Source organism: Sulfolobales archaeon (assembly GCA_038881635.1).
GTDB lineage: Archaea > Thermoproteota > Thermoprotei_A > Sulfolobales > AG1 > WYEN01.
Genome location: JAVZPJ010000002.1, coordinates 1 through 57,671, shown reverse-complemented (window position 1 = coordinate 57,671; position 57,671 = coordinate 1). Strand labels below are relative to the sequence as shown.

Sequence of the window (57,671 nt, the reverse complement as noted above, 5' to 3'; positions counted from 1 at the left end):
TTCGTAACACTGCCTTCAGAGGTTAGCTCTTACGCGGTTGCTAAATCTATAAGATTTGTAGAAGCTGTTAAAGAGGCTTTTAATAAAGATGTGAAGGTTCTAGGTGTTATTGAGAATATGAGTTATTTCGTGTGTGATAATGGAAAGGTCTATAACATATTTGGGAGTGGCGGAGGAGAGATGCTTGCCAGAGCTCTTGGAGTAGAACTTCTAGGGAAGATCCCTCTAGATCCTAGGATCTCGGAGAGTAATGACAGAGGAGAAGTATTCTTCGTAAAATATCCTGAGTCTCCAGCATCAATAGAGTTCAAAAGTATAGCTGACAAGATAATTAAATTAATTGAAGGAGAATAGAGTAACGGGATGAACGAGGTTTTAAGAACTGACTGATGATGTGAAACCCACGCTGTGACCTGTGAATCTATCTTTCTCACTCTATCTCTTCATTTCTTTCAGTCTTCTCATATACTCTCTACTTATATATACTCTCATCAAAGGATCTGCCAGTCTAAGAAGTGAGAAAGAGATCCTATAGATCTTTGAAGGAATTATGTTTCCGTTGAACTTCTCATCAGAGATCTTATCGACAAGCACCTTAGCAACATACTTAGGATCTAGAACAGGTCCTCGAACACCTCCTCTGATCCTTGATGACGTAGGAGTAGTTATAGTATTTCTATGAAATTCTGTAGCTACATAGCCTGGTAGAACTCCTAAAACCCTTACTCCATAGGGTTTAAGCTCTATTCTCAGCGTGTCTGTGAATAGAGCTAGAGCAGCTTTTGTTGATGCATACACTTCTAGCCAGGGTATTGGAGTATAAGCTGCGAGGCTACTTATATTAACTATGCAACCTCTCCTATCTATCAGAGCTTTGAGAAGATTCTTTGTAAGAAGTATTGGAGCTATAAGATTGAGATTTATAATTCTCATAATATCGAAATCCTCTAACTCCTGGAGAGGTCCGTATATTCCTGCTCCTGCATTATTTACGAGCAAGTCTATGCCGCTGGATATAGATAGTATTTTCTCAGCCAGTGTCTTAATCTCATCTACTCTGCTCAGGTCGAACTCTATAGGATTTGCTTCAACATTTTTCCTCTTGAGATCTTCTGCTATACTTTCTAGAACATCTCTCCTTCTAGATATCATGATCATGTTATAACCTCTTTCGGCAAGTTGATACACAAGCTCTCTTCCAATACCTGAGCTAGCTCCTGTGACTACAGCGATTCTTCTCATGAGATGCACCCTAGAACTTTATTAAATCTTAATCTATATTTTTGGATTTATAATTAACTAACGGGTTTTATATGAGGTTCAGAGATCTTTCTTGGAAGATCGCTGAATATGTTTCAGGGATCTCATATAAGGAAGTTGATGAGAAAACATATGAAGAAATTAAAAAGAGAGTGCTCGACTCTATAGGAGTAGCTGTAGGAGCCTTCAGCGAGAAACCCTATGAAATTGCTAGAAGGGTTGCCAGAGAGGTTAAGCCTTCTGGAAGAGGTTCGAGTGTGTGGGGTGAGGGTTTTAGAACAAGTCCGGAAATGGCTGCTTTCGCTAATGGTGTTGGAGTGAGATATCTTGACTTTAACGATACCTATCTATCTAAAGAAGCTCTTCACCCGAGTGATATGATTCCTGCTATTATTGCCATGGCCGAGGATAGAGGAGTTGACGGTAGACAGACTCTTCTCTCCATAGCAGTAGCCTATGAAATAGCTACAAGACTTGCAGATGCTTTCTCTGTGAGAAGTGTTGGAGTAGATCATGTGACATATATAGTCATAGGAACCGCTGCAGGAGTTTCTAAGCTATTAGATCTACCCTTGGAGAAGACCTATCATGCTATAAATCTCGCTGTCAACGAATCCTTATCTCTCAGACAGACAAGAGCTGGAGAACTCAGCATGTGGAAGGGAGCTACAGCAGCTAACTCAGCTAGGAAAGGTTTGTTCTTAGCTCTTCTAGCTTCAGAAGGCTTTACAGGACCATCACCAGTTTTCGAAGGTGAATTCGGATTCTTCAATGTGGTTTCTAAGCAGAGATTTGATATAGATAGATTCGGAGGTTTTAACGGTGAGATGTTTCAAGTTCATAGGACTTCTATTAAATACTGGCCTGTAGAGTATCACGCTATGTCTGCAGTCGAAGCCGCTCTGAAACTTAGAGGTAAAGTATCTGCTAAGGATGTCGAGAGCATCAGGATTAAAACTTTTACTGTGTGCTACAGGATCATAGCTAAAGATCCTGAGAAATGGGATCCTAGGACTAGAGAAACAGCAGATCATAGCCTGCCCTACATAGTAGCCAGAGCTTTATTAGATGGCTATATATGGATTGACAGCTTTTCGAACGAGAAGATTCTTGGAAAAGATGTTAGAGAGCTAATGGGTAAAATGACCGTCGAGGTAGATCCTGAGTATGACAAGATCTATCCTGAGGGTATACCTAACACTATAGAGATCAGAACTAGAGGAGGAGGTTTGTTTATTGAGACATCAACATATCCTAAGGGGCACTTTAGAAATCCCATGACATGGAGTGAGGTTGAAAGCAAATTCATGAAGCTGAGTAGTGGAAGGATTAGAGAAGAGAATCTGAGAGAGATTACGGATAAAACAATGAATCTTGAGAAGATCAGGGATCTAAGGGATCTAACAGATCTAATAGTAGTATAAAATTTTTTCTCTAATAGATCCTCTTTTATATCTCATCTATTCATGATATCGGAGTAGAGTGTCTTCAGAACTCTCCAGATATCTGCTTCGATACCATAAGTCTTCATAGAATTAATCATTATCTCTACATATGAATCATAATCTTCATGATAAAGATCTAGGATCATCATGAGTTTCTCGTGGAAATCCTTGTAATCTCTTTGATCAATTTCCGAAGCACTTGTCGAGTAGAGGTCTATAGGATATCTTATATCAGAGCCGAAGAACCAGCCATTGAATCCGTCTCTAATCATCTCGAGAGCTGCTCCATCACGTGATGCTAGTGATGGAACTCCATTAGCTCCTGCCTTCATAAAGCTAGTTCCAGAAGCCTCCCATCCTGGGAATGGTGTGAATAGTAAGAGATCTGATCCTGAGAGTATCAGCTTGGCTTTCTCTACATCATAATCATGTATGTATACAACGTTTTTATATTCCTCATGAAGTTCTCTGAAGATCCTCATATACCCTAATCCTTCAAGGTCTTTCGGATGTGCTTTCCCACCTAATACTATGAGTACATCATCTCTATCAGCAAGATCCTCAGCAAGTCTTATCATGAAATATGGTCTCTTATACCTTGTAACTCTTCTGGCCCAGGAGATTATCATTTTATCGGAGTCTACATCTATTTTCTTATAGTTCTTTAGAAGATCTACTAGTTCTATCTTAGCCTTCATATGCGCCTCGTGAAAATCTCTTGGATCTATTTTATCTAGTTTGTAGAATTTTTTAATCTCTCTATGAACCCATCTCTCTATGTTAATACCATTGGTCACGTAGGATAACTTCCCTGAGAACTCGGGAAAAGTTGATAGAGTTATTTCATAATGCTTCTCCGATACTGTATAAACTTCATCGACTCTTGATGCCGAGATCTTTGTAAGAATCTGCTCGCCATCAATATAGCCAAATTCTCTTGAGAGAGTCTCTCTAGAGAACTTAGGATGACCCCAGGGACCTGGTGTATGTATGATCAATCTCTTCCTGATACTATGAGGGAGGAGAAGAGATATAAGAGATGCTAGAGATTCTTGGATGTCGATAATGCTTATATTCTTGAAGCCGATCCTCTTATCCATGTACTCGTAAGAAGCCTTGGCAAGTATACTGTACTTAGCTTCAAACGAGTAAGTTTCATCCTCTATATAGAGTCTGTCCAGCTTACGAGAGAACTTCTCCGGACCAGATATATCGAAGTATACTATCCTAGCTTTATTAAGTGTGTAAACAAGAGGTTTTATCAAGATCTTCTCTCCATCATATGATACTTCTAAAGGCTCCTCCTCTCTAAGAAGAGATCTGTAGTTGCTGAAGTCTTTCTCAATCTCTTTAATCTCCCCATCTACTACATCATAATACACATAGCCTCTTCTATAGAAGAGTGTTAGCACGGTATAGTTTAAATCTCTTCTAGCAGCCTCAAGAAACTTGTCTCCCTCGAGAATTCCAAGCCCTCCAGCATATATCGGGATTTCATCAATGCCTATCTCAGGTGTGATAGAGACTATCAATAAAATCACATCATTTCTACTGCTTTATTAAAGCCTAAAAGTTTAAAAAGCTTACACCTAGGAAGCTTTTATAGATACTCCCAGACTCCAGCGCCTTTATAGTTATATACTATACTCTTGTATGCTGTGACATATTCTAGCGAGTATCCCACGCCTTCTCTTCCGATCCCTGAATCCTTTCTACCTCCAAACGGATAGTATCCTATCCCATGACGTGGGTAGTCGTTAATATATATAGCTCCTACCTCGAGGAATCTGATGAGTTTTCTAATCTTGTTAATATCTCTACCGAATATAGCTGCGTCAAGACCATATCTTCTTCCATTGCTAAGTTCTATTGCTTCATCTATGTTAGAGATCTTCGTGATTAATGCTATTGGTGCGAAGATCTCGTTTTTATAAAGCTCTAGATCTCTGATCACACTCTTATCAGCTTCTATTAACGTAGGCTCTACATATGTCCTCCCAAGCCTTCTTCCTCCCACAAGAATTCTAGCACCCTTAGAAACAGCATCTTCAATAGCTTTAATCATTGTATCAGCCGATGAAGAATCTATTAGAGGACCCATATCAACATTAGGATCCCTAGGATCTCCTACTCTTACTCTTCTAAGTTCTTCGATGAGAAGCTTCTTAAGATCCTCATAAATCTCTTCTTCTGCAAGGATAAGCTTTATAGCATCACATCTCTGACCACTATAGCTGAAGATACCTCTCGCAATTCTCTGAGCAGCCCATCTAGCATCTGCATCGGAGAGAACTATCGCAGGATCTCCTCCTCCTAATTCCATTATATATTGTTTGATTCCTGCTTCTTTAAGAACCTTCTCTCCGGTTTCAGTGCTTCCTGTAAGGCTTATACCTGAAATTCTCTTGTCAGATAAGATCCTGTTCATATCTCTCCCAGATACCGTGAGTATCGCGAAGGAATCTCTAGGCATCCCAGCCTTCTCAAGGATCCTGGCCAAAATTATCGCTGGTAGAGGATCTGCGGAAGCTGGCTTGAGTATGAAAGCATTTCCAACAATAAATGAGTATACTATTTTATTGACTGCATCAAATAGAGGATAGTTAAAAGGTGTTATTATAAGAACAACACCTATAGGCTCTCTTCTTATGATCCCCTCGGTCTCCGTAGTCTCATCACTCCAATCTCCTGGTATGTAATCTCCGAAAACTCTCTTCAGATCCATATCAGCTCTCTCAAAACGATCTATTGAAGCTTTAACCTCACCCTTTGCAGCAGGAATAGTCTTGCCGGCATTTAGAACAAGAACTTCAACCAATTGATCCTGGTATTCTCTTAACATGTCGGCAGCTTTTTTAAAAACTTCAAGTCTTTTATAGCCTGGAAGATTCCTAGCACTCCACCTACCACTTCTATAGATCTTGTCGATAACACTCTCAATCATTTCAGGAGAGAGCTTGGAAATCCTAGCAATAATACTCTCATCAATAGGGCTATAGACATTAGAATACTCTTTAGAATCAACCCATTCACCAGCAAGATAGGTCTTGAACCTAGGTATCTCACTAGGTTCTACCTCAACAATATCTCTTAGTCTCTCTAGAAGACTCTCTGATAATCTGACCAACTCATACCACCAAAATAATAATTTATTGTAAACAAATATAAGATTGTAGATTCAATAAAAATTAGGGTTATATTAGGATCATTAAAGTGAAACAGATAAAACATGATCAAATGATTAGGAAGCATGTGATCTAGCAATGAGCTCAGCATAATTTCTATTATAGATCTCGCGATATAAAGGATCTGTAGATTGGCGCATTGAAAATTCCTTTGGAAAGCTCATCTTAATCTTTGAATTTTTATGATTATTCGTATCGGCTGGTTTTCTAATCTCTAAGCTGCAGCTATAATATTGGATCTTTTACCTTACATCTCCGAATCTGATCTCAGTATGAGATCTATACATAGGCAGAAGAACAAATTGAAGAATATCAGAAGCATCTTGAAAACATGCAGAAGAAAAGAGAAGAGAATACTGCATCAACCATTATTAGAGCTAAACCCTACGTATTTTTGAGATCTCTGATCTTTCTAGTAAGCTCGATCGATTTTCAAAGTATATAGGTGTTTAAATATTATAGTCTTCATGGTGTCGTTATTGAAACCCAAGGTTTTTATAACAAGAGAACTTTTCGATGAGGCTATTAGAAGAATTGAGGAGTTTTACGAGGTAGAGATCTGGGATAGATATAATGCTCCTCCGAGAGATGTGATTCTCGAGAAAGCAGGATCTTCCGATGCTCTAGTAACATTATTAACCGATAAGATAGATTGTGAGGTTATCTCTAGAGGTAGAAATCTAAGGATCATAGCTCAGTATGCCGTAGGATTTGATAATATAGATATAGAGTGTGCAACCCGCCACGGGGTTTACGTGACAAATACTCCGGGAGTTCTCACAGAGGCTACAGCAGAGCTTACATGGGCTTTGATACTAGCTGTTGCTAGAAGAATTGTAGAAGCTGACAAGTATGTGAGAAGTGGTGGGTGGAAGAGCAGTGGCACCAGCTGGCATCCTAAGATGATGCTTGGTGTAGAGCTTAAAGGTAAAATACTAGGGATTGTAGGATTAGGACGTATAGGATCTAGGGTTGCAGAAATTGGAAAAGCTTTTGGCATGAGAGTTGTGTATTATGATCTTGTGAGGAGAGAGGATCTAGAAAGAAGTCTAGGAATAGAATATATGGATCTAGCCAGACTTGCAGAGGTATCAGACATAATATCAGTTCACACACCATTGACCAAAGAAACATATCATCTGATCGGAGAGGATTTTCTAAGAAGAGTTAAAAGAACAGCTATAATAGTTAACACAGCACGAGGAGCGGTCATAGACACCCAAGCACTACTCAAAGCACTTGAGGAGAAAAGAATCGCAGGAGCCGGGCTGGATGTATTCGAAGAAGAGCCTCTACCTCCGGATCATCCTCTCACCAGATATGATAACGTGGTTCTAGCACCTCATATTGGTAGTGCCACCTATGAGACTAGACTAGCGATGGCTCAGCTTGTTGCCGACAATCTTATAGCATTCTATAAGGGCGAGATACCTCCAACACTTGTTAATAGAGATGTAATCAGTATAAGGAAACCTGGTTTCAAGTAGTGTCAGAAACACAAGCCGTCATCATTTTATCAGACTCACGGCATTCTTCATCCAATACTTTAAATTTTTCTGATATCTAAAAACTTTTTCTCGAGATCTCTAGGAGGTTATATGCTGAAAGCACTTCTATCTTCATTCTCTAGCTCTAGATCTCGATACAACGATCTTCTAACACTCCTATGCTCCTAAGATACTCTTCCTCTGTGAAGTAGAGTTTCGCAGGTATTATGAGAATCTGAGGATATCTCTCTATAGATACTGTTCTAAGATATCTGATGCTACCCCCACATATTATAGATCTGGATCCTATGCTGAGACCTATAGCTAGCTTATCATCCGAGATCACCTTCTTTTCAAATCTCCTCTCCAGCTCTATTAATATATCGAGAGCGTCTTTTACGTTCATAAAAATCTTTTTTTCTTCATCAATCTCTAGCAGAAATATTGTGTGCAGCTCTCTCGAGATATTATCATAGAGAACTAGATAGGGATACTCACTTAAGATACCATCTTTGGGATACGTTATAGTACTCACCTTCCCAAGTCTATAGATCATAAGACCTGTAAGGCTTAGAGATGCTGTTATAGATGAGACACCTGGTATATATCGAATACTGTACCCCATTCTCATGATTCTTGTAGCTAGAGCTACGTGTGTTGTAGCTATTAGAGGATCTCCCCAACTTACTAGACAGACCCTGCCACCTTCTTTAATCTTTTTTATAATAGCTTCACCACTAAGATCCTCAAGATCTCTTCTATAGAGTTTTTCCATCTTTCTACCTATTAGTTTCTCGAGATCTTTTAAAGAACCTTCTGAAGAAGAAGATGTATACTCTTCATAGAATATATAATCACATGAGTTCTTTAATATGTCTAAAGCCTCTAAAGAGATCATTCTCAGGTGAAGTCCTACTCCTATTAAATAGAATACAGACATCTAAATACCCTCACTATAGTATTACTATCTCAACATCCATCTTCTGAAGATCCAATATAGCTATAGATGATCTTCCAGTTAAATAACCATACAACTCTCCAGGATTTAGAAGTAGAGTGCTTTTAATCATTCTACTATCTATCACATGTGTATGCCCGTATAAAACGACATCATAATAACCCGAGCTTGCCAGAGCTTCAGCATATTCTCTACTCTCATCAGCAGGGCCTACCCCATGGAGCAGCAGGATCTTTCTTCCGCCTAATAATAATACATGAGGAGGATCATAGATCTCTGAACCATTCCTTTCAGCAATTCTTCTGAGACCTAACTTCTCACCATCATTATTACCATAAACCCCGAAAACCTTCAGCCCGGCGTCTATGAATCTGAGAAGTGTGAAAGGTGCTACAAAATCTCCGAGATGAATCACAGTGCTAATTCCTCTGTCCTTGATCACCTTAATAGCTTTATCAACGGCGATCATATTATCATGAGAATCGCTTACAACAGCAATCTTTAAATCCTTACTCAATTACATCACCATAGAAACACTATGTTTAAGCTATTTATCTCTAACCTCATTACTTAAGAGCTTCTACTAACTATTATAAGGGTGCTGGATATAGCAATGATCAGAGTATTATCCTTTGACGTGTGGAACACATTGCTTGATATAGATAAGTTCTACCAGATTCTATCTGTGAAGATATCTTCAGAAGTTGGAAGACCTTACGATGAGATATATAAAACCTTGAAGAGAGTGTATAGAGATGCGATTAGTGAGAGATTGTCAGGAGGATTTAAGAGAATCATAATAGATTCTGGAGAGTACTTTGCAGAAGGTCTAGGAATAGATCTTGAGACCCTATTCAGAGCTCTAGTAAGAACACTTCTAGATGAAGAAATAAGAGATCTAGCCTATGAAGATGTATTGGATACGTTAAAAGATCTTAAAAAAAGAGGATTCCTCATAGGAGTTGTGAGTAATGTGATGTTCTGGCCTGGTATGATAGTGAGATATCTACTTCATATGAATAATCTGCTTGAGTTTTTTAACGCGACAGTATTCTCTGATGAAATAGGTTTTATGAAGCCTGAGAAAGAGATCTTCGAATATCTCGCTAAGAGATTTAATGTTAAGCTTGAGGAGATCGTTCATGTAGGAGACTCGCTAGAGCACGATCTTGTAGGAGCTCTGAGAGCTGGTGTAAGATCAGTTCTTGTGAAAAGAGATCTCGAAGCTGATTTCATAAGACTTAGCAGAAGAGCTTATGTGATCAGAGGTCTGAGATATCTATGGAGAGTACTAGAAGATATAGGATCTGATAAAACACCCTAGAGCTCTAAACTCCTTCCCATCCTTCCTAAGCCTGGTTTGGAGCTAGAGTGTAATATATTCTTCTCTTATTTCTACCCCTGTTCTCAACTTTAAGCAATACTAGTCCTCCGATTTCTCTCGTGTTTCTGACATGAGGACCTCCGTCAGCCTGAAGATCTATTCCAGGGATCTCTACTATCCTGAGAACTCTATACTCTGGTGGAGTTTTTTCCGCTAGTTTTGTTATTCCAGGGATCTTGAGAGCTTCTTCTCTGCTCATATAGTATATTTTAACTTCTATACCTCTTCTAATAACCTCATTAGCTTTAGCAATCACATCTTCAAAAATGCTTCTATCAAATTTCTCCAGCGAGAAGTCATCTCTAGCATAATCAGGCTCTACCTGGCCTCCTGTTATAAGTGCATTGTAGTCTCTATACATTATAGCTGATATAATATGAGCTGCTGTGTGAAGCTTCATAAGTCTATATCTTCTCTCCCAGTCTATCTCGCCTTCAACTTCAGCGCCTTCATAGAGTCCTTCGTAAGAATCTAGTACGTGATATACATCATCATTATCTTTATCATGGACTGCTTTAACAACTCTATAGATCCTTCCACAACATCTTATTACTCCTGTGTCTGTAGCAACACCTCCGCTCTCCGGGTGAAATATTGTCTGATCTAGTAGAATGCCTTGGTTCGTTATAGAAACTATTCTAGCTCTAAATATCTTCTGATAAGAATCATCTCTATACAAATGTATGGTGGGCATGATCCTCACCCAGGATCTCTCTTAGTATATTATCTGTTTCAGGACATATATCTATCACACCCATGTACAAACCCTCTACAATTCTAAGCCTACATCCGAATCTTATCGCGATCCTTATTACCGGAATGTTATGTGGTGATGTGTAGAAGAATAATTTTTCAATATTCATCTTTCTAGCCTCCTTATACAGTGATGCGAAAATTCTTTTTCCGATCCCCCTCCCCCTGAAATCCGGGTGTACTATGATGGCGATCTCTCCAGATCTATGTAGAAAACCTTCTCCAACAACCATTCCACAGATCTCAGCTATATATATAACACATCTTGGATCTCTTAGATAGGCCTCAATCTCCTCTTTAGAAGGTCGTTTTATATAGAGAAATCTTCTGTATAGATCCTCTTCGGACATTAAAGAATACATCTTGTAGATTCCTTCTGCATCACTTATACCTGCTCTTCTTATGATCAGGTCTTTACATTGTTCATCTCGCAGGAGAAGCACCATATTATTATATGAGATCCAGACTTATAGATTGAATAAGAAGCCAGATCTTTTACTTGATCCGGAGCAAACTCTCGATCATAGGTTCATTTTCTAGTAGAGAGATTTTATCAGATATATCACACCATCTTCTGCTCTAACTTCCTCAGAGCACTTACCAGTCATATAACAGAACGCTACTACTGAGGCTATTATAGCATCCACCAGATCCTTTTTCAATCTCTTCAGATCAATATCTAGATCTATCCTGATCCTAAATCTGTTCAAGAGATCATATAGATCTTTAGCTCTAGAGCTTATCATAGCACTTCTAGGATGAGTCTCTATAACTGAAATCCCTCTCCTCTCAATAAGATCCTTTATCCTCCAAGCTCTTCTAACAAGAAGCTTCATAGGTCCTAATACAGGTGGTAATACTGGATACCCCATAGACCTAGCTATTCTATCAATCTTTCTGTATACAGGCTCTGGAGATAGAGGAGCATCAACTGCAACAAGCCTGATACGAGAACGAAGTATCTCATCTAAGATCTCATCATCTCTATAGAGACATCTAACCTGAACTATGGCTAGAGCATCTACTTCTAAAACTGCAAAACCGCTACACCTACTCTCACTGGCTGCAAGATCTAATCCTCCCACAGATTCCACAGCCAAGCTACACTATAATATTATAATGCTACCCAGCTTAAACATATTAAACAGAAATACTATGCCGCGGCCGGGATTTGAACCCGGGTATCCCGCGCCTCTCGCGTCACGGGCTCGAGAGGCCCGCATACTTGACCGGGCTATACTACCGCGGCTCCCTAATAATATATCTGTATAGGATTTTAAGCATGATACCAGCTTTCATCGAGATAAAGGTAGGGCTTTGAGACTTTTCATGTGGTGGAGTCGGCTTACAAGCTTTCTTTAGGAGAGGTCTCTTACTGCTATTTCTACTCTGTTTCTCTTGAAATGATCTTCTTTTAGATCTTTTTCTTTTCCTATGTATTCAATATTATTATCGCTCTCTATAAATGTGGGAAGACCTCTTCTAAGAATCTTTATCTCGTGATCTTCATTGTTCTCATCATTTTCCTGAGATATGATCTTGAATAAAGCTCTCCTAATAACCTCAGATCTGCTCATTCCATGATTTTCAGCATACCTATCTAATATCTCAAGCTCTCTCTCATCGAGTTTGAATGACACAATTTTTAATTTTCTACCCTTCATAATTATCTACTTAATATGATCGCTATTCTCGCATTTAATTCTAATAGCCCAAGATCTCATGGGTTATGCTATATAAGCCTCTTCCGGTTCTTTAGATGAATATCTACACGTTGATATTACAGATCCTAGATCAGCATAAAAATAGAATCACCTTGCATAGCTCTTGGAAAAGATCAAAAGACATCTTTCACAGCCTTACGTATATGAGAAAATAAAATATAAACTCAAAGCGGTTGCCGGAGGCAAATCTAGCTTTTTATCTCTTCATTCTCACAGAAGTGGATTCATAGATTATTCTTATGAGTTCCTCATCATATATTTTAAGAGTCTCAGCAATCTTTCTTATAGAGTTGAAGCTGACATCTCTAAATTTCTTCATGGCGAGTTCTCTTATGGTCTCGCCGTACTCCCACGGAAATATAATCCATTTATCAGTCTCTCCATGGTAGTAGTCTGGTATCAGCATTGTTCTCTTCTTAATATAGAGTGTTGCAGTTCTAACCTCTCGAGCTCCGTATAGTCTTACGAGATCTACTGCGACCTGAAGAGTTCTTCCACTATCACTCACATCATCTGCTAGGAGGATCCTTTGATCCCTGACACTAATGGTGGGGCCTGATATTACTAGAGGTCTCTCTCTAGTTTCTCCGATAGACTTATAAAACTTAACTCCTACACCTCCTATCTCTTCCACGCCGAGGAGATCTCCTAGAAGTCTTCCTATGATCCATCCGTTTCTAAAGATCCCTACCACAGCATCTGGAATATATCCGCTCTCATAGATCTTTTTGGCAAGAGCTCTTATACCGCTGAACACATCCTCCCAATCTAGAACTAGAAAATCATCCGGAACCATTTAGAACACCTTTTGCTAATCTTTTCTTATGATAAATCTCGCTATCAGAGAATTAAAATCTAATGTTTTGAAGAATCTAGAGAAACCCATATACATCAATATATATCTAATAACTGTATACTTAGATGATGATGAAGCCGCTCCAACCAGAGCAGAAGCTGTGAAGAACTCGCGACGAACTGATTATAGAATTAGTCTCTCAGGTTCTATCTTTCTTTCTCTAAGCTTGTACACATCGGTTGAAATTCTAATTCCTCCATATAACTCTGCTTCTTTTAATTCTAAAGCTAGTGACGCTGTGATTCTTCCTATAGCATCGCTTTTCATAATACCCGATCCCGATGTTCCTACTGATATAATAATGTTTGAAAAACGATCTATTATAGGCTGACCATCTATTGGATTTATATCGTAATGCCCTGACCACGCGGTTTCATATATTACATCTCGAAATGCTGGTAGATAGGTGCTGAGCACAGGATATATAGAGTATCTATAGAAATCATCTTCAGGCACTGGATCTTCTTCCAACTTGAAGGCTCTTCCAAGATCATCTGATAATCCTATCCAGAAGGTCCTTTCGATCGGGTGTGTCTTCACATAAACACCCTTAGGAAGTATCGTGTAGGGCATCACCCCCTCTTTATTGAAGAGATCTATGTTAAAGTATTGGAGAAGATCCTTGTTAACAGGTCTTGCAACAAAGATCTGTCTTTTCTTAGGTCTTGACACAGCGGGTATGCCTATAGGCTCTAGAAGAGTATATGACCAGGAACCTGCTGCGATAATTATATTCTCAGCTTCTATAAAGCCTTTATCTGTCTCCACACCTCTAGCTATGATATCCTGCCATGCGAAAGGCTCTCTATCTAATCCTAGAGAGTTTCTAGCTCCTAGAACTATTCTTCTAACAGTAGTCTCATAGAATATTTCACCGCCTAATCTTCTAAAACCGTCTTCATAGTATGCCACAATTCTATCTGGCTCGATCATCCCAGCTCTAGGTATGAAGATTCCATACTCAATATCTTCTAAACCCATGAATCGAGCCTCTTCATCATCGCTAACCCTTGTTCTAATACCTATCCTCTCGAGATCCCTAGGATCTACATATCTATAGGATCCTCCAAGTCTCTCAGCATTCTCAATAGCATTTCTAAACTTTTCCTTCTCTTTTTCTCCTACAAGAAATAGGTATCCTACATATCTCATACCAAGATCATAGCCTTCCTTGAACTGAACGTTTTCGAAGAATTCGATCGATGTTTTCGCTAGAATGAAGTTAGTGTATGAAGAGAAGAAAACTCTAAACATGCCAGCACTCTTGGCTGTATCTCCCATACCAGGTCCTGAAGCCTTATCTAGGACACAGACTCTCAGCTTGGGATTTAGATGTTTCAAATGATAAGCTGTTGAAAGACCTACTACTCCAGCTCCTACAACTAAGAAATCGTACGGAATTAAATCACCATTTTAGAGAATACTTGCAGGCTATTATTCTTAAGGATACGAGGTATTCTCTCTGCTCTAAGGAAGATCACGAGCTAGATTCTAGGACTCTAATCGCTGGATTTCATGATGTTTACGATTTTAGCTTCTAACTAATGAGAGTATCAGGGGTCTGCGATGTCTGTAGAAGAGATGAGTAGATTCATGAGAGAATTAGAGCATACAGCAGATGTAATGTATCTTGTTGAAAGTGAATCTCTGATTAAATTGTTTGAGATTGCAGCTTTAGGCATGTTCAGTTATATAACGGATCTCAATACTGTTAATGAGATCGAGTGTGTGAGCGTGAAAGCTGAAGGATTTGATCTTGAGAGTCTCATGTATAGATGGCTTGAGAATCTTCTTATAGAACATGATCTCAGGAAATTTGTAGCTAGGAGGGTAAGAGTTGATAGCATAACTATTAGAAAAACTGAGAATGAGGAGAGTTTTCTAATAGAAGGTTTCGCATGTGGCGAGAGGTTTGATAGAGAGAAGCATCCTGCAGGTATAGTTGTTAAGGCTGTGACCTACTCTCAGATGAGCATTGAGAGAGATGCTAATGGTATTTGGAGAACTAAGATAGTTTTAGACATATAGACAATCAGACAATTCTTTCATATCTTTTCATTGGTAAATCTCTCAAGATCTCTCTGAAGTTCTTCTAACTCGCTATCTCTATCTTCATTAATATCACCTCTCTTGTAAACCTGCATAACAACTTTGCTTAGGAGCCTGAATATTTCTTCGATCTCGCTTGCAATGCTGGTAGTCTTCTCGCTATCTCTTCTCTTAAGTCTCTCATAGATCTTAAGCAACTGAGGTAGATCTTCTACGCTAATTTTTCTAAGTTTCTTATAATCGAGATCGCTCCACACATCTTTAGTTAGTAGATGCTCTAGAAATCTCTTGATCTTATCCGTTCTCAGAGATATAAGTTGGGCTCTTATAATGAGAAGTTCTGGATCGCTCTCGCTAAATCCTTCTCTAGGTTTTATCAGAAGATCTTCTAGAATGTTTTTAACTTCTTCACTGCTAAATGAAAACCATCTCTGTCTAGAGGTATGCATTGTAGTCCTGATCAGACCATACTCTCTCTCGAGAATCCTAAGAATCGGGGATGGATTATAGCTGTAGCCCATGAGACCTAGTTCTTCAACTAGTGTTTTATAATCAAAATCTCCTGGAAGGGAGAATGACGAGTCTTTATATCTTGAGAGATTTTTATTATAAGCTCTTATACTAGCTTCTAGAACAGCTCTTCCTCTCTCACCATATCTAACTAAGAAGTCCGATACAAGAGCCTTAATATTATTTAAGGCACTAACCTCACTCATTGACACCTTAACCAGTTTAAATCACTCTATGATAAGTATATTATATTACCCTCACAAATATCATCTATTGGAGAGAAAAGGTATTACATATATCAATAGATCGAGCTATCAAACAAATGCATCTTTGAACCCATAATAGAAATCTCTGAGAGATTTCATAGTGTTAGAATGAGGAGAAATGCACAAGCAAAACTAGATATTCTAGGATCTTACCTATAACTATGCTTAATAATACCTCATTATAATAATTCTCAGGTGTTGTATTCTATTGATAAAGGATCTTGTTAAAGTTAAAGGGATCAAAAAAAGTCTCGTCCCAAAGATCTTTATAGTAGATCTTGAAGGTTCTCTGGTTAGGGTGGAAATGGATCTTCATCAAGAGATATTCGAGGTTAAAGACGGTGAAGAACTTGAATTCGTACTCAGTAGCGAGAAGCCTGAGTATAGAGATGGTGTAGATTTCTGCGCCAGAGGTTTTATAGCTGGTATTAAGAGAGATGAAAAAGGTTTTAGAGTTATAGCAAGTCTCTGGGGGTTTCTGGTTATCATCTATCCTAGAGATGAGAGTATCTCAGCGGATCTCACTCCTATGAAGGAGATCTACTTATGTCTTAGAAGAAAAACTATTTAGAATTACTTTAGATCAGCTTCTTGGAAGATCTTACGTAGAGCTTAACGTAGAAGGTTTATATCTCGAAAATCTTTGTTTCACATAAAAGAGCTTCTAATGAGCTTTTCAATAGCATTCTCATACTTTCTATTTACATCACCAACAAGGCTTGGCTTAATACTCTTCAAGGCTCTCATGAAATACTCCATAGACACAGGTCTTACCTCAAGTTTCTCTCTAAGTGCTAGCATCACTGCTTCTCTGACTAGAGCCTCTATATCTGCACCGCTAAAGCCTTCGGTCATCTCTGCCAGCTTCTCCAGATCTACATCACTAGCTAGAGGGATTCTCCTCGTATGGATCTTAAGAATCTCAAGTCTTGCCTTCTTATCCGGTGGAGGTACGTAGATCACTCTATCAAAACGTCCTGGCCTTAGAAGAGCTGGATCTATAAGATCAGGTCTATTAGTTGCTGCTATAACAACCACTCCTCTCAAAGGCTTGATACCATCCATCTCACTTAAGAGCTGATTAACTATTCTATCTGTTACACCAGATACATCATGACCTCTCACAGGTGCTATGGCATCGATCTCGTCGAAGAACACTATTACTGGTGCAACCATTCTAGCTCTTCTAAAGATCTCTCTAATAGCTTTCTCACTCTCACCAACCCACTTGCTAAGCACTTCAGGACCGTTTACAGCTATAAAGTTAGCCTCACTCTCAGTAGCGGCAGCCTTAGCTAGAAGTGTTTTCCCCACTCCTGGTGGTCCGTAGAGTAGGATACCTTTAGGAGGTCTTATACCCATCTTCTCAAATATCTGAGGATTCTTTAGAGGCCATTCAACAGCTTCTCTAAGCTGTTGCTTCACATCCTCAAGACCTCCTATATCGCTCCATCTAACTTCAGGCACTTCAACAAATACCTCTCTAATGAGGGTGGGTTGTACAACGTTCATAGCTTGTAGGAAGTCTCTCATTTCGACAACAAGTTTGCTTAGCATGTCTGGAGGTATGGGTTTTGAAAGATCTATAGTGTTTTCTCTGAGAAATCTCTTCAAAGAGATCATAGCAGCTTCTTTAACGAGTGCGGCTAGATCTGCTCCTGTAAAACCATGTGTTAGATCGGCTAGTTTTTCTATGTCAACATCCTCCGAGAGAGGTACATTTCTTGTGTGAACCAATAGAATCTCTCTGCGAGCTCTTCTATCGGGTGGAGGTATCTCGATCTCTCTATCAAATCTTCCAGGTCTTCTGAGAGCAGGATCTACCGCATCTATTCTATTCGTTGCACCGATGACAACAACTCTCCCTCTACTCTGAAGGCCGTCCATGAGGGTTAGTAGCTGAGCTACAACTCTTTTCTCAACCTCACCGATAACCTCACTTCTCTTAGGAGCTATAGCATCTATCTCATCAATGAATATTATAGCTGGAGCATTCTCCTGAGCCTTTTTGAAAACCTCTCTAAGTCTTTCCTCGGATTCTCCATAGAATTTACTCATTATCTCAGGACCGTTTATCGCTATGAAGTAAGCACCAACTTCATTAGCCAGAGCCTTAGCTAGAAGTGTTTTCCCCACTCCTGGTGGTCCGTAGAGTAGGATACCTTTAGGAGGTTCTATACCTAGATGTCTGAAGATCTCTGGATGTCTCATAGGTAGTTCTACTATTTCTCTTAATCTCTCCTTCACCTCCTCAAGATCTCCTATGTCCTCCCATGTTACTCTTGGTATGCCTTCTAAGGTTTTCTTAATCTCTTCAATAGGCTCGTATCTTATCACTATATCTGTATTCTCTGATACATAGACTACATTAGATGGAGAAGTTGATCTCACAAAGAATTTTATGATCCTGCCAAATGTAGGGTGTATAGGAACTGCCACAATCTCTCCTCTTGATAGTGGTTTGTTTAGAAGCTGCTGCTTTATATAGGGAGAATATTCGTTAAGAGATTCCGCTACATTCTTCATATAATCCTGGATCGTTCCTATGAAAGGAATGAAACCTCCCTCCTCCACAGGCTCCATAGGAACTAATACTACTTTATCTGCTTCAGGGATCTTGATCTCTGGAAATACCCTCACAATATCTCCAACACCTACTCCTAGGCTTTCTCTGATATATCCATCGATCCTTATTATATTTCTATCCTCATCCTCCGTATAGCCTGGCATGACCTGAGCGTATACTACTCCCTTAGGTCCTTTTATACCTATGAAATCTCCTGATTCCACCCCAAGTTCTCTCATAATTCTCTTGGGTATTCTAGCAAATTTCTTTCCCACATCTCTTTGCTTAGCAGGTTCTACTATGAGATCTATCTCATTTTTAGATGTATCTCTCCTACTACTCATCCTCATACTACCAAATACTAATTAGAGGTAGGAAGCTAAATATAGTTCCCTTACCAGATCTTAGCTCTTATTATAGTCTCAAAAAATTAATGTATAGGTGTCAGAATGAGCACTATTCCGGCGGTTAGAAGATTTACGACGGAGCTTAACAATATTATAGATAGAAAGATTGTTGTGAGAACGACTGATGGAAGGATTTATAAAGGTGTTCTCCTAGGTGTTGAGCAAGCTGAGATGCACATTGTTCTCGGAGATGTAGAAGATGAGAAGGGTAATAAATTTCATAGGGTTTTCATAATGGGAGGCAGAATCTCAGAGATCTTCGTAGAAGAACTTCCAGCATTCGATCCTGATGAATTTGCTAATATAGCAGCTCAGAAGCTAGGTATAAATCCTGTTAATATAAAGGTTTTAAGAGATGCAGGGGTTGTAATGATACTTGACAGGTATAAGATCTCTGAGAGCGGTGTAGAAGGATCTGGGGCTCTTGCTTCAAGGATCTATGATCTGTGGGAAGAGTATATGAAGAGTAAAAAAGCTAGAAAGTAGTGGTGCTGCTTGAGTGGAATCTGTATTCGAGATAAAAGATAAAGATCTCTTAGGTAGGATAGGAGTTCTACATACTAGAAGCGGTAAGATTGAGACGCCTGCTTTTTTCCCCGTAATACACCCATATCGTCAGAAGTATAGTCTTAGTGCTAGAGATATTTCTGAAATAGGTTTCAGAACTCTTATAACCAATGCTTATCTCGTTAGAAAGTTTTATGGAGATAAAGCTATTGAAGAAGGTTTAAAGAAGATCCTAGGTTTCGAAGGAATTCTCATGACAGATTCAGGGGCTTATCAGATCTTACTCTACGGATCTGTGGATGTGAGTAATAGAGAGATTGTTGAATATCAAAATAAATTAGATCAGGATATAGCAGTTATACTTGATATACCGACAGATTCAGAAGCTTCTTATGATAAAGCTAGAGAGAGTGTTGAAGAGACTCTCAGAAGAGCTAGAGAAGTTCTCGACGTAGTCTCATCATCTGATAAACTCTGGGTTCTACCAATACAAGGAGGAGGATATACAGATCTTATCATGAGATCTGCTATAGAAAGTAGTGAGATCCCAGGATACTCTGTATACGGTATAGGAAGTCCTGTCACATATTTAGAGAACTATGACTATGAGAAAATATTCTCCGCCATTATAGTAGCCAAGAAATATCTGCACCCTGATAAACCCGTTCACCTATTTGGCGCAGGACATCCAATGCTGATACCTTTCATAGTAGCTCTAGGAATTGATCTATTTGATTCTGCAAGCTACATACTCTACGCTCGGGATAACAGGTATATGACCGAGTATGGGACAGAAAGACTTGAAGATCTGGAGGAGTTCCCATGTTCGTGTCCTGTATGCTCAAAATATTCTCCAAAAGATCTTATGGAAATGAACAAGGAAGAGAGAGTCAGACTTCTAGCATTACATAATCTCTATGTAATCAATAGAGAGATTAAGAGAGTAAAAACAGCTATTAGAGAAGGTAGATTATGGGAGCTTATTACCGAGAGATCCTTTTCACACCCTTCTTTGAGAAATCTCATGAAGATCTTTACCAGCGAGAGCAGGTTTATAGAGAGATACACACCTGTTTCTAAAGGACGGAGAGGGGTTTTAATATCAGATCCTCTCTCTATAGCGAGACCAACTATCATAAGAACTAGAATCAGAGGGCTTTCAACATCGATAGATATTATTAGAAGAATCAAATGCTATAAGATAATTCTTATTCCTAGAGATGAAAACAAAAAAGCATCGATAGAGCTTAGAGAGATCTCTGATGATTCGTGTGTAGTATATTATACGCCATTTCTAGGTGTGTATATATCAGATCTTATAGATACATATCCTTACTCTCAGTATGAGTTATCTCATCAAGCATCAAGCGATCCTTCTATTGTAAGAGAACTGGCTAAAGATATAGAGATGCTTATAGAGAGCCTAGCGAGATCAGGTGTGGCTAGAGATTTTACCGTCTATATCTCTAGAGATCATATGTGGAGTGTTGAGATCTCAAGGCTTCTAAGAGATTCTGATACTCTTAAAGTATTCAGAGAACTGATATCATTCAAAGAGATCTAAAATCTTCTCTTAATCCTAGACATGAGCCTTCTAAGATGCCTGTAAACGGTGGAATGTTCTCTACCTTCTATAATAAGCTGGATAGCTTCTTTTACAGCATTTGCAGATTCTACATCCCCTATTATAGCTATGGTGTTCTCATATACTGAGATACTACAACCACTGAGTTCTTCGAGATTCTTCTTAACTCTACCATCCTTACCTATGATTCTTCCTTTAATTCTTTTCAAATGATTCTCTGGAAGTCTCAATTGATCTTTCAGATCTATTATCAGAAGGATCTGATCCTCTTCTAGAACTCTTTCCGCATCTTTCGGATCAAATCCGAAGCCTACTGCATCTATATAGTCTTTAGCTTTCAGAAGATTATAGACGGGAGTATCAGCTTGGACAGGTTCTACATATATAGATCCTAAAGATCTATCTATGCTAATCCTGACTCTAAGCCTCTCCTCCAGCATCTTAATATTACCTCCATCTCTACCTATGAGAATTTGAATCCTCTCTACAGGGATCTTAGTAAAGATCTTGGTGACACCAGGGAGAAGCCTGCCTTCACTCCTCGAATCTGCTGAACCCAATCTCTTAACACCACTATAGTCCTGGTAATCCCTTATTTTTATTCAATTAAAATCTTAAATGGATGATGAGCTCGGGAGGTATGAGAAGTGATTGAGGTCTTGAGTTCTGACGTTATCTCTCGACCTCGTTTCTCCTCATCTTTATGAGTTCTTCCAAACCTTTTTCTAGCGAGATTTCTGGTGTGAAACCTAGAATCTTCTTAAGCTTATCAATGCTAGCGATACTAACTCTTATATCACCAGGTCTCGGCTCAGCATATTGAGGGTATAAAGCTCCTTCTTTTCCCGCTAACCTTATTATCAATCTAGCTAGGTCTCCTATAGAGACGCCTACACCGCTACCCACATTGAAAATTCCTGATACATCCGGTCTCTCGAGAATTAGCTCTATAACTCTTGCCACATCTCTCACATGTATAAAATCTCTCATATTCATACCGTCTCCAAATATTATAGGAGGCTGATCTCTTAATACTCTATCTATAAATATACTAATTACACCTGCATACGATCTACTCTGTCCAGGACCATATACATTAAACAATCTCAGGATCGAGTATCTAAAGCCTTTACAAAGAGATCCTATGATCAGAGCTTCCTCACCGAGAAGCTTACTTAATCCATATGGCGAGATAGGTTTTTTAGGAGAATCTTCTCTCAAAGGGATTTCCGAAGAATCTCCATAGACAGATGCGGAACTTAGATACACAATCATTTGTCTTCTATCGAGAGCTTCTGAAAGTCTATAGGTGGAGAGGTAGTTATTCTCCATATAAATCCACGGGTTTTCTATTGATTCTTTCACATCTATGTATGCGGCAGCATGGATTATAACATCATACTTGTTCACAATCTCTCTAAGTCTAGAGCTAGCTCTCAGATCCTCTACATATATCATGACATTATTTTCCTTCAAAAGCTTGAAAATCTCCGGCGATGCTCTCTCAAGACTATCCAGAGCATCAACTTCATACCCTCTCCTCCTAAGATATAGAAGCACGTTTCCACCAATGAAACCCGCACCTCCTGTGACAAGGATCTTCATAAGCTCTCTATAAGCAGTTTACTATGTAAACTTATAATATAGTAGGAAGGTGGAGAAAACATCTCAGATCTTTTCAAAATTCTTAGGCCCACCCTATAGATTTGCTTGATCTATGTATTTAACCTCTTTAACGTTGAATACTTATATCCTTAAAGAGAAGAATCTCATGATAACTCTAGGTGGAGTTCTTATCCGCAGGGATTAAACGCATTATCTACTTGCCGTAAGTTTTCTCGCTTCTCTCTCTGTTTCTCTTAGTATCACTATATCTCCTATTCTTACGGGGCCTTTTACGTTTCTTGTTATGATCCTTCCCTTATCTCTTCCTTCTAAAACTCTTACTCTGACCTGAGTGATCTCTCCTGAAACACCTGTTCTACCTATGATCTGTATAACTTCTGCTGGGAACCCTATCTCTTCAACTATGTTGAATTCTTTGCTCATTTCTTCCTCCTGAGTAGATTATTCAAGGATGAAGGCTTATAAGTTTCTATAGAGAGCTGTAGATGGGTTTCCCAATGGTTATAGTGAGAAGATGCGATTACTGTGGGTACGAGATAACACCTGGCAAAGGTATAATGTATGTGACTACTAAGGGAGATATAATGTGGTTTTGCTCTTCTAAATGTGTTAAAAACTATAGACTAGGTAGAGATCCTAGGAGGATTCCATGGACTAAAAGATATATGAAAGGTGTTGTGAGCAGGAAGAGTGAGTAGTGGGTAGGCCTTATAGAAGTATAATAGGGTGGTTTAATGCCTGTTGAGAGAACTTTTGTAATGATAAAACCCGATGGTTATTCTAGAGGTCTTGTTGGAGAGATTATATCGAGAATAGAGCGTAAAGGTCTTAAGATAGTAGGGTTAAAGCTGATCAGAATGTCAGAGGATCAAGCTAGAAAGCTTTATGCTGTACACAGAGAAAAACCTTTCTACAATGACCTGGTGAGGTTTGTTACAAGCGCTCCGGTAGTTGTAATGGTTGTTAAGGGAGAGTCGGCTGTTGAGGTTCTGAGAACGATGATAGGTCCTACAGATGGTAGAAAAGCTCCTCCAGGCACTATAAGAGGAGACTTCTCTCTATCGATTCAGGAGAACGTGATCCACGCATCAGATTCTAGAGAGAATGCAGAGTACGAGCTCTCCATATTCTTCTCTGAAGATGAACTAGTTGAATAATCATTAAATCTGGATTTAACTTGAAAGGCTTCAGGTCTTCAGGTGGTAGGATAGTTTTCTCTCTTTAGATCTATGGTTTTTGACTTGAGTAAGATAGTTAAGGTTCTATACACAAACCCTTTCAAACCACTGCAAGGCAATACTGCTGAGCAGTTCTCGGGCTTGAGATCTGCAAATACATTATTGCCTCTCTTAAATAATCCTATGATCATCTCTCTGAGTAGAGGTAGTATCATGGATCTCCCTCCATATATCTTTCTATTTCTTGGCGAGTAGAACCATGGCATGAGGATGTATTCACTAGGACCTACTATTCTTCTAATCCACTCACTATCCTCTGTATACATTCCTCTAACACTGATCCTTCCTCTACTAAGTAGTGAAATGATCTTGGCATAAGTGTAGCATATCTTACAATAATTGTCGTAGAAGAGTGTAGGAGAAGAAAATCTTATACTAGGATCCTTATCTCTGTATTTCACTTCTCTAGAATCCAACGGATTCCACCAAACCTCCTACATCTAAGTATTACCTCAGCTAGAGTGCTTATAAAAAGCTATAATGTCTATGGCAGAGATATTTAACATAGGGGTCGGGTTCTATAGTGATCATACTCATATCATATCATTCTCTAGCTCTATGAAGTTCTGAACATCTTTCACTAATATTCGTGCTACTGATCTTCACATGCTCATGAGGGTAGATTCTTATGAAAAACAGGAAAATATGAGAATGTTGTTCTAATGTTTTAATTCTTTGAAGTAATAATTATTGGGATAGGAGTGTTTCGTTTTGATTAAGAGTAGGGTTAGACTAATGAAAGAGGAAAATGAAGATATAGAGATGTCTCTAACAAGAAAGCTTATCGAGGAAGAGCTTAAGTTTAAGAAGATCATGCTAATCTCTGAAGAGAGTTTCATGGCTTCCATAACTAATCCTATCAGAGTAGAGATACTCAAGCTACTAGTTCAAAAACCTTTGAAAGTATCAGAGATAGCAAAAATTTTAAGAGTTAGCAGACCTCTGATCTATAAGCATCTCGCGTATCTTGAAGAAAGTGGCTGGGTAGAGAAGCATGAAAAATACTATATGATCTCTTCAGAGTTGTTTCTCGTGTATAGAGCGTCGCAAGCACCTTCTGGAAGCGGTGTATATATAGAGATCTTGAGCGATAAGGCTGCTTTCATAGATCATAGGAGAGGTTTAATAGTGATCATAGGAGATAGAGGTTTAAAAGAGATCTGCGGTGGTTGTGTGCTTATGGAAATATGTAATAGAAAGATCTATGTACTGGCTAAGAGATATAAAATAGATCTAGGGTTGGACGGAGTGCCTGTAGAGAAAATTATCGAATTCGTGAACAAGTACATCTCAAGTCACGCCGTGAAATATCTCTCAAAGAGTTATATAGTAATTAGAAGATAGAGAAAAAGGTAGATCTATGTAATGGATCTCATAATAAGAATTTTAAGCAGTCCTACAGCAGGGCTGAAGTCTAATGTTACATCGGATAATCTCGTGGAAGTTCATATAAGTAGGGCAATACTCGAGCTAGACTGCTTATATAATATATTCTCTTTCTCTATATGTGCTCCGTATGTGTTTTACTCGAGGAAGGAGGATTTAGATCCATCTTTAGTAGAGAGATCTATAAGAATGAATATAATACCGTCTCTAGTAGATGATCTCTATAATCTCATAAGAGTCATCGATCTTCTAAAGATAAATTATAAATATGTACTCTACAAAAGATTTCACGAACTTGCTAGAATATTTAAAGATGTGAAAATATATCAGGCTATAGCCTACAGATATCTTTATTCAAAGGATGACAGAAGTTCTGAAATAGATTCTATTGTTAAGAAGATCCTCGATCTCGATAATGAGATCTATATCGATAGCAATATTATAAGGAATCTCATTAGAAATCGAGGAGGCCTCCTAGGAGAAGGAGTTGTGAGATTCAGATCTGAGATAGGAAGGATCTCAGAAGGTCTTAGCATTATTAAAGCACTTCTAGATCAGAGTATCAATCCCTATCTGAAGATATTCAGAAGAATAGATCTGGATTTAGATCAAGATATAACAACCAGGTTGCCTCCTCCTGAGAGACTTATAACACTACCTGAAGGAGTTATTGTGAGAGGTTTAAAAGCTACTGGCAGAATCATAAAGAGAAACTCTGAGAAGATCTCAGCATCAAAAAACTTCCTAGAGAAGCTTTCTTCGGCGAGAGTAAGAGAGGTTGAAGGCCTTAAGGTTGTTGAGAAGAGATTTCTCGATGTGTCTTCTGTTAAGTGGTTCTTCACATCTCCTGTTCTAGAGATATTGAAAAGATATGGGATCTCGATGACCACAGATCCTTTGAATAGATTGTGGAATGATTATATATACTCTATAAGGCTTAGAAAGCTAGGTTTAAATACTCCTAGAATACTTTATGTGGATCCATGGGGTTATAAAATGATCAGAGAATACGTTGATGCAAGAGATGTCCTTACCAGCATTATAAAGGAATCTGATCAGAACATTATAGAGAGTATATGCAGAGATCTAGGAAGAGTTTTAGCCTTGATTCATAGAAATGGAATATGTCTTAGTGATTCCAATCCTAGAAATTTTCTCGTAGAGAGGTCTTCTAACAAGATATATGTAATAGATCTGGAACAGACCTCAGAATGTAGCAATATCAATAATATGTCATGGGATCTTTCTATGATGATCTATTTCTCATACCTAATATCATCTCAGAAGCATCATATCAAGATTTCTCCATGCGTGAGAAATCTTATAGAAGGTTATGCGAGATCATACGAGGATCGAGAGCGTTTAGAGAGTGTTCTGAGAAATCTTGACAACCCATTATATCTAACCATATTCATCACAGCATCTTCTCTAATATTCTCGCCGATCTCTACAGCAGCTATTTACAAGGCTTATAGTGTTCTAAAAGAAGTTAAAAATATAATTTAAAGGTTTAAAAGAGATATTCTCTAAAATACAGCCATATTCTATACTGCTACTTACCATCTTTCAAGTATAATACTCTTTCACGAGTTTTGATAAAGGTTTTGACAGCGTTAACAACCTCACTCTCTGTAACAGGTCTTCCAGTCCACTTGAGTGCGAGATGAGGTATTTCGAAGCCTGTCTCCATTCTAATAACCTTAGCAGCCTGACCTAGATAGTTGTTTTCTACACCTATGACAACACTACTTGAGCTCAGGATCTTTTTCACCAGATTTCTTGGGAATGGTGTGAAGACTTTAATCTGTAGGAAGCTTACATCAATTCCTTCTCCTCTAAGAGTTTCCACAGCGTCTAAGGCAGCTCCTTTAACACTCCCCCAACCCACTATAAGTATATCGGATCCTTCTCTGCCGTAGAGTATTGCTCTTTCTTCTTCAGGAATCTCTTTATCTGCTGTCTCGAGTTTCTTCATTCTCTTCATATACATCCTATGCCTAAGCTCAGGATCTTCTGTTATATGTCCTTTCTCATCATGTTCGTCTCCTGTATACCACATAACAGTCTCAGGAGATCCTATGAAAGCTCTTGGTGATATACCGTCTTCTGTGAATTCAAATCTATTATAATCCCACCCTCCTTTATCAAGGATCTTTCCTCTTTCGATCTTGATCTCATCTGGTCTAGGGATTCTAATCAAGGACCAGGAGTTAGCGAGATTCTTATCAACGAGATGGATCACGGGCATCTGATACTTCTCAGCCCAGTTAAGAGCTTTAACAGCATCATACACCAGCTCTTCATGATCTCCTGATGCTATTACTATGCGTGGAAATTCTCCATGACCTGTGAAGAGCGAGAACAAAAGATCTGATTGACTATCTCTAGTAGGAAGACCTGTGCTAGGACCTCCTCTCATGTAATGGGTTACAACGACAGGAACTTCATTCATGCCTGAGAAGCTTAATCCTTCAGCCATTAGAGAGAATCCAGGTCCGCTGGTTGATGTAGCTACTCTAGCTCCCGTTAATGCAGCACCTACAGCTGCATTTATCGCGGCAAGTTCATCTTCTGTCTGGAGAACCACGATTCCAGCACCTTTAAGAAGCTCGGCTTCTTCACCTAAGCTAGGATCTGGTTCTATGAGCTCGTATCCCTCTAAGAAGAATGACTCATCTGCGGCAGGTGTTATTGGATAGTAGATTTGCATAGTAAGACCTCCTAGGATCTTTCCTATACCCACTGCTTCGTTACCATTAACTAAAGCCATTTTCTCTCTTCTATTACTCGGAACACCTAAAACTTTATCGTATTTAGGTAGATTATTTTTAAAGTATTCATAAACTATCTTGGCGACAAGCTCGTTCTGTTGAATTACTTGAGGTCTTCTAACTCCAAAGTATGATTCGAGAGCTTTTCTGAAAAACTCGTGTGGCAGTCCTATCAGGGATGCTACTGATGCGAGAACCACGGTATTTAGAAATCTCTGAACTACTGCGAGAGAATGAGCTCCAAGTTTTTCAGCAGCTTCTTTAAGGATCTCTTGATAGGGAACTGGGTAGGGTCTGGCATTGTAATGGTCTATAGAATATCTTATAGCTCCTCCTACAGTGCTTGGATACCCCTTATCTTCTAGAATTCTTGCTACTCTCTCTCTAATACTCTCCTCCATCATAGGCAGGGAATCTAGTTTAACGCTTTCGAAAGAAGGATCATATATGAGAGCTCCTCCTCTTACTATATCATCGAAATGCGTTGCTACACTTTCAGCATCCATTGCGGCTACCACATCAACCTTACTTCTAACAGATCTCACAGGCCTTGATCTGGCTCTTACATGGAAATAACTATGTCTACCTGTTATGTTAGAGTAGTACTCTCTCTTACCATAAACGTAATAACCATACTCGCCTAATGCTCTGATAAAGATCTGAGCCGCTGTCTCGACACCACCACCTTGAGGACCTCCTAATATTACCTCTATCTCTTCCACAGAATCTGCCAATTCGATAGACCTCTTAATATGCTAGTCACTAGAATATAAGCTATAGCTGTGATATAAGCCTTTACAAATTACTAGAAGAAACCTTAATAAATATCTCATCTCCTAGCAATCAAGATCGATCTCTCGATCCTTGAATAATACTATGTAGAGAGCGGAGAGTGTTAGAAGAAGCGATAGAAATGTTGTAGATATATACTCTAGAGGAAGGTATGATAAGATTTTCTCTATAAACTGATACTCTCTATAAATGCTTAAAGGTATGTATACCAGTAGAGATAATAAGAGAAGTAGAGATATAACCTTAGAAAGCGTGGGAAGACCAGAACATCCTCCTGCCAGACCGTAGAAGATATATTCTCTAAACGTTCTAGCCGCTTGACGAGCTAGAAGATATGAGAGTGAGATACCCGAGAGAAAACCTCCTACATGAGCAAAGAAAGCGATAGGCCCTCCTCCTATGAATCCTAGTATCACTTGGATCCCAAGCCATATAACTAGAAACATCGAAGCACTAAAGGATCCGCAGATAGGAATTGGTATGAAAAAACACACTGTCACAGCGGTTTTAGGTCTCATCATCATGAAAGCACCTAATACACCGCTAATAGCTCCTGAAGCTCCTACAGCATATGAGAAAAGATCTGATGGATTATAAAATGATAGAGCAGCATAGTATAATGCAGCAGAAAATCCTGATAGAATGTATAAAATTAGAAATCTTAAACCTCCTATATCACTTTCGATCTCTCTACCAAAGTAATACAAGGCAAACATATTGAAGAACAAATGAAAGATAGTAGCATGAAGAAACATTGATGTAAAGATCCTTATAAAACCCTCTAAAGAATTAAGCAAGATAGGCTGAAACCCATATCTCTCGATAATAACAGGATCTATGTAGAGGAAGAAGCTTCCATAAGAGAACACCAGATACAAAACTACATTAGATAAAATCATGTATATTGTGACTCTACCAGAAGACCTGCGGAGATCCATAGTACTCTACAAGGTTATTAGTTTCATAACATAAAAACATAGAGTGGCGGGTAGGGCCCGGGGGCTCGCCCACCCCCCTCAGCCCGAAAGGGCGTATGCGGGGGCCAGTAACCATCTGATACGTGTACATAGCATGAGAAGTCCCAAGCCCGGTAATGAACACCGCCCCATGGGGTCGGCGGTGGCGGAGGTCCTCTCGGAGGAGAGGATCCTACCGCCTCTACACGGGGAACCTGGCCAGGGCCGGAAGGCAGCAACCTAACCCGTGACGCCCGACGTTCATGGGATAACGGTGGGAGCTGAGGGTTTGGGGGTGCTTCTCATGCTATGTACACGTATCAGATGGAGCCGCCTGAGTCTGATCTTTTTCCAACCTTAATAGTTCTGATCCGATATTTCAGATGCTATCCTCTTAGTTTAATAATTCAAAGATCACTATTATTATGCTACTAGAGAGTTTTGCTCTCTTATAGTTGCCAGGAGTATTATTATGGATAATTCTGGAATCTTAAGGGAATTCTATTCAAATGATCTTAATTGAGGTGATTTACTGATCTTATTTCTTATCTTAAGGATCATGTTTCTTGTTTTAATACTTATAAAGGTTCTATGGCTTTTTTCATTGATGAGCGTAGAGTTGATTAAGGTTTTAAGGATTAGATCTCATGATCCGGACGCTGCTATGCACGAGGTGTGAGCATGTGCTCGGATCTAGCATGAGATCGAATCTTCTTAGAATAGAGAGTGTAATTATAAGATTCTCTTTTTCAAAGATCGAGTTCTCAGCCGTAGAGAAGAGGTGGTAGAATGACTTCAGGAAGAGAACTTCTTAAGAAAGATGTATGCGTTATAGCTGATTGGGATGCTGATGGTGCTGTTTCTTCTGCTGTCATACTCTATGCGCAGAAGTATGAGGGTGTTTATCCTCTAAAGAAGAGAACTGAAATAGATTTCTATCCTTCAGAGCCTTTCGGAGGATTCAAGGTTCTTGAGAGGATCCCTTGTTATGAAGCTGTGATCCTTCTAGATCTTCCATTTATAATTAGTGGAAGAACTTTTATTGAGAATTACAAGAGAAGATGTTCTGATTCAAGAATTATATTTATAGATCATCATCTTTCATCTCACAAGTCTCTGGAGATGCTTCCAAGATATTTCGATGAATCTCTTATAGGCTACTCTCCTACTTCAAAGATCTCATACGATAAGATATTATCGGAAGGAGCTAGAGCCAACGAAAGACTTGATAGATTTGTTAAAACCGTTTTTTACATGGATCAAGGGCTTAAAGTACCTGAGGATCTGAGAGGTGTTATGAAGCTACTTGCAGGAATATCAAAGTATATGGCTTTTAGAAGAGATGAAAACACGTGGATCAAGGTTGTTGAGTGGATGGCCCCTAGAATTGTTATGTCATCCCTAGACTCAGAGATTTTAACTAGAATTCTGAAAGTCGCTGAAGAGCTTGATAGAAACATGAGATCTCAGGCAATGGAGATAGCAGTTTCAACTCAGCGACTTGGTTTGTTCAGATATATAGATGCAAGAAGAAAGTGGAAGAGAAAAGGAGCTTCTTCTCTCGCATCAAATCTATACAGGATCTTCAGAGCACCTGTAGCACTTCTAGTCAGAGATCCTCATGATGATAAAGTGCTTCTACTTGTAGTAAAGTATCCTGGAAAGGCTTATAGAGTGGCTGAGGAGTTTGAGAAGCGAAAACTAATTGAAAGTATAGGAGGACATCCTTCTCTAGCAATAGTTAGATTTAAAAAGGATTATCTAGATCAGATCTTGGATCTTCTGAGAAGAATCAGGGTGTGAGCAAGAGAAATAGGTTATAAATAACTAGATTAATAACCGTTATGAGAACTCCTACTTTCATGAATTCAATTGCTGAAATGCTTATCTTATACCTAGACTCTAGAGCCTCTAGAACTATTATGTTAGATGCAGCACCTAGAAGAGTTAGATTTCCTGCTACTGTAGAGCTCATCGCTAGAGAGATCCATTCTCTGACGCTCAGACCCTCATGAATCTCCGATACATAGTTTAGAAATAATTTCACATAAGGAACATTGCTCGTAAATTGACTCAGGATCAATGATGTAAATTCTATTTCTACTATTCTTCTAAGAGGATCTTGAGTATCTAAAGGTGCTAGAAACTGTAAGAGTGTCTGAACAACTCCCGACCTCCATATTCCTTGCATTGTTATGAACATTGTCATAAAGAATATCACAGTACCCCAGTCCATGGTTCTTAGAACTTCTCTGGGTTTATCGAGTATAAGGAATGCTCCTGCGGCTATTACAAAAGGTATGAAGCCTATATACCTTATGTGAGGTCCTCCGAGTATTTCTGCTACGTCGTTCACCACAAGGATTATTACTACCGATGCGAGGGCTGTACCTCCTATCAAAGCCTCTCTTCTATTCCTTATATACTCTTGAGGTACAAGACCTATAGAGATTCTTCTATTCCTGATCTTATAGAGTTTCACTATTATATACGTTGATAGTATCAGGTTCAGTATCGTGGGTATGAGCAGATATCTTATGAAATCTATGAAAGGAGTCTCAAGACCTGATCTTGTTGCTATCAGCATATTCTGAGGATTACCAATAGTGGTTGCAACCGATCCTATTGTTATAGAGTACATGAGAAGAAGACTTAAAACTTTTGGATCCACACCTAGAGCTCTAGACATAGTATAAACTATCGGAACTCCTATGACAGCCATAGTATCATTGACAGCGATAGATGCCGCTATTCCTAGGGATAGCGAGAAAAGTATGAGAGCCGAGTAAACATCTCTTGAGAACGATATAATTCTCCAAGTCATATAATCTAGAAGACCTGAACTCTCAGCTATCGCAGCAATAGCAAACATTCCTATGAGAAAAAGCACCACCTCCAGATCTATGGAACTTGCAACCTCATCTATGGGTAGAAGACCTGATACGACAACCACAAAAGATGCAAATGCCATGTAAGACCAGGTAGGAGATCGTGGATTTCTAGCTCTTATAATTAAAGATATAAATATGAACAGGAGGACACCTATAGATATTATATAGTCAATTACTCTATCTATAGATCCATTGCTAAATATCTCACCAAGAGTCATATCTGCTATCCCAAGCCGATGATTAATTGTAGGAATTCTCACACTTAAAAATCATAGAGATACTATCATGAAGAGTGAATACTAGGAGTATTACCACCCTATCTTGATCATACGATCTTCAGATCTTTTATTTGAGATCTTAGGTATTTATACTCTCCCATACTACTCAAAGATCTTAGATCTAGATCTCTAAAGACGTAGAACTTCTCCTCCGCTTGTAAGCAAGCTGAATAATCTTTCATTTGAAATAAGTAGCGTGATGTACCATTTCTTCTACAATTAGATCTTTCTCTTAGAATTCTGCAGTATTAAGATGCGGCGGCCGGGATTTGAACCCGGGATCGCCGGCTTGGAAGGCCGGCGTCCTAGACCAGGCTAGACGACCGCCGCAGCCTATTTTATTTTTATGATGAAGTTTTATAAGGATTATCTTCATCATAATTTTCCTAAGGTTTTCTCCGGATCTTCATTTTTGTTTAGCAGGGTTCGTAAGTGTTTCTCAGTCTACATAAGGTGTGGAAGAACTATTTTTCTATGAAAGATGTTTTGTGGATTCTATGTATGAGTTGTCTAATCCTAATTCTCTTCTATATATTCTGTTGTCTGAAGATGCGAGTATGTTTATGAAGAGTTGGAAAATACATTGATAGCATAGCTTTATATTGTTTATAGTATATCTATTGAGGTGTGCATATTGAGAGGTGTTGTACCCGCTCTCTTTATCGTTTTATTTCTCATCTCCTTAGGAGGTTATATGGTGAGAGCCTCATCTCAGGGATCTGACGATCTAGGCGTGTACATATCTTCTCTTGCTACGCTTAGACTAGCTAGATTCGAGAATAACATGATAAGATCTATCATAGCTCCTGTTAATATAACTTCTCAGAATGCTGAGAGAATTCTTCAGAGTCTTGGTATTAAGATCGTTGATAAACTTGATCTGGTGGAAGGTTTTGTAGCCTACTTGAGTATTAGTGATATTAGGAGAATTGAAACTCTCTACAAGGGATCTTTAGAGATATATCCTGATATAGAAGTTAAACTTCTAAGAGATTCCTTATTCGATCCTGTTACAGAGTCCAAGGGATTAGATACAATCAGTGTAAGCCAGACTAACATAGAATATCCCTATGCTCCTAACGCAAGCAGGTATCTGGTTCAAGCCCCTGAAATGTGGGCTGAGGGATTTACAGGTAGGGGTGTTAGAATCGCTGTAATAGACACGGGAATCCAGTCAAGACATCCATGGCTTGTAAGACCCGATAACACCAGTGTTGTGGCATGGCATTATGATGTCACTAATGACACTATGGAGTACTGCAGCTTTCATGGAACACATGTTGCAGGTATTATAGCTGCTCAGTATAACTCTCTTCAGGTTGCAGGTATTGGAGCGAACTATACTTATCCTGGTATAGCACCTGATTCTACTATATACGATATAAAGGTGTTTAACAGCTCCTATGATTACTGCGAATCAACTTTAAGCAGCTGGATCATAAAAGGTATTCAAGCAGCACTTGTAGGACCTGATGGTAAGCCTGGCACGGGAGATGAAGCTGATATAATAAGCATGAGTATAGGAGGGTTAGTTCCTCCATATATACTTCCACTACTTTCAACACATCCCCTCATAAGAGCATTGTCACAGGCTGTATCAGCAGGTAAGCTTGTTGTGATTGCGGCAGGTAATAGCGGTCCTGGGGGGTATACGATCAACTTTATGTGTGCGGCTCAAGGTGTTATATGTGTTGCCGCGGCAGCAGATCAGTGGAGCACTTCTCTTGACACTTTATTCACGGCATTCTTCAGTTCTAGAGGACCTCTTGCATGGTATTCACAACCTCTAATGGTCTCCGCACCTGGGGTCTTCATAATATCATCTATACCTACAGACTATAGACCACCATACATAGCAGCAGCAGCTAGTGGAACCTCGATGGCTACACCACATGTCTCAGGAGTTCTAGCTCTGCTCAAGCAAGCTATGCCGACTGCCTCTAGCGGAGAACTTATTATGAGGTTAGCGAACTCGGCCTATCTTTATAAGAATACTGGTGTTTTTCTCTCGGATAGATCTCCATGGAACCGCTTTGTATCTGGAAACACTAGTATTCTAGCAATAGGAGATCCTTATAAAGAGCCTAATCCCTTTGTAGAGGGGTTTGGACTTGTAAGAGCTTATGATTCTCTCAGAACTAATCTGGTTGCATTCTATCCAGGAGGAGATCTAATGAGATCTCTGGTGATAGAACCCGGTTCTAATACTAGTGCTTCTATCTATATTAGAAATCTCGGTAGTAGGAGTCTGAGTGTTAGTGTTAGTATCGTAGGTTTTGAGAGTTATGCTTCAACTTCTAGCATTAGAAGCTATGTATCGGTATCTCAACCTTCTCTGGTACTATCACAAGGATCATCGGGAGAAGTAAGGATCACTATATCAATACCTGAAGGAGTTCTACCAGGAGTATACCCAGGTTATATAGTTGCTGAGGGGAGAACCCCCTCTGGTGAGACTTACACTGCTAAGGTTGTTTTAGTAGTTGTAGTACCTCTAAAGATAGATGCAACATTCGTTGAATCATCTCCATCCAGTATTGCAGGTCTTTCAGCCGAATCTGCATACTACTTCGGACCGCCATCACCTGAGTGGATCATGATACCTCTTGAAGTGGTAAAAGCCTCTCCAGATCCTATTCTAATAAGATTCTCATCATCTGATTCTCTTGTCAATCTATACATAGAGGAAGGAGTTCTCGTATCGCCTCAGAAAAGATTTGACAACATACTTCAGGGGAATCTGGTTTTGAATTCTGAAGGGATCTACTATATGTTCATAGGCTGGGTTACAGGAGCTTACGACATAGGAACGCTAGATATCTACATGAGAAGCACCACGAGTAGTAGAGAGTATCTGTCTACGATAATTCAGCCTATGATAAGATCTCTAATACAATCTATGGTTAGTCCTAACATCAGTACTCTTATAGCCAGATTAAACTCTCTAGAAGAGAATCTAAGCATAATAGCATCATATACCGAGACTAGCTACAGAGAACTTCAAGGGATCATAGGAAATATGAATAGATCTATAATTGAACTTTATAATTCTCTAAACTCTCATAGTGTGAAGCTACAGGAGATAGATGCAACACTATCCAGTCTTAATAAAACAGTATCAGATCTGAATCTTAGCATGCTCATGAGCGTAGCAGAATTGAGAACATTCGCAAATACACTGCAAAACGATCTGAAAAGTATGAGTAGCAGAGTGTCCAATCTAGAATTAGGATACAGTAGTCTAAGCCAGAGTCTGAATACAAGTATAGCAGATATTGAATCAAGAGTAGACAGAACGAGCATGACAGCACTAGCAAGTCTTATAATAGCGTTAGCAGGAGTAGTCTTAGGAGTAGTAGTGCTGGTCATAGTATTTAGAAGAAAGACTTGAGATACTACTTATCTACATTAAAAAGATCTTTTTAAACCTTTTTAAATCAGTCTAGCCAGGTTTAGCTCCTTGAAACACCAGATAGTCCAGCCCTATCACAGAGCTTATAATTCTCCCAGTATTCTGAGTTATCTGAAGAGTTATGATCAGATCATATTTACTGTTAGGATTATAACTTGAGACAGGCACATCGATATATCCTGTAAAAGCTGATACTAAGAGTAGACTGTAAACACTGTCGCCTTTGAGAGGTATAGTGACAACCTGATACCCCGCACCTACAATACCTTCCACACCAGAGATCTGCATAGAGATGTTGACATTGTACATGTCATAGGATAAGGTGCTATACATACTCGTGCTGAGATATCCTATAAAACGATAGTATATTCTCACAGTACTTACATTAGGATCTAAAGATAACAAGGATTTGAATAAGTATCTCAGACAGGCAGTTCCATTATAAAATGAAAACCATACATATGATCTCTGACTCTCATTTATAAATAGAATCTGCGTAGGATAAAGTCTTCTCCCATCCACATATAGATAGCCTAGATAAGGACTTCCACTAACTGAGCATGATGATGAGTTCTTACTATACCAACCTCCAATTCTTCCTTGAGCAATCACGCTGCTGAAATTCCAGTAGAAAAGAGATCTATCTGGCTTGAAATCAGGTGCCTCAGAAACATATATTGTTCTAATGATGTTGAGATTTATAATGTTATTTCTTATAGGAACTATATTTCCTCGAGCCGTTACAAAAGCTATGATCCGATCCGGTGTGACATCAGACCCTATAATCTGTGATATACTGTATGCTAGCTGTGCTACATCAATACTCTGTCCAGGACCTAGTTCTATGTCTAATGATATCGGTATGATCTCTCCACTACTATCCAGGACCAAGACTCTAACTATCTTAATAGGGATCATACCTTTATTAGAGAGATTAAATATTGGAGTATCTAGAATCTCGAATTCGAAGACCGGATTCTCCGAATCCCTATATCTTATATAGCTATCATATATGGAGCTAGAGTATGTGACTCTCGAGACTTCTCCTAGATAGAACTCTAGCATGGGTATTAATATGACTACCATTATCATTAAGCCTATGACTATCGCTATGATATTTGATAAAGCCTTTCTACTTCTTCTCATAGCCTTAAATCAGCCCCGAGAAATGTTATGTTGACAACGCCGACCTTGAAGGTGTAGCTGTTTCCTCCTGATGCGTATAGATTGAGATAGACTGATATCTCAAGATCGAAATATCTCCCATTAAGATAATTTGGATCTAAAAACCTATCGTCCAGTTTAACAAAAACCGGGATCCTGAAGTGATATGCGGAAAACGCGCTATAGAGTATGTATACAATGGTCTGAGAGGATTGTGCGATCACAGAACCACTCCCTCGATCAATGAGGCTTAAAAATACACTAACACTAACTCTGTCATCTGATGAAACAGTTGAGCTACGTCTAGCGTATATTCCTACTAGAGTACTTATATACATATTGTTACTGGTCACACCTCCTTGTGAAGCGTATGCTACCAGCTCTCTTATCACATATCTATTACATGCAGACTGTCCGTTGCTAAGTCTTATAGAATAGTCGTCTTGATCGCTTATCCAGATCATTAGAGCTTCGTAGGGAGCCAGTATAGGATCCAGCATATCTACACGAGGCTGGCCTACTAGATTGCACCGAACATCTGTAGCTCTCTTAAAATAAGCATCAATCCTATTAGCACTAACTAGCAGAGATAGATTAGAGGTTGTCAGAGTTATAGGGTTGCTAGCAGGAGTAGGCTGAGCTCCCGGCTGGTTTACTCCGGTGAGATTGTATGAGGATAATCTCATATACTCTTCTGAAACAGGTATTATACTCCCTCTCGCGGTTACCATGAACAATATATATCCCGGGCTCTGAAGCCCTAGATCTGATGCCAACGTATTTAGATCTATAAAGTCTCCGGGTTGTATAGACTTGTAAATGCTATAGATTTTGATAGAACCTGATTGATTAACCCATATTCTTACTATGGTTATTGGTATGCTACCTGTGTTTCTAAGCACATATGTAGAGCTTATACTACCTCCACTAATGTTTGCATACATATCTAGTCTTACGCTTTCTGAGGATGCCTCGAATAAGTATTCTTGAAGTATAGATCTTGATAAGAGCTCAGATCTCGTATTGCTAGAGAAACTAATGAGATATGAGGATAAGAATAATACCACTAGAAGTAGTATTATAAGCGATACCGCAAGCCCTGATAACCCTCTTCCAAGACTTCTACTAATTCTAGCCATACACGATCATCCCCTGAAATATTATGTACTCCACGCCTACTATGTAGTTATACTCGTTAGCGCCTTCTCTATAGAGCAGTATATAAATATCAAGACTTAAATACTCCCTCATTAGATCTACCGTGAGAAATCTATGATCTAGTTTTAAGAAGACCTGCCACGGATAGATCATGTTCGGAGAACTCATATTAATAGCTGCAGAAGCAGTAGCATTTGAATAGAACTGAGATACACTCCTATTATAAAACCCTACACTCACATTAACATAGGTGATCCCAGGATCTCCTCTATCTCTAGTTAGATTAGCTACTATAACAAGTTTGAGAAGTAGGAACACATCTTGCGGATTTATCACCCTCGAGATATTATATAGAGATATGAGGATACAGCCACTCTGCTTGTTAGCTAGACTTAAGATCACTAAGTCACGATCTTTTAACAGAAGAAGAGGATTTGAATAAATGCTTATATACCCTACATATGGATTTGCCTTCTTATTACATTGCGTCCCAGAAGGTGGTGCTGAAACAGTACTTGAGTATAAGGTTTCAATTCTTCCCTGATTTATTAGATTGGTGAGGTTTTTATCCAGTAGCGTATTATCATTGCTTGGCATGATTCTGATCACGCTCTCACCATAGCCTATGATAGCTACAGGTTTCGAGAATATGTAATCATAGATCCTCTGTGCTATCGGTATGATCTTACCTCTAGATGTTACTAAGGCATATATATCTAGAGGAGATATACTTACCCCCGTATAATCTGATATGTTTCTGGCTAGAACACCTAGATCTAGAGAGTCTCCAGGCATAAGTTTTATACCTACTGTGAAGGGTTTGAACGTGTTATTTATATAGATCCAAGCTGTTGTAAGATATAATTCCACAGAACCTGCGTTATTAAGATAGTATCCTGATATCTCACCCTTTCTCATACTCACGTAAACATCCGCCATCTCAAGATCTCTTCTGTACATCTCCTCGAGATATAGATCTACAGAACCTGTGGTCGTAGAACCTCTCTGCATATACAGCAGGAGAACAGGGATCATTATAGATAATACTATTAAAAATAATATTGTCATTGCAATACTCTCAGTAACAGCATTATTCTGTCTAGCTCTCTTCAAGTAATCTCTTCTCGATTCTTCTAGAGAGAAATTCTTATTTTCTCCACCCCTAGAATCTTCTCTAGATCTTCTCATAAAGATCAGCCTCTAATATCTGATTTGAAGTATTGCATGACTCTAAACCTTCATTAAAACATTCCTCAAACTCGGGTAGATACAGGATATGCATGAATACTGGTTCTGTCTCTAAATATGTTACACAAACTCTCATCAGTTGTATTATACCTTGTAAAGCTAATAAATAGAGGCGTATACATGCTAAAATAAACTCATTGATCTCATAGGGTTTTCCGGAAAACCTTTTATTCTACCTAGAAGAATAATAGATAGATAATATGATTAGAAAGTTTAAAAGATCTCTAGAGAAAAGTGTTTCAGAGATCATCTCAGCAGTTCTGCTGACAGCTATAACCATATCATTAGGATTAGCACTCTTCTACTTGGCAAATCTATGGGTTAGCGAGAGTCTGAGTAGAAACCGCACAATAGAGATCGCTGATACCGCTAGATTTGATTTCCAACCTGGTATCGAGGCCTTCAGCAAGAACTCTGATGGTAGCATTACTATCTACCTTAGAATTATAAGGGTAGGAGCTCTCTCGGTCACAGGTATAAGGCCTTTCATCAGTGTTGAAACAACATCTATGGAGCTGAGAGAACCTAATATGATATGGTTCTTAGGCGCGGGGAATATAATGATAAGCAAGTCCATTAACATCAGCTATTCAGATCCTATAGATCCTCAGAACCTGCCTTCGACTCCAGCTATCATTAAATTCAATCAATGCTCTTCTCAGTATATATTCGCAGGTTTAAATCTCTCAAAAGTATACATCAAGTCGGATACCTCATGGATATCCCTAGCAGATGTTATTAAAGGGATCACATTAAATACATGTATGATCCCACTACCGCCAGCACCTCTAGGACAGATACTCATTAGAATAGATATACCGAGCAATGTCGCTTCTTCAAGTAATTACATAGTTATATCAGGATGGATTATGATTGATAATAATCTCTTCAACGTATTTAACGTATTGTATAGAAACATATAGAGTAAGCGATCATGGTAAACCTCCTTGCTAGCGAGTGCCGGCCTAAGGATTTTTTACCCTGCTATATAGAGATCATGCTTTAAAAGCCTAATACCGTTGTTTAGGATTTCATAAGATTGTACTATGAGGTAAATTATATATATTCCTTAGGAAAGAAAGTTATAAAGGGTCTATCATGAGCAGAGATCAGTTGCTAGGTCTTGTTCTTCTAGCGGGATCTATTGTAGCTGTGCTCGTCTACGGCTATCTGCTCATGAGTCCTTTCAGCGATCTTGTTATTAAGATAACTCTTTTCATAGGTGTACTGGTGGTTTTCGGTGTGTTAGCCTGGATAGGATACACACTGGCTACAGCACCTCCTCCTAAACCTATTGAAGAGATTGAAAAAGAGATCGAGGAAGAGCTTAAGAAGCTTGAGAAAGAAAGTGGAGAAGCTCCAAAGACTTCCAGTTAGTGAACATCTAAATCTTGTTAGTATTATAAGCTTTCAAGCCTATAGTATTAGGGGATTTAAATGTTTCCTTTTAATTCTATAACAGATTTTAAAATAGATCTTCCTCAAGACCTTGAGATATTCAGAAAAAGTGTTAGAGAGTTTGTAGAATCAAAGCTCATGCCAAGAGTAGCTGAGATCGAAAGAACAGGAGAAATCCCTGAAGATCTTCTAAGAGAAGCTGCAAGAGCAGGTTTCACAGGTATTGGAATTCCTATAGAGTATGGAGGTCAGGGAGGTTCCATGCTTGAGATCGTAGTCCTTCAAGAAGAGCTTGCAAGAGCATCCCTAGCATTCGCAGCATCTATAGGTGTCTCTGGTTTGTTCACTATACCTCTAATGCTCTTCGGAAGAGAGGATCAGAAGAAGAAATATCTTCCTCCAATAGCTTCCGGAGAGAAATTCGCAGCTCATGCTAACACAGAACCTGGAGCTGGAAGTGATGTAGCAGGGATACAGACCAGGGCTGAGAAAACTAGTGGTGGATGGATTCTTAACGGCAGAAAGATATTCATAACAGGAGCTGGAAGAGCAGATTATATACTGGTATCAGCAAGAACCTCTCCACCTCCTAGCAGGAGAGAGAGATGGAAGGGTATAACAACATTCATTGTTGAGAGAGACTTTAAAGGACTTAGGATAGGTCAGAGATTTAACGTAATGGGGATAAGAGGCGAGCAGCCATACGAAGTGATTCTAGATAACGTATTCGTACCAGAGGAGAATGTATTGGGAAATATTGATGAAGGTTTCAAAATCCTTGTGACAACGTACGACTATGCAAGAATCTCTGTCGCAGCTCAAGCGGTAGGACTTGCTCAAGGAGCTTTTGAAAGAGCATTAAACTATTCTCTGCAGAGACAGGCTTTTGAAAGACCTATAATAAGTTTCCAAGGCATAGGATTCAAACTAGCTGAAATGCTTGGAAAGCTTGTCACCGCAAGACTTCTCACATACTGGGCTGCCTCGAAAGCTACAGCAGGTGAGGAGGAGTTCATATTCGCATCATCCATAGCTAAGATGTATGCTACAGAAGTTGCCGAACAGCTTGCACTTAACTCGATAAAGATACATGGTGGTGTTGGTCTTGATGAGGAGTACGGTGTCTCTAGATATCTTAGAGACGCTCTTGTGACAGAGATCTACGAGGGTACAGGCGAGATTCAGAGGCTTACTACTATTAGAATGCTTATTAAGAAGATCTTTGGAGTAGATCTTGCGTTCATGTGATCTGAAATACTCTTATAGGGCTTAAGATCTTTTTCAGTGAAGTAAGATAGTTTTTCTAGTTTATTAACCGAAGTGAGTATACTGGGGTTAATCTTTCTTATAAAGGTTCTATGCTGAGCTGTTAAGGTGATGTTCGTGAAAAGATCAGATCTTTCTAAGAAGAGATCTCCTCTTCCATACCTCTATATATTGGTATTCATATCATTAATAGATCATTCTACTATAGCTCCTGTAATATCATCATACGCGAGAACTGTTGGAGCTAGTGCTGAGATTGCGGGATTAATAGCAGGAGCTTATTCTATAGCTGCACTACTATCATATCCTGTAGTAGGATTTCTCTTGGATTATCTTCCTAGAGCAAGAGTTCTTCTAGCGTTCTACACAGCTGATATAATAGTTGTCTCTCTATATCTCCTCGCAAGAGATCCTGCACAACTTCTCGTGATAAGACTTCTTCACGGATTTTTTGACGCATCTATATTCCCATCATCTTTAGCTCTATTCAGAGATGTGATTCACGAGAGATTTGGATTTAGATTTTCAACATACTGGGCTGTAGCTGCTACACCTATTCTTGTTGGAAATATTGTGACAAGAGTTCTAGTAGTATGGCTGGGATTCCACTCAGTATTTTTATTCGTTCTCTTTCTAATGCTTCTAGGGCTTTACTCCAGCTATAGTCTTAATATATTTCAAGCTCGCACACATCCGAGGATCCCTTCAGATTCTGTTGAAGAAAAGATCTCAGGACCTTCAATACCATTACTTCTGTTCTCATATCTCTCAGCATTCACACTATATATGATGATAGGATCCGTTGTTGGAAGCATGTCCAGCAGACTTCTAGCTCTCTACAACATTCCGAAAGAAGTTGCGGCGGGAGAGATAGCTATGTGGAGTGCAATAGCTACATTGGTATCGATACCTATAATACTAGGAGTTACAAGATACTTCCTAGAAGATCTCCAAAGATCTTTTAAAGCTTTGATTCTAGGTCTCTTCTCGATAATCATCTCATCATTAATACTATTACTCAATCTTGAAACTCTGGCGAGGTATATAAGCTCAGTAATATTTGGATTCTCACTAGCTCTTCTTCTCCCCACTACCTCGAGAATAGCTACAGAAACACCCTACAGATTTAGAGGAAGATCTTCAGCAGCTCTGGGAGCATCATACCTGTTAGGAGTAGGAATAGGAGCACCTCTCTCATCATGGTTACTACAGATTTCAGAAGAGTTTAACTTGAACTTCCTACCACCCCTACTATCATCGCTAATCATAATAATAATTCTCATGATCTATACTCTCATCTCCAAAGCCCCAGCCTGAAATTCAACCCTGTTATAATTCACACAGACCGGGTTCAGCTCTTATAAAGGCCTATATTGAATGATTTGATTGATTTCATTATCCCGCCTCTGATCCCCTGCATTCTGCTCGGGTTTTCATAGGGCTTGGAGAAGTTAAGGGCATTCTAGAAAACATGATCCTAAAACCTTGAATATCTCGGGAGAACTTCTCTCATCTGAAGACATTTAAAACCTTGTCAAGGCTCTCTATAAGCCAACTCAAACATAGAATATTGAAGGCAATTCATGAAACCATGAATGAGATATACATGCATTGATCATCGTATAGAAGCGAATAGTAAACAATATGAATCATTATGAAACCAGAGGCAACTATGCCGAACAACTCCTCGAACTACTTTCAATAATATTCAGAAAAGGAATCAAAACTAATTAGGAGACTGCTAGAAGCGTAGATCTCTCTTATGAATCATATCAGCTACCCCAGAAGCTCATCACATATTCAGAGGGCATGACTCTACATCATTCAAATAAAAATATGTAGAAACCTTCTAAAATATGTTTCCTCAATAATATGCCTAACGTAGCTGTTTCGGTATTCGCATAGATTTACATTGTTGGTGTATTCTTCTTCATTATTATATGTATACCTTATTTTTAGTGGATCTATTCTATCTTCTTCTTGAACCCTTGCTAGTCTAAAAGATCAAGATACCGGCTGTAAAGCTTTTAATGTGGCTGGCTAATGGTTATTATTGGTGGGCCGGTAGCTCAGACTGGAAGAGCGCTCGGTTGGCATCCGAGAGGTCCCGGGTTCAAATCCCGGCCGGTCCACTACTTCTCTAGAGGTTATTCGAGTTCGGAGGTGGATTGATAGAGATCTTCTCTGGTATTCTTATTTCTTCTAAAGATCGGATCTGCCGATCTCTATAGAATAGAATGAGGTATAAGGAAAAATAAAAATTCCTAAAATGACGATCTCAGAAGTTCCTGCTACTCTCACGCGCTGAACTTTATTCTGGTAGCTGACTCTCATTTTATATATATACCCCAGCTACATATACTGTGGCAGGGATTTGATTGAGAAGTGTTAGACCTGCCTTGGTAGTGCTAATACCTCTACTACTCTCTACACTAGCTTATTACGGAGGATTTGATCCTAGGCAGACTGTTTCTTTCGGAATTCTAATGCTATTCATAACAGCAACACTACTCTACTGGCAGTTCAGACTTGCCTTCGCTCTGCTAGGTATCTCGATACTCTTTATCTTAGGACTTCTAGATCTGCAGCATTTCATAGTCTTCGCTCAGCTTGATGTAATAGTATTTCTAATAGGTATGATGACTATAATAGGAACTCTTGAAGAGAGGCATTTCTTCGATTATCTTCTTGATGCCATAGGTAGTAGAATTCGATCTGGTGTGTATCTCTATATAATAGTTCTAGCTCTGGCATTTCTAATGGCGGCTCTCGTCGATGAAGTCACATCGATAGTTTTTATAACAATGTTCATACTTAAGATAAGTGATAGATTAAAAATAGATCCAACGCCTTTCGTCATAGCCTCAGTATTCACAACTAATGTAGGTAGTAGTGCAACGGTTGTAGGCAACCCTATAGGAGTTATAGTTGCTCTAAGGGGAGGGTTTACATTCACAGACTTTATACACTGGTCTACTCCTAATGCTATCATGGCGCTGGCTGTAACCATAGTTCTCTCTCTATTCCTCTGGAAATCCTATGTAGCAGATATGGATAGAAGATTCAGGCTTGAAGGAATGAAAATTGAAATAAGGGAGGAGATCAGAGGAATGCAGAAGATAAATTGGATCCTTTTCTTGGGAACCATAGGAATGCTGGCACTACACCATCCACTAGAAGAATTACTTGAGAAGATCCTGGGGTTAAGTCCTGGATCCATGAAGAATATTCTTCTCATAGCCACACCCATGCTATGGTCTTCGATAGCTCTTCTAATAGAGAGGAGAAGAGCAAGAGATATAATAACTCATAGAGTTGATTGGTGGACTCTTGTGTTCTTCATGTTGCTATTCTCGACAATTGGAACATTAAAATACACTGGTGCCAGCACTAAGCTCGGTGAATACACTATAGCATTAGGTTCTCTCGTAGGTGAAGCTTTGAACTCATCATATATGGGAACTCTCCTCTCAGTATTCACAGTTCAGGGTGTTCTCACAGCATTTCTAGATAATGTGCTTGCAATATCAGTTCTAATACCTGTTATATTCTCGATACAAGAGATACAGGGCTGGAATGTGTTTCCATACTTCTGGGCATTACTCTTCTCAGGAACTATGGCTGGAAACTATACACCCATAGGATCTACTGCCAATATAGTTGCGATAGGTATCATGGAAAGACGTGGGAAACACCTCTCTTTCTCGTACTGGGTGAAGTATGCGATCATAATAGCTACAGCAGAGATCGTGGTGTCACTCCTCTGGCTTTCTCTATTTGTAGTGCCCAGAACACCTGAGGGATACACTCCACCTCCGCTTATAATATCAGGAGGTTAAATTCTCGATCCGATCTTTTTAAAGAGCTTTGAACAACGAATCCTTGAACCCAGCATTGATCTAGTTCAATCTCTGTAATCCTAGAAGAGCGAGAACATGCTCGAATGTCATAGTTTTTCAGAGTTTTAAGCTGTTTTAGCCCAAGAAAATCTATTATGTGAACTACTTCTTGCTATACCTACCATTGCTCTTGCTAAGAATCGATTAGTTCTAGAGTTTTTATGAGTAGAGAGTATCCATCCTAGAAGAGCTTCTGCATGCTTTTACGAGTTTCTACCTACAATGTCGGGAAAGATTCTCATAGTTTTTATCTTATGAAGAATAAGTGTATTGTGAGTGATTAATTATGGAGAATATAAGCAGGAAGTATGGTGTTATGAAGATCATTTTAGAAACATTTGATGACATGGCTTTCTACATGATCTCTAGAGCTACTGGTATAGTATCTCTGGTCACGGTTTTATGCAGCTCCGAAGAATGTTTCACTATCGTGCCTCTAGGTGATGGAGCTTATATTTACATCTCATCACCGCCACCTGATAGAGAGAGATCATGTAAATACTATTATGTTGATGACATAGGTAATCTAGTATGTTCTCAAAAACCTTCTCCTGCTAGAACGAATCTTCTTATAGTAAGAGTTAAAGAAATAACCGAGTACATGGGATCACGTTCATGACTCTAATTTTCTCAGCATTAAAAGACATGGCTTTAGATATAAAATATATATTTTGAATGCGGAATTAATTATATAGAAAGTTAATGGTGTTACAATGGTTGAAGTTAGATACTACTATAGAGTAGGACTGCCGCTAGAGAAACTAATAGAATTTCTCAGCGATCTTAATAATCAATCTGTAGAAATTGAGAGAAGTAGGATCACGGGAATCTCCAGAGGTAGTGAGAGCAATACATGGTTTATAAATTTAAAAGTAGGATTTCTCACGGGTCTGAAAATACCTGTTAAACTTGAGAGAGAAGGAAACTCTATAATATATAGATCTCAGGATGGGAATCTTCTTCTCAGATATGATATATATAAAATAGATGAGAGGAATACATTAGTAGAATTCTATATAAAAGTGATAGATAGACTTGCACCACTTTTCAGTCCAGAGATCCCTGGTCTAGATACTAGATTTATTAGAAGTCTTAGATCCAAATATACTGATATAAATGTGCTAAGAATCTCTGAAGAAGTCTTTAGAGATTACATAGATCTCGCTAGAAGAGTTCTTACACCTAGGAGAGAAATAACGCCAGAACCCACACCTTCTCAGACAGAGATCAAACCTGCCACACCTGTTGCGAAGATTGAAGAAGTAGCTAAAGCAGTTCCTATAATAGGAGGGGAGATCATTGAGGAAGCACGTGTGAAACCTTCTAAAGCAGAGGTTATAGCCTGTAGTGATTGTATACTTTATGATGAGAACACGAGCTATTGCACAGTTCTAGTGAAAAGAATTGAAGATCCTTCTAAACCTCCGTGTAATGGAGAGAAGTTTATTAGAAGAACTTAAAATCTTTCAATGAAAACATCTGATTCTCAATATTAATACCAGTTATCATCTTGACGAGATCTAAAGGTTGTAGTTGTAGGAGATTTATAAATTAAAAGATAGAGATCGAGCTGGCAAATTGTCTAACAAATCGCCTTTGATCGCTTACTAGAAACTTTTTAGATCTTTTTCAAGAAGAAATCTCTGAGAACAAGAATCATTTTATCTATTTCTTCCCTAGTATTGTATATGTAATAGCTCGCTCTAACACTACCATCATTCCACCCATAATAGTAGTGTAGTGGATGGGCGCAGTGTTTTCCTGTTCTCACGGCAATTCCGTGAAAATCTAGGTAGGCTCCTATAACGTTCGGGCTTGATACGCTTGATCTAAATGTAAAGGTGCCGGTCTTTTTCTTAAAATCTCTAGGAATCATTATATCAATCCATTTTAGAAGACCTTCTTCTTCAACTCTTTCCATAGTATATCTTATGAGATCCTCTTCATGAGATCTTATGTTATTCATACCTATCCTCCTAAGATATTCTACAGCCTCACCTAATCCTATGAAGCCTTCTATATTAGGAGTCCCCGGATGAAATCTCCAAGGAGGTCTAGCCCATGAGATCTCATCAAGTGTGACATCTATTATAGTATCTCCTCCTGCTAGTACAGGTTCTAACTCCTCAGCTAGTTCCTTTCTTATGTAAAGTCCTCCAGTTCCTGCGGGGCCTAGCATCTTGTGACCGCTAAAGGCTGCGAAATCTGGGTTTAGTTTTCTTATATCTATCTCCATATGTGGTATGCTTTGCGCTATGTCGAGAACTGTTATAGCTCCCTCTCTCCTGGCTAGTCTTATTATATCTTCAGCCTCGTTGATAGCTCCCGAAACATTAGATACGTGTGTGAATGCTACTACTCTAGTATTCTTCGTAATAGCCTTCTCAAGAGATTCTCTGGTGAGAATACCTTCCTCATTGGGGTACATATATCTTATCTTAAATCTTTTGAATTTTGAGAGGGTTCTCCAAGGAAGCATATTACTGTGATGCTCCTGAATGCTTATGATAACTTCATCTCCTTCATTTAAATATCTTAGAGATATGATCAAGGCTGCCATGTTGAGACCTTGTGAAGCATTGTAGACAGGAACTATCTCTTCGAGGTCTGCGTTAATAAATCTAGCAATTTTTCCGAGAGAGTCTTCGAAGATCTCTGTAGCTTCAATACTTAGGGTATGAACGCCTCTGTGAATATTCGCATAATACTTCTCATAAACTTCTCTCACCTTATTTATAACTTGAACCGGTTTAAGTGTTGTCGCGTTATTATCAAAGTATATGAGAGGATTATTATTAATAGTTCTAGTAAGTATTGGAAAATCTTTTCGAATCTCGTAAGGATTAAGCATTTGTCATCCAATTCTAGTATATGGTGAGGGATTATTAATGTCAAAGACCTAGGATCGTTATACAGCATATTTATCCTATAAATCATATTGAAATCATTTCAACTAAGAGATCCATGATTTGTTCTGATTTCAAGTTTATTAACTATACTCGTAATGATAATATCCGGGGTACTTCTTGAGGTATGAGATCCGTTTTCACGGTAGAGGAGGACAGGGAGCTGTTACAGCTGCTGAGATCCTAGCTTATGCGAGTATTATAAGAGGCTATTACTCTCAAGCATTTCCTGAGTTTGGTGCTGAGAGGAGAGGTGCTCCTGTTAAAGCTTATTTCAGGTTTGATGATTCAGAGCCTATATATGAGAGGAATCCTATTGAAGCACCTGATCAGGTAGTGGTTTTAGATGAAGGTCTTCTAACAAGGATAACACCCCCGCCTTATAGTGATGTTAAGAAGGGAGGGTGGGTTCTGGTTAATACTCCTGTAGAACCTGAGAAACTAGAAGATCTCGTGGAAAGAAAGGATCTCAGGATTGCAAAAGTTGATGCGACAAGCATAGCACTAGAGATATTTAAGAGAGCTATAGTTAATACCGTTGTCATAGGATCTCTTCTAAGAATCTTTACAAAGATCTCTTTAGAGGATGTTGAGAAAGCAATATATCATAAGTTTCCAGAAAACCTGGCGAGATTAAATGTTGAAGCTGTGAGAAAAGGTTATGAGAAAATGGTGATAGTGAGATGAAAGTAGGAGTAAGAGATCTAGTTCCAGGAGCTGTCATAGTTAATCCGCCAACATCTCTCATCAATAAAACAGGGTCATGGAGGGTTATGAGACCTGTTATAGATCAGGATAGATGTATTAGATGTAGGATATGCTGGGTCTACTGTCCTGATGCAGCTATATTAGAACTGGATCAACCCTATGAGAAGAATGGGAAAAAGTATAATCTAACCTATGTGGTTAACTATGACTATTGTAAGGGTTGCGGCATATGTGCTGCAGAATGCCCTGTAAAAGCTATAAAAATGATTCCTGAGGTGGGCAAGATTTGAACGGCAAAAAGATCGAGCCTTTGAGCGGGAATCATTCCGTAGCGTACGCTGTCAGAGATTTAGATGTAGATGTTATATCATCATATCCTATAACACCTCAGACAGCTATCGTGGAGAAGCTTGCAGAATTCATTGCAAATGGAGAGCTAGACGCAGAATATATTCATGTTGAGTCAGAACATAGCGCTCTTAGCGCTGCTATAGGAGCTTCAGCTTCTGGAGCCAGAGTTTTTACAGCTACATCTAGTCAAGGACTTGTTCTAATGTATGAACTACTATTCATAGCATCAGGTTTGAGAATGCCTATAGTCATGGCTCTTGTAGCTCGAAGTCTTTCAGCACCTATAAATATATGGAATGATCACTCGGATCTAATGGCTTCAAATGACACAGGTTGGATTCAGATTGTCACAACTAATAATCAGGAGGCATATGATCTCACTATAGCAGCTTATAAACTGAGCGAGAGACCTGATATAAGTCTTCCTGTTATGGTTGTTCTAGACGGCTTTATACAGAGCCATACCATAGAACCTGTAGAGTTAGAAGATAGAGACAAGATCAGATCTTTCGCTCCTAAGGTTAAGAGAAAATATACATTAGATCCTGAGAAACCTATCACTATAGGAGCCTTAGGAGATCCTGAGTGGTACTACGAGTTCAGAGTTCAATTATATGAAGCTCTTGAGAGAGCATATAAAGCTTTCGCAGAAGTTGCAGAAGAATTTAGAAGTTATTTCGGAAGATACTACGAACCTTACCAGACTTACTATGTAGATGACTCAGACACACTACTAATTGTTCTAGGAGCTCACACTGGAACATTTTTAAAAGCTGTTAGAGCAGCTAGAGATGAAGGTATTAAAGTCGGTCTAATGACAATAAGACTTCTAAGACCATTTCCTCATGAGATCCATAAGATACTATCACAATACAGCTATGTAGGAGTAGCTGATAAGGCTATATACATGGGAACTCCTAGCGGAAGCTATCTAGCTAGTGATGTGATGACCTCATTAAATATAGAAGGATCAAGTACAAGGGTTATCTCATACATATATGGTATAGGTGGTAGAGTTGTTAAACTAGAAGATGCTCTCTACATAGTAAGAAATCTCTGGAGGATTAGCAAGAGAATTGAAGAACCTCCTAAAAAACCTGTATTTGTGGGGGTGAGGTGGTGAATGCCTATAAGAATATGGGATATTCCTAGGCAGGAGTACTTCTATAGCGGACATAGACTCTGTCCTGGATGTGGTGCGGGAATTATAATGAGACATCTAGCTAAAGCCTTAGGAGGTAGAGGTATAATATCTCATGCTACAGGATGTGTAGAGGTTTCAACAACATACTACCCAGAATCCTCATGGGGTGTTCCATGGATTCATGTTGCATTTGAGAACGCCGCAGCAGTGGCTAGCGGTATTGAGGCTGCTTATAAAGTTTTGAAGAGAAAAGGGATCGTAGACTCTGAGAAGGAGGTTAGAGTAGTAGCGGTAGCAGGAGATGGAGGAACCTTCGATATAGGGTTTCAAGCATTATCAGGAATGCTGGAGAGAGGTCATGATGTCCTCTATCTAGTCTATGATAATGAAGCCTACATGAACACAGGTATTCAGAGAAGTGGTTCAACACCTTTCGGAGCGTGGACTACTACAACGCCTCCGGGTAAGAACTGGCCTTATGGCGAGTGGAGATATAAGATTAGAAAGGATCTACTGTTAGTAGCCATGGCTCATAATATACCCTATTATGCTACTATCAACCCAGCTTATATAACAGATTTATATGAGAAGATTCTTAAGGCGCTATCTATTAGAGGTCCTAAACTTATACACGCATTCTCACCATGCACTCCTGGATGGAGGATTAATGATGATGATACTATAAGAGTTTCAAGACTTGCTGTACAGACAGGAGTCTGGATTAATCTAGAGTATGAAAATGGTGTTGTGAGGGTTACAACACCTGTTCCCAGAAGAAAACCTGTTGAAGAGTATCTGATGATCCAGGGTAGATTCAGACATCTAGATAGAAAAGCTATAGAACTGATCCAGAAGCAGGTTGACGAGTATGTAGAGAGAATCAATAGATTGGTAGGGAGAGAAGTTATAGGTCCTGTAGAGAGATGATCCCTTTAAAGATCTTTTATATCTATATCTATAGGTATTAGAGAGCTGTCCTCCTCATTCATTCTAAAGATCTTTAGAAAAGCACCCCAGATAAGAATATTCTTAAACGCTCTCTCATGATCCTCGCTAGGATAGTTCTCTCTAATGATCTCATCATATTCTTCAACGGGTATAGAACCTCTATTCTTAAGTCTTCTAACAATCTCTCTAAGAGGTTCTAGTCTTAGAGCTGTCTCTCTTAAGAGTCTTCTAACAACCTTATTATTACCTCTCACAATACTCTTGCCAAACTCGGTTAGAGTTATAACTCCCCCGCTATGCCTTATTATATCGAGTGCCTCCGCAAGATCTATCGCATGAGGAAGTATTCTTATATTCTCTCCAATAGCATCACCTACATACATCGGATCTATACTACCTCCTAAACTGTATAAAACCTCTGCAAGGCCTAGAACATGATCAGGTGTTACATCTGGTGGTATCAGAATCCTCCTAGGACGTATATTTCCAGACAACACTCGATTATACCACCTGTCCTCATAAAAATATACCTCGGTAAATTTAAACTTTTAAGATTTGCAAAAGCTCCTAGCATGGAAATAGTGAAAGATATGAGGTGTGCCGATGATAGAGCTTCTCATAGCATTACTCTATAGCATGATAAGAATGTTCTCTGCATACATACTCTCTCTAATACTATCAGTTCTAATAGGTGTTGCAATGGCTAGAAACAAATACATAGAATCACTCCTACTACCAGTCTTAGACGTGCTACAATCAATACCTATACTAGGTTTCTTCCCCATAGCATTATTACTTCTTATAAGAACTCTACCAGGTTTCCTAGGTGTGGAGCTAGCCATAATATTTCTTATAGTGACAAGCATGATATGGAACATGATCTTCGGCGTGTACTCCTCTATAAAAAGTCTCGATCCTTCAATATATGACCTTGTTAGAGTATATAGGTTCAGCCCCGCAACAACTTTTTTCAGGATCTACATACCTGCATCTATCAAAGCTATAGCCGCAAATAGCACTATATCATGGGCTGGTGGATGGTTCTTCATAACATCTGCAGAGATTATTACTGCCGGCACCACTGAGATCAAAGTTCTAGGAATAGGATCTTATATTGTGAACGCCTTTGAAGCAGGAGATCTAATGAGAATGTATCTGGCCATAGGAGTTCTCCTCATAGCCATCGTATCTACCTACATATTCTTATGGAATCCTATGTCTGAAGAAGCAGGTTTTGCAGGAGTTATATCTGTTAACATAATATACAGGTATGTGAGAAGATTCTTTGTTCAAGCATATGATCATGTGGTATCACTTATGGAAACATCTAACATTAGTATTATGAGATCTCTAGAAAGAATCTCATCAAATACACCCTATATTTTCATCAGAACACACAGAATAACACTAGCAATGATAATATTATCTATCGTTCTCTTCTTCCTATGGAGAGAAAGATATTATAGCATGAGTATAGGTGGTGTTATAATCCTGCCAAATATAAGTCCTGAAGATGTGATCTTCAATCTTCTACTCAGTCTAGGCAGAGTCTTAGGCGTGCTATTCCTCTCACTCATTATCTCGCTCTTCTTAGCATACTTCTCATATAGATCTATGAGACATGTTTCGAGGTATATAGTTCTATCAGGAGAAGTTCTAGCATCAATACCTGCAATACTGTGGTGGCCTATTCTATCATCACTCGCGGAGAAGAGTGTGTATGGAGCATACACTGTATCTCTAGTAGTATTCCTACAGGGATCTCTCTGGTACTCTTTCTTCAGTATACTGATCTTCGGACTCTCCAGCTTAAGAAGAGACTTCATAGATCTGGCTGATGTGTATAGAATCAAAAGAGTATACTTCATCAGATCTATATTCATACCTATGCTAATACCATCAATCTCTTCAGGCATGCTTAGCTCATGGGGTGGAGCGTGGAATTCAACCATTGCAGCAGAATACTTCTCAACGGAGAATATGAATATAGATCTTGGAGGAATAGGAGCTCTCATGGTTAAAGCTTCTGAAAGAGGCGATATAGGAGAGCTTATAATACTCGTACTTATACTATCTCTAACGATCATATTTATAAACAAGATTTTCTGGAGACAGATTTTTAAGAGTCTCTCAAGAAGATTTCCTGTGGAGTAGTAATGAAACCTGTTCTAATGAGCCTTAGAAATATCAGCAAGAATTATAAAGAGAAGGATAGGGAGATCAAGGTTTTAGAAAACATCTCTCTAGATATATGCGAAGACTTTACAAGTATAATAGGACCTTCAGGATCTGGGAAAACCACTCTTCTGAAGATAATTGCAGGAATTGAAAAATATGACTCAGGAGAGATCATATATCATCATAAGGATATAAAGATAGGATTCGTATTTCAATTCCCAACACTGCTACCGTGGATGACAGTACTTGATAACGTTGCACTACCGCTAAGAGCTAATGGTATGAGAAGAGAAGAAGCATATGAGACAGCGAGGAAATACCTAAGTTTAGTAGGATTACTAGAATTCGAAAACTTCTATCCTCATGAGCTGAGTGGTGGTATGAGACAGAGGGTTAACATTGCAAGAGCTCTAGCTGTTGAACCTACGATACTTCTACTAGATGAACCCTTCTCCCACTTGGATCCTCTAACTGCTGAGAACCTTAGATCTGAGATCATGGATATATGGCTCTCGGGTGCGACATCTGTAAGATCTATTATATTGGTAACTCATAACGTGGATGAAGCTCTTCTATTAAGCGATCGTGTTGTTATATTCACACCAAGACCGGGTAGGATTTCAAAGATCTTGAACATAGACATACCCAGACCTAGAGACAGGAGATCTAGTGAGTTTCAGAGGTTAGAAGATCTCGTGTATGAATACATATGATCGAGAGAGATGAAATTCTTTTTCATGTGAAATCATGATCTCTCAGCTAATAAAGATCTAAGGAATCAGATGATCTCAGTATGTTCTAACAATACTATCATACTCTTCATTAATAATCCTTATAATATCATCTAGATGAACTCTTCTCATATGAAGATAGACACCTCTTCTACTGAGAGGTCCTCTACCGCAGAGTCTACAGTAGATACCGTTGGAAGTTCTAATGATTATGGTTTCAGAGATCCTGTCTATAATGATTTTTATAATCTCTCTACTGCGTTCTGAAGAATCTTTTAAAATCAGATCTTCTTCTTTGAACCCAGCTACTCTTCTTATAATGATCATGGCTATAGATCTTGTAAGCTCCTCACCTAGAAATGCTTTAGACTTCATATCTAATCAAAGGCTGTGACAAGACTTTCTTTTAAATAATAAGTGTAGGTATAATCATCTATATGGGGTTCTAATGAGTGATTTAGAAGGTATCGTAAGAATAATGCTCGAGAGAGGAGTAGAACGCAAAGAGATAATTAATAAACTCTGCGAGGAGATGCTCTTCTACAAGAGAATACCCAGATCAGCTTCTGAAAAGATTGCAGAGATAATTCTTGAGGAAGTCTTAAACAGTCTAAAATCTTGTGAAGGTTCTTCCAGAGATTTCTTTTGTTCTAAGGAATCAGGTGTATCAGCAGGATTAATGGGTGTGGGTTCAAGAGGTTTCGGAGATTTCTTCTTTCACAGACTTCTCGCAGGATTTAACAGCGTCAGTGTAGAGGGATCTTCAGGAGATCTTGATGACGCAGGCTGGTTCAAGAGCGGGGATAAATGGATTATAACAGCTGTTGATGGGATCCATAGTAGATTAGCTTACTTCCCCCTGCTAGCAGGATTTCACGCTGCTAGAGCTGCAGCTAGAGATGTAATGGTTAAAGGTGGTGTTGTAAGAGGTTTTCTACTAGATCTGAGAATATCAGATGATGGAGACATATCATATCTGCTCGAACTAGAGGCAGGGGTTGCCGCGGTATCTAGATTTCTTGAAGCTCCAATACTTGGAGGATCTACTCTTAGAATGGGTGGAGACATGGTTATTGGAAGAAGAATTGTAGGAACTGTCTTCGCTGTTGGAGAGAGTTATAGAAGACCTAAATCAAGGAAGCAAATAGAACCTGGACATGTACTTTTAATGAGCGAGGGATCTGGTGGTGGTACTATTGCAACTACAGCTATATTCTCCGGAGAGTATGAGATCGCTTTGAAAACAATTAACTTCAGAACTCTAAGGCTTCTGAAAAGTATAGTAAGCTCTGATAAAATAGATCTCATAGATTCTATGTTTGATGTAACTAACGGAGGTTTAAGAGGTGATCTGAATGAAATATCAAAGACTGCAGGAGTTGGATTTATAGTAGAATATGATAGAATAATAGATCTTATAGATCCTAGTATTAGAATGATGCTGGAAAAACATCAAATAGATCCTCTGGGAGTGTCTCTAGATAGCATAGTAATGGCTGTCAGGAGAGAACATGCAGATGAGATAATAGAATTCGGAAGAAGTATTGGAGTTAGAATTGAGGTGATAGGTGAGAGTATCAGAGAAAAGAATGTCTTAATAAGATCAGGAGGTGAGGTGAGAAGGATGGAGACTAAGTATAGAGAATCTGCGTACACGAAGATCAAGAAGTTTATAGGTGAGGAGGCACCTCCAGATCTTGAGAGTATTCTAAGCAGAGTTAAAAAGATCTCTGAAGAGATAATGTCTTTAAGAGATAAGCTTTATGAGTATGCTACTATGAATACCTCCTCTTCATATAGATGACAGCTACTTTAAACCTGTAGATTCTTCTTCTATGTGTATGAAAAATTGCGGGAATCTCTATATCTAGAATATCTAAGATCATTGTATCAAAACCTCTGTTGAGAGCTCTTCTAGCGATTAGCTCTAGAGATCTCTTGTTATACTTATGAATGCTATATATAGATCTTCTAGCAATACTCCAAGCTCTCTCTAGAAAGATCATGTCATAACCTCTTCTATAAACTCCAAAAGGTGGGTTCATAATAACAGTATCTACTTTCAACTCTAGGTCTTTCATAAGATCCCAACATATTATATCTATAGCATCATCAATGTTAAATTTCTTGAACACATCCCACGCTGTTTTAAGATCATCACATGAGATGTCTATACAGAGAATCCTGCTACCACCAGCTAATCCTGCTGCGAGACTTATTCTACCGGTTCCACACCCTAGATCTGCTATGACACCTTCTAGATCTCCTCTTAGAAGAGCT

55 protein-coding genes, 3 tRNA genes and 1 other RNA gene (1 of these 59 running past the window's edge) are annotated in these 57,671 nt (G+C 38.9%); 30 read left to right on the top strand and 29 right to left on the bottom strand.

The annotated features are described in order from the left end of the window. Positions 1–354, top strand: partial view of an Mrp/NBP35 family ATP-binding protein gene (locus tag QXS89_01950; protein MEM3830945.1) — the 3' end only. 561 nt of this gene lie to the left of the window's left edge; 354 of the gene's 915 nt are visible here — the last part of the coding sequence; the start codon falls outside the window, past its left edge; it ends in the stop codon at positions 352–354. A gap of 81 nt (positions 355–435) precedes the next feature. On the opposite strand, the gene QXS89_01945 is transcribed toward QXS89_01950, so the two are convergent. After that, complete coding sequence (locus QXS89_01945) at positions 436–1,242, bottom strand: SDR family NAD(P)-dependent oxidoreductase (GenBank protein MEM3830944.1); 807 nt, start codon at positions 1,240–1,242, stop codon at positions 436–438. Positions 1,243–1,313: 71 nt separating this feature from the next. On the opposite strand from QXS89_01945, the gene QXS89_01940 reads away from it, so the two are divergent. After that, positions 1,314–2,684, top strand: a complete 1,371-nt coding sequence (locus QXS89_01940; GenBank protein MEM3830943.1) for an MmgE/PrpD family protein — start codon at positions 1,314–1,316, stop codon at positions 2,682–2,684. Positions 2,685–2,716: 32 nt separating this feature from the next. Here the strand turns inward: QXS89_01940 and QXS89_01935 are convergent, their stop codons facing one another. Both QXS89_01935 and gapN read right to left on the bottom strand, forming a co-directional pair. Next, positions 2,717–4,237 (bottom strand): glycogen/starch/alpha-glucan phosphorylase, encoded by a 1,521-nt coding sequence (locus QXS89_01935; GenBank protein MEM3830942.1) that lies wholly within the window; start codon positions 4,235–4,237, stop codon positions 2,717–2,719. Positions 4,238–4,305: 68 nt separating this feature from the next. Next, positions 4,306–5,790 (bottom strand): NADP-dependent glyceraldehyde-3-phosphate dehydrogenase, encoded by a 1,485-nt coding sequence (gene gapN, locus QXS89_01930; GenBank protein MEM3830941.1) that lies wholly within the window; start codon positions 5,788–5,790, stop codon positions 4,306–4,308. Between the two features lie 579 nt (positions 5,791–6,369). On the opposite strand from gapN, the gene gyaR reads away from it, so the two are divergent. Continuing rightward, on the top strand, positions 6,370–7,377 hold the full coding sequence (gyaR, locus tag QXS89_01925; GenBank protein MEM3830940.1) for a glyoxylate reductase: 1,008 nt from the start codon (positions 6,370–6,372) through the stop codon (positions 7,375–7,377). Positions 7,378–7,522: 145 nt separating this feature from the next. Here the strand turns inward: gyaR and dph5 are convergent, their stop codons facing one another. Both dph5 and QXS89_01915 read right to left on the bottom strand, forming a co-directional pair. Next, positions 7,523–8,317 (bottom strand): diphthine synthase, encoded by a 795-nt coding sequence (gene dph5 / locus QXS89_01920; protein MEM3830939.1) that lies wholly within the window; start codon positions 8,315–8,317, stop codon positions 7,523–7,525. Between the two features lie 13 nt (positions 8,318–8,330). Next, entirely contained in the window at positions 8,331–8,852 is a 522-nt protein-coding gene (locus QXS89_01915; GenBank protein MEM3830938.1) for a metallophosphoesterase, read from the bottom strand. A gap of 96 nt (positions 8,853–8,948) precedes the next feature. Here QXS89_01915 and QXS89_01910 point away from each other — a divergent pair, with 96 nt between their 5' ends. Next, positions 8,949–9,659 carry an HAD family hydrolase gene (locus QXS89_01910; protein MEM3830937.1) on the top strand — a complete coding sequence of 237 codons (711 nt, stop codon included), beginning with the start codon at positions 8,949–8,951 and terminating at the stop codon, positions 9,657–9,659. Between the two features lie 25 nt (positions 9,660–9,684). On the opposite strand, the gene alaXM is transcribed toward QXS89_01910, so the two are convergent. The 7 genes from alaXM to QXS89_01875 form a co-directional block, all read right to left on the bottom strand. Next, positions 9,685–10,413, bottom strand: coding sequence for an alanyl-tRNA editing protein AlaXM (gene alaXM / locus QXS89_01905; protein MEM3830936.1), 729 nt, complete (start codon positions 10,411–10,413; stop codon positions 9,685–9,687). Continuing rightward, a complete protein-coding gene (locus QXS89_01900) occupies positions 10,391–10,918 on the bottom strand; it encodes a GNAT family N-acetyltransferase (GenBank protein MEM3830935.1) in 528 nt (175 codons plus the stop codon). The genes alaXM and QXS89_01900 overlap by 23 nt, the downstream gene beginning before the upstream one ends. Positions 10,919–11,008: 90 nt before the next feature. Further along, positions 11,009–11,566, bottom strand: a complete 558-nt coding sequence (locus QXS89_01895) for a DUF429 domain-containing protein (protein MEM3830934.1) — start codon at positions 11,564–11,566, stop codon at positions 11,009–11,011. Positions 11,567–11,628: 62 nt separating this feature from the next. Next, a tRNA-Glu gene (locus QXS89_01890) sits at positions 11,629–11,721 on the bottom strand. 109 nt (positions 11,722–11,830) lie between these two features. Continuing rightward, positions 11,831–12,136, bottom strand: a complete 306-nt coding sequence (locus QXS89_01885) for a DUF6290 family protein (protein ID MEM3830933.1) — start codon at positions 12,134–12,136, stop codon at positions 11,831–11,833. A gap of 256 nt (positions 12,137–12,392) precedes the next feature. Continuing rightward, entirely contained in the window at positions 12,393–12,992 is a 600-nt protein-coding gene (locus tag QXS89_01880) for a phosphoribosyltransferase (protein ID MEM3830932.1), read from the bottom strand. Positions 12,993–13,175: 183 nt separating this feature from the next. Continuing rightward, entirely contained in the window at positions 13,176–14,453 is a 1,278-nt protein-coding gene (locus tag QXS89_01875) for an FAD-dependent oxidoreductase (protein MEM3830931.1), read from the bottom strand. A gap of 165 nt (positions 14,454–14,618) precedes the next feature. Between QXS89_01875 and QXS89_01870 the strand changes: the two genes are divergently transcribed. Next, the gene (locus QXS89_01870; protein ID MEM3830930.1) at positions 14,619–15,080 is read left to right on the top strand and encodes an archease; all 462 of its coding nucleotides are present in this window, start codon (positions 14,619–14,621) and stop codon (positions 15,078–15,080) included. 17 nt (positions 15,081–15,097) lie between these two features. Here QXS89_01870 and QXS89_01865 read toward each other — a convergent pair whose 3' ends face one another. Beyond that, positions 15,098–15,817, bottom strand: coding sequence for a hypothetical protein (locus QXS89_01865; GenBank protein ID MEM3830929.1), 720 nt, complete (start codon positions 15,815–15,817; stop codon positions 15,098–15,100). Positions 15,818–16,085: 268 nt separating this feature from the next. Between QXS89_01865 and QXS89_01860 the strand changes: the two genes are divergently transcribed. Then, the gene (locus tag QXS89_01860; protein MEM3830928.1) at positions 16,086–16,448 is read left to right on the top strand and encodes a DNA-directed RNA polymerase subunit G; all 363 of its coding nucleotides are present in this window, start codon (positions 16,086–16,088) and stop codon (positions 16,446–16,448) included. Positions 16,449–16,525: 77 nt separating this feature from the next. On the opposite strand, the gene QXS89_01855 is transcribed toward QXS89_01860, so the two are convergent. Then, complete coding sequence (locus QXS89_01855) at positions 16,526–18,787, bottom strand: CDC48 family AAA ATPase (GenBank protein ID MEM3830927.1); 2,262 nt, start codon at positions 18,785–18,787, stop codon at positions 16,526–16,528. A 105-nt stretch (positions 18,788–18,892) separates the two neighbouring features. Between QXS89_01855 and QXS89_01850 the strand changes: the two genes are divergently transcribed. Next, complete coding sequence (locus QXS89_01850) at positions 18,893–19,336, top strand: Lsm family RNA-binding protein (protein MEM3830926.1); 444 nt, start codon at positions 18,893–18,895, stop codon at positions 19,334–19,336. A gap of 13 nt (positions 19,337–19,349) precedes the next feature. Beyond that, entirely contained in the window at positions 19,350–20,921 is a 1,572-nt protein-coding gene (gene tgtA, locus QXS89_01845) for a tRNA guanosine(15) transglycosylase TgtA (protein MEM3830925.1), read from the top strand. Here tgtA and QXS89_01840 read toward each other — a convergent pair. The 3 genes from QXS89_01840 to QXS89_01830 form a co-directional block, all read right to left on the bottom strand. Continuing rightward, complete coding sequence (locus QXS89_01840) at positions 20,918–21,502, bottom strand: KH domain-containing protein (protein ID MEM3830924.1); 585 nt, start codon at positions 21,500–21,502, stop codon at positions 20,918–20,920. The genes tgtA and QXS89_01840 overlap by 4 nt on opposite strands. A gap of 112 nt (positions 21,503–21,614) precedes the next feature. Then, positions 21,615–22,547 (bottom strand): NAD-dependent epimerase/dehydratase family protein, encoded by a 933-nt coding sequence (locus tag QXS89_01835; GenBank protein ID MEM3830923.1) that lies wholly within the window; start codon positions 22,545–22,547, stop codon positions 21,615–21,617. Between the two features lie 210 nt (positions 22,548–22,757). Further along, positions 22,758–22,991, bottom strand: a complete 234-nt coding sequence (locus QXS89_01830) for a 30S ribosomal protein S28e (GenBank protein ID MEM3830922.1) — start codon at positions 22,989–22,991, stop codon at positions 22,758–22,760. 74 nt (positions 22,992–23,065) lie between these two features. On the opposite strand from QXS89_01830, the gene QXS89_01825 reads away from it, so the two are divergent. Further along, complete coding sequence (locus tag QXS89_01825; GenBank protein ID MEM3830921.1) at positions 23,066–23,266, top strand: 50S ribosomal protein L24e; 201 nt, start codon at positions 23,066–23,068, stop codon at positions 23,264–23,266. Positions 23,267–23,302: 36 nt separating this feature from the next. Continuing rightward, positions 23,303–23,725, top strand: a complete 423-nt coding sequence (gene ndk, locus QXS89_01820; protein ID MEM3830920.1) for a nucleoside-diphosphate kinase — start codon at positions 23,303–23,305, stop codon at positions 23,723–23,725. Positions 23,726–23,763: 38 nt separating this feature from the next. On the opposite strand, the gene QXS89_01815 is transcribed toward ndk, so the two are convergent. Beyond that, entirely contained in the window at positions 23,764–24,222 is a 459-nt protein-coding gene (locus QXS89_01815; protein MEM3830919.1) for a hypothetical protein, read from the bottom strand. Positions 24,223–24,541: 319 nt separating this feature from the next. On the opposite strand from QXS89_01815, the gene QXS89_01810 reads away from it, so the two are divergent. Further along, complete coding sequence (locus QXS89_01810; protein MEM3830918.1) at positions 24,542–25,150, top strand: winged helix-turn-helix domain-containing protein; 609 nt, start codon at positions 24,542–24,544, stop codon at positions 25,148–25,150. A 21-nt stretch (positions 25,151–25,171) separates the two neighbouring features. Then, positions 25,172–26,698: a lipopolysaccharide kinase InaA family protein gene (locus tag QXS89_01805; protein MEM3830917.1), complete on the top strand. Its 1,527-nt coding sequence runs from the start codon at positions 25,172–25,174 to the stop codon at positions 26,696–26,698. A gap of 46 nt (positions 26,699–26,744) precedes the next feature. Here the strand turns inward: QXS89_01805 and QXS89_01800 are convergent, their stop codons facing one another. Continuing rightward, entirely contained in the window at positions 26,745–28,697 is a 1,953-nt protein-coding gene (locus QXS89_01800) for a 2-oxoacid:ferredoxin oxidoreductase subunit alpha (protein MEM3830916.1), read from the bottom strand. A 102-nt stretch (positions 28,698–28,799) separates the two neighbouring features. Next, positions 28,800–29,693 (bottom strand): rhomboid family intramembrane serine protease, encoded by an 894-nt coding sequence (locus QXS89_01795; protein ID MEM3830915.1) that lies wholly within the window; start codon positions 29,691–29,693, stop codon positions 28,800–28,802. 44 nt (positions 29,694–29,737) lie between these two features. On the opposite strand from QXS89_01795, the gene ffs reads away from it, so the two are divergent. Both ffs and QXS89_01785 read left to right on the top strand, forming a co-directional pair. Further along, an RNA gene (ffs, locus tag QXS89_01790) (signal recognition particle sRNA) lies at positions 29,738–30,047 on the top strand. 453 nt (positions 30,048–30,500) lie between these two features. After that, the gene (locus QXS89_01785) at positions 30,501–31,514 is read left to right on the top strand and encodes a hypothetical protein (GenBank protein MEM3830914.1); all 1,014 of its coding nucleotides are present in this window, start codon (positions 30,501–30,503) and stop codon (positions 31,512–31,514) included. Here the strand turns inward: QXS89_01785 and QXS89_01780 are convergent. Together QXS89_01780 and QXS89_01775 are read right to left on the bottom strand one after the other, a co-directional pair. After that, the gene (locus QXS89_01780) at positions 31,504–32,820 is read right to left on the bottom strand and encodes an SLC13 family permease (protein ID MEM3830913.1); all 1,317 of its coding nucleotides are present in this window, start codon (positions 32,818–32,820) and stop codon (positions 31,504–31,506) included. The two genes, QXS89_01785 and QXS89_01780, sit on opposite strands and share 11 nt — an antisense overlap. 314 nt (positions 32,821–33,134) lie before the next feature. Further along, positions 33,135–33,210, bottom strand: a tRNA-Gly gene (locus QXS89_01775). Between the two features lie 364 nt (positions 33,211–33,574). On the opposite strand from QXS89_01775, the gene QXS89_01770 reads away from it, so the two are divergent. Beyond that, complete coding sequence (locus QXS89_01770; protein ID MEM3830912.1) at positions 33,575–36,271, top strand: S8 family serine peptidase; 2,697 nt, start codon at positions 33,575–33,577, stop codon at positions 36,269–36,271. 51 nt (positions 36,272–36,322) lie between these two features. On the opposite strand, the gene QXS89_01765 is transcribed toward QXS89_01770, so the two are convergent. The 3 genes from QXS89_01765 to QXS89_01755 are packed head-to-tail and all read right to left on the bottom strand — an operon-like array spanning position 36,323 to position 39,802. Continuing rightward, positions 36,323–37,438, bottom strand: a complete 1,116-nt coding sequence (locus QXS89_01765; GenBank protein MEM3830911.1) for a hypothetical protein — start codon at positions 37,436–37,438, stop codon at positions 36,323–36,325. After that, entirely contained in the window at positions 37,435–38,595 is a 1,161-nt protein-coding gene (locus QXS89_01760) for a hypothetical protein (protein ID MEM3830910.1), read from the bottom strand. The genes QXS89_01765 and QXS89_01760 overlap by 4 nt, the downstream gene beginning before the upstream one ends. Then, positions 38,588–39,802 (bottom strand): hypothetical protein, encoded by a 1,215-nt coding sequence (locus tag QXS89_01755; GenBank protein MEM3830909.1) that lies wholly within the window; start codon positions 39,800–39,802, stop codon positions 38,588–38,590. Before QXS89_01755 ends, QXS89_01760 begins: the two co-directional genes overlap by 8 nt. A 260-nt stretch (positions 39,803–40,062) precedes the next feature. Here QXS89_01755 and QXS89_01750 point away from each other — a divergent pair, with 260 nt between their 5' ends. From QXS89_01750 to QXS89_01715, 8 genes are all read left to right on the top strand, one after another. Then, positions 40,063–40,785: an archaellin/type IV pilin N-terminal domain-containing protein gene (locus QXS89_01750; GenBank protein ID MEM3830908.1), complete on the top strand. Its 723-nt coding sequence runs from the start codon at positions 40,063–40,065 to the stop codon at positions 40,783–40,785. A 175-nt stretch (positions 40,786–40,960) separates the two neighbouring features. Further along, on the top strand, positions 40,961–41,239 hold the full coding sequence (locus QXS89_01745) for a transcriptional regulator (GenBank protein MEM3830907.1): 279 nt from the start codon (positions 40,961–40,963) through the stop codon (positions 41,237–41,239). 60 nt (positions 41,240–41,299) lie between these two features. Next, a complete protein-coding gene (locus QXS89_01740; GenBank protein ID MEM3830906.1) occupies positions 41,300–42,508 on the top strand; it encodes an acyl-CoA dehydrogenase family protein in 1,209 nt (402 codons plus the stop codon). Positions 42,509–42,643: 135 nt separating this feature from the next. Further along, complete coding sequence (locus QXS89_01735; protein ID MEM3830905.1) at positions 42,644–43,843, top strand: MFS transporter; 1,200 nt, start codon at positions 42,644–42,646, stop codon at positions 43,841–43,843. Positions 43,844–44,584: 741 nt separating this feature from the next. Next, positions 44,585–44,658: transfer RNA gene (locus tag QXS89_01730), tRNA-Ala, on the top strand. A gap of 246 nt (positions 44,659–44,904) precedes the next feature. Further along, positions 44,905–46,365: an SLC13 family permease gene (locus tag QXS89_01725; protein ID MEM3830904.1), complete on the top strand. Its 1,461-nt coding sequence runs from the start codon at positions 44,905–44,907 to the stop codon at positions 46,363–46,365. 346 nt (positions 46,366–46,711) lie between these two features. Further along, positions 46,712–47,044 (top strand): hypothetical protein, encoded by a 333-nt coding sequence (locus QXS89_01720; GenBank protein ID MEM3830903.1) that lies wholly within the window; start codon positions 46,712–46,714, stop codon positions 47,042–47,044. 94 nt (positions 47,045–47,138) lie between these two features. Then, a complete protein-coding gene (locus QXS89_01715) occupies positions 47,139–47,885 on the top strand; it encodes a hypothetical protein (GenBank protein ID MEM3830902.1) in 747 nt (248 codons plus the stop codon). 158 nt (positions 47,886–48,043) lie between these two features. On the opposite strand, the gene QXS89_01710 is transcribed toward QXS89_01715, so the two are convergent. Continuing rightward, on the bottom strand, positions 48,044–49,276 hold the full coding sequence (locus QXS89_01710; protein ID MEM3830901.1) for an aminotransferase class V-fold PLP-dependent enzyme: 1,233 nt from the start codon (positions 49,274–49,276) through the stop codon (positions 48,044–48,046). Positions 49,277–49,451: 175 nt separating this feature from the next. On the opposite strand from QXS89_01710, the gene QXS89_01705 reads away from it, so the two are divergent. From QXS89_01705 to QXS89_01690, 4 genes are read left to right on the top strand one after another with little or no spacing between them, the layout of a single operon-like run. Next, on the top strand, positions 49,452–50,018 hold the full coding sequence (locus QXS89_01705) for a 2-oxoacid:acceptor oxidoreductase family protein (GenBank protein ID MEM3830900.1): 567 nt from the start codon (positions 49,452–49,454) through the stop codon (positions 50,016–50,018). Continuing rightward, positions 50,015–50,329: a 4Fe-4S binding protein gene (locus tag QXS89_01700; protein ID MEM3830899.1), complete on the top strand. Its 315-nt coding sequence runs from the start codon at positions 50,015–50,017 to the stop codon at positions 50,327–50,329. The genes QXS89_01705 and QXS89_01700 overlap by 4 nt, the downstream gene beginning before the upstream one ends. After that, the gene (locus QXS89_01695) at positions 50,326–51,513 is read left to right on the top strand and encodes a pyruvate ferredoxin oxidoreductase (protein MEM3830898.1); all 1,188 of its coding nucleotides are present in this window, start codon (positions 50,326–50,328) and stop codon (positions 51,511–51,513) included. The genes QXS89_01700 and QXS89_01695 overlap by 4 nt, the downstream gene beginning before the upstream one ends. After that, entirely contained in the window at positions 51,514–52,461 is a 948-nt protein-coding gene (locus tag QXS89_01690; GenBank protein ID MEM3830897.1) for a thiamine pyrophosphate-dependent enzyme, read from the top strand. 5 nt (positions 52,462–52,466) lie between these two features. Here QXS89_01690 and QXS89_01685 read toward each other — a convergent pair whose 3' ends face one another. After that, positions 52,467–52,976, bottom strand: a complete 510-nt coding sequence (locus QXS89_01685; protein ID MEM3830896.1) for an AAA-associated domain-containing protein — start codon at positions 52,974–52,976, stop codon at positions 52,467–52,469. A gap of 109 nt (positions 52,977–53,085) precedes the next feature. Here QXS89_01685 and QXS89_01680 point away from each other — a divergent pair, with 109 nt between their 5' ends. Together QXS89_01680 and QXS89_01675 are read left to right on the top strand one after the other, a co-directional pair. Further along, the gene (locus QXS89_01680) at positions 53,086–54,636 is read left to right on the top strand and encodes an ABC transporter permease subunit (GenBank protein MEM3830895.1); all 1,551 of its coding nucleotides are present in this window, start codon (positions 53,086–53,088) and stop codon (positions 54,634–54,636) included. A gap of 2 nt (positions 54,637–54,638) precedes the next feature. Beyond that, positions 54,639–55,373, top strand: a complete 735-nt coding sequence (locus tag QXS89_01675; GenBank protein ID MEM3830894.1) for an ABC transporter ATP-binding protein — start codon at positions 54,639–54,641, stop codon at positions 55,371–55,373. 75 nt (positions 55,374–55,448) lie between these two features. Here QXS89_01675 and QXS89_01670 read toward each other — a convergent pair whose 3' ends face one another. Continuing rightward, positions 55,449–55,766 carry a hypothetical protein gene (locus QXS89_01670; protein MEM3830893.1) on the bottom strand — a complete coding sequence of 106 codons (318 nt, stop codon included), beginning with the start codon at positions 55,764–55,766 and terminating at the stop codon, positions 55,449–55,451. 73 nt (positions 55,767–55,839) lie between these two features. On the opposite strand from QXS89_01670, the gene QXS89_01665 reads away from it, so the two are divergent. Further along, complete coding sequence (locus QXS89_01665) at positions 55,840–57,195, top strand: AIR synthase-related protein (protein MEM3830892.1); 1,356 nt, start codon at positions 55,840–55,842, stop codon at positions 57,193–57,195. Here QXS89_01665 and QXS89_01660 read toward each other — a convergent pair. Further along, positions 57,167–57,671, bottom strand: a 505-nt coding sequence (locus QXS89_01660) for a methyltransferase (protein ID MEM3830891.1), incomplete at its 5' end; no start/stop codon positions are given. The two genes, QXS89_01665 and QXS89_01660, sit on opposite strands and share 29 nt — an antisense overlap.

Bases quoted from the DNA above. Each gene is read 5' to 3' on its own strand.
- QXS89_01945 (MEM3830944.1), bottom strand. From the start codon at position 1,242: ATGAGAAGAATCGCTGTAGTCACAGGAGCTAGCTCAGGTATTGGAAGA.
- QXS89_01940 (MEM3830943.1), top strand. From the start codon at position 1,314: ATGAGGTTCAGAGATCTTTCTTGGAAGATCGCTGAATATGTTTCAGGG.
- dph5 (MEM3830939.1), bottom strand. From the start codon at position 8,317: ATGTCTGTATTCTATTTAATAGGAGTAGGACTTCACCTGAGAATGATC.
- QXS89_01910 (MEM3830937.1), top strand. From the start codon at position 8,949: ATGATCAGAGTATTATCCTTTGACGTGTGGAACACATTGCTTGATATA.
- alaXM (MEM3830936.1), bottom strand. From the start codon at position 10,413: ATGCCCACCATACATTTGTATAGAGATGATTCTTATCAGAAGATATTT.
- QXS89_01900 (MEM3830935.1), bottom strand. From the start codon at position 10,918: ATGGTGCTTCTCCTGCGAGATGAACAATGTAAAGACCTGATCATAAGA.
- QXS89_01885 (MEM3830933.1), bottom strand. From the start codon at position 12,136: ATGAAGGGTAGAAAATTAAAAATTGTGTCATTCAAACTCGATGAGAGA.
- QXS89_01880 (MEM3830932.1), bottom strand. From the start codon at position 12,992: ATGGTTCCGGATGATTTTCTAGTTCTAGATTGGGAGGATGTGTTCAGC.
- QXS89_01870 (MEM3830930.1), top strand. From the start codon at position 14,619: ATGTCTGTAGAAGAGATGAGTAGATTCATGAGAGAATTAGAGCATACA.
- QXS89_01865 (MEM3830929.1), bottom strand. From the start codon at position 15,817: ATGAGTGAGGTTAGTGCCTTAAATAATATTAAGGCTCTTGTATCGGAC.
- QXS89_01855 (MEM3830927.1), bottom strand. From the start codon at position 18,787: ATGAGTAGTAGGAGAGATACATCTAAAAATGAGATAGATCTCATAGTA.
- QXS89_01850 (MEM3830926.1), top strand. From the start codon at position 18,893: ATGAGCACTATTCCGGCGGTTAGAAGATTTACGACGGAGCTTAACAAT.
- QXS89_01835 (MEM3830923.1), bottom strand. From the start codon at position 22,547: ATGAAGATCCTTGTCACAGGAGGTGCGGGTTTCATTGGTGGAAACGTG.
- QXS89_01830 (MEM3830922.1), bottom strand. From the start codon at position 22,991: ATGAGCAAAGAATTCAACATAGTTGAAGAGATAGGGTTCCCAGCAGAA.
- QXS89_01825 (MEM3830921.1), top strand. From the start codon at position 23,066: ATGGTTATAGTGAGAAGATGCGATTACTGTGGGTACGAGATAACACCT.
- ndk (MEM3830920.1), top strand. From the start codon at position 23,303: ATGCCTGTTGAGAGAACTTTTGTAATGATAAAACCCGATGGTTATTCT.
- QXS89_01810 (MEM3830918.1), top strand. From the start codon at position 24,542: ATGAAAGAGGAAAATGAAGATATAGAGATGTCTCTAACAAGAAAGCTT.
- QXS89_01805 (MEM3830917.1), top strand. From the start codon at position 25,172: ATGGATCTCATAATAAGAATTTTAAGCAGTCCTACAGCAGGGCTGAAG.
- QXS89_01795 (MEM3830915.1), bottom strand. From the start codon at position 29,693: ATGGATCTCCGCAGGTCTTCTGGTAGAGTCACAATATACATGATTTTA.
- QXS89_01785 (MEM3830914.1), top strand. From the start codon at position 30,501: ATGACTTCAGGAAGAGAACTTCTTAAGAAAGATGTATGCGTTATAGCT.
- QXS89_01780 (MEM3830913.1), bottom strand. From the start codon at position 32,820: ATGACTCTTGGTGAGATATTTAGCAATGGATCTATAGATAGAGTAATT.
- QXS89_01770 (MEM3830912.1), top strand. From the start codon at position 33,575: ATGGTGAGAGCCTCATCTCAGGGATCTGACGATCTAGGCGTGTACATA.
- QXS89_01765 (MEM3830911.1), bottom strand. From the start codon at position 37,438: ATGAGAAGAAGTAGAAAGGCTTTATCAAATATCATAGCGATAGTCATA.
- QXS89_01760 (MEM3830910.1), bottom strand. From the start codon at position 38,595: ATGGCTAGAATTAGTAGAAGTCTTGGAAGAGGGTTATCAGGGCTTGCG.
- QXS89_01755 (MEM3830909.1), bottom strand. From the start codon at position 39,802: ATGAGAAGATCTAGAGAAGATTCTAGGGGTGGAGAAAATAAGAATTTC.
- QXS89_01750 (MEM3830908.1), top strand. From the start codon at position 40,063: ATGATTAGAAAGTTTAAAAGATCTCTAGAGAAAAGTGTTTCAGAGATC.
- QXS89_01745 (MEM3830907.1), top strand. From the start codon at position 40,961: ATGAGCAGAGATCAGTTGCTAGGTCTTGTTCTTCTAGCGGGATCTATT.
- QXS89_01740 (MEM3830906.1), top strand. From the start codon at position 41,300: ATGTTTCCTTTTAATTCTATAACAGATTTTAAAATAGATCTTCCTCAA.
- QXS89_01720 (MEM3830903.1), top strand. From the start codon at position 46,712: ATGGAGAATATAAGCAGGAAGTATGGTGTTATGAAGATCATTTTAGAA.
- QXS89_01715 (MEM3830902.1), top strand. From the start codon at position 47,139: ATGGTTGAAGTTAGATACTACTATAGAGTAGGACTGCCGCTAGAGAAA.
- QXS89_01710 (MEM3830901.1), bottom strand. From the start codon at position 49,276: ATGCTTAATCCTTACGAGATTCGAAAAGATTTTCCAATACTTACTAGA.
- QXS89_01700 (MEM3830899.1), top strand. From the start codon at position 50,015: ATGAAAGTAGGAGTAAGAGATCTAGTTCCAGGAGCTGTCATAGTTAAT.
- QXS89_01690 (MEM3830897.1), top strand. From the start codon at position 51,514: ATGCCTATAAGAATATGGGATATTCCTAGGCAGGAGTACTTCTATAGC.
- QXS89_01680 (MEM3830895.1), top strand. From the start codon at position 53,086: ATGATAGAGCTTCTCATAGCATTACTCTATAGCATGATAAGAATGTTC.
- QXS89_01675 (MEM3830894.1), top strand. From the start codon at position 54,639: ATGAAACCTGTTCTAATGAGCCTTAGAAATATCAGCAAGAATTATAAA.
- QXS89_01670 (MEM3830893.1), bottom strand. From the start codon at position 55,766: ATGAAGTCTAAAGCATTTCTAGGTGAGGAGCTTACAAGATCTATAGCC.
- QXS89_01665 (MEM3830892.1), top strand. From the start codon at position 55,840: ATGAGTGATTTAGAAGGTATCGTAAGAATAATGCTCGAGAGAGGAGTA.